This is a genomic window from Streptomyces sp. NPDC024632 (assembly GCF_055559175.1).
In genome coordinates, this window is sequence record NZ_JBVHLD010000010.1 from 254,622 (window position 1) to 312,292 (window position 57,671).

Annotated in this window: 46 protein-coding genes, 1 tRNA gene, 2 pseudogenes and 3 CRISPR repeat arrays (2 of these 52 cut by a window edge); of the genes and pseudogenes, 28 read left to right on the forward strand and 21 right to left on the reverse strand. The window is 71.7% G+C overall.

The genetic code is table 11. The annotated features are described in order from the left end of the window. Positions 1-417, reverse strand: partial view of an SDR family oxidoreductase gene (locus ACZ37P_RS22550; protein WP_467348299.1) — the 5' end (the start) only. The gene continues 1,503 nt to the left of window position 1, outside the view; 417 of the gene's 1,920 nt are visible here — the first part of the coding sequence; the start codon lies at positions 415-417; its stop codon lies off the left edge, out of view. Then, on the reverse strand, positions 414-1,349 hold the full coding sequence (locus ACZ37P_RS22555) for a M24 family metallopeptidase (RefSeq protein ID WP_467348301.1): 936 nt from the start codon (positions 1,347-1,349) through the stop codon (positions 414-416). The genes ACZ37P_RS22550 and ACZ37P_RS22555 overlap by 4 nt, the downstream gene beginning before the upstream one ends. Before the next feature lie 226 nt (positions 1,350-1,575). Between ACZ37P_RS22555 and ACZ37P_RS22560 the strand changes: the two genes are divergently transcribed. The 5 genes from ACZ37P_RS22560 (at position 1,576) to ACZ37P_RS22580 (ending at position 6,187) form a co-directional block, all read left to right on the forward strand. Further along, positions 1,576-2,664 (forward strand): ABC transporter ATP-binding protein, encoded by a 1,089-nt coding sequence (locus tag ACZ37P_RS22560; RefSeq protein WP_467348378.1) that lies wholly within the window; start codon positions 1,576-1,578, stop codon positions 2,662-2,664. A 4-nt stretch (positions 2,665-2,668) separates the two neighbouring features. Next, the gene (locus ACZ37P_RS22565; RefSeq protein WP_355336761.1) at positions 2,669-3,592 is read left to right on the forward strand and encodes an ABC-2 transporter permease; all 924 of its coding nucleotides are present in this window, start codon (positions 2,669-2,671) and stop codon (positions 3,590-3,592) included. Then, entirely contained in the window at positions 3,589-4,506 is a 918-nt protein-coding gene (locus tag ACZ37P_RS22570) for an ABC transporter ATP-binding protein (RefSeq protein ID WP_355336602.1), read from the forward strand. Before ACZ37P_RS22565 ends, ACZ37P_RS22570 begins: the two co-directional genes overlap by 4 nt. Before the next feature lie 82 nt (positions 4,507-4,588). Next, positions 4,589-5,308 carry an ABC transporter permease subunit gene (locus ACZ37P_RS22575; RefSeq protein ID WP_355336760.1) on the forward strand — a complete coding sequence of 240 codons (720 nt, stop codon included), beginning with the start codon at positions 4,589-4,591 and terminating at the stop codon, positions 5,306-5,308. Positions 5,309-5,506: 198 nt separating this feature from the next. Further along, positions 5,507-6,187 (forward strand): rhomboid-like protein, encoded by a 681-nt coding sequence (locus tag ACZ37P_RS22580; protein WP_355336601.1) that lies wholly within the window; start codon positions 5,507-5,509, stop codon positions 6,185-6,187. Between the two features lie 86 nt (positions 6,188-6,273). Here ACZ37P_RS22580 and ACZ37P_RS22585 read toward each other — a convergent pair whose 3' ends face one another. The 9 genes from ACZ37P_RS22585 to ACZ37P_RS22625 all read right to left on the reverse strand — a co-directional run bounded on the left by ACZ37P_RS22585 (position 6,274) and on the right by ACZ37P_RS22625 (position 17,141). After that, on the reverse strand, positions 6,274-7,125 hold the full coding sequence (locus tag ACZ37P_RS22585; protein WP_467348379.1) for an HAD family hydrolase: 852 nt from the start codon (positions 7,123-7,125) through the stop codon (positions 6,274-6,276). Between the two features lie 128 nt (positions 7,126-7,253). Further along, positions 7,254-8,540, reverse strand: coding sequence for a serine--tRNA ligase (gene serS, locus ACZ37P_RS22590; RefSeq protein WP_467348303.1), 1,287 nt, complete (start codon positions 8,538-8,540; stop codon positions 7,254-7,256). 643 nt (positions 8,541-9,183) lie between these two features. Further along, positions 9,184-10,113 (reverse strand): prephenate dehydratase, encoded by a 930-nt coding sequence (gene pheA / locus ACZ37P_RS22595; protein ID WP_355336599.1) that lies wholly within the window; start codon positions 10,111-10,113, stop codon positions 9,184-9,186. A 79-nt stretch (positions 10,114-10,192) separates the two neighbouring features. Then, positions 10,193-11,512: an iron uptake transporter deferrochelatase/peroxidase subunit gene (gene efeB, locus ACZ37P_RS22600; protein WP_467348381.1), complete on the reverse strand. Its 1,320-nt coding sequence runs from the start codon at positions 11,510-11,512 to the stop codon at positions 10,193-10,195. A gap of 41 nt (positions 11,513-11,553) precedes the next feature. Further along, positions 11,554-13,596, reverse strand: a complete 2,043-nt coding sequence (locus ACZ37P_RS22605) for a copper resistance CopC/CopD family protein (RefSeq protein ID WP_467348305.1) — start codon at positions 13,594-13,596, stop codon at positions 11,554-11,556. A 68-nt stretch (positions 13,597-13,664) separates the two neighbouring features. Then, positions 13,665-14,213 carry a copper chaperone PCu(A)C gene (locus tag ACZ37P_RS22610; protein ID WP_467348306.1) on the reverse strand — a complete coding sequence of 183 codons (549 nt, stop codon included), beginning with the start codon at positions 14,211-14,213 and terminating at the stop codon, positions 13,665-13,667. Beyond that, entirely contained in the window at positions 14,210-14,968 is a 759-nt protein-coding gene (locus ACZ37P_RS22615; protein ID WP_467348308.1) for an SCO family protein, read from the reverse strand. The genes ACZ37P_RS22610 and ACZ37P_RS22615 overlap by 4 nt, the downstream gene beginning before the upstream one ends. 263 nt (positions 14,969-15,231) lie before the next feature. Next, positions 15,232-15,978, reverse strand: a complete 747-nt coding sequence (locus ACZ37P_RS22620; protein WP_467348310.1) for a YcnI family copper-binding membrane protein — start codon at positions 15,976-15,978, stop codon at positions 15,232-15,234. A gap of 209 nt (positions 15,979-16,187) precedes the next feature. Next, positions 16,188-17,141, reverse strand: coding sequence for a hypothetical protein (locus ACZ37P_RS22625; RefSeq protein WP_467348312.1), 954 nt, complete (start codon positions 17,139-17,141; stop codon positions 16,188-16,190). 205 nt (positions 17,142-17,346) lie between these two features. On the opposite strand from ACZ37P_RS22625, the gene ACZ37P_RS22630 reads away from it, so the two are divergent. After that, the gene (locus ACZ37P_RS22630) at positions 17,347-17,790 is read left to right on the forward strand and encodes an ATP-binding protein (RefSeq protein WP_391042124.1); all 444 of its coding nucleotides are present in this window, start codon (positions 17,347-17,349) and stop codon (positions 17,788-17,790) included. A gap of 126 nt (positions 17,791-17,916) precedes the next feature. Here the strand turns inward: ACZ37P_RS22630 and ACZ37P_RS22635 are convergent, their stop codons facing one another. Further along, positions 17,917-19,329, reverse strand: a complete 1,413-nt coding sequence (locus ACZ37P_RS22635) for an aminopeptidase P family protein (protein ID WP_391159565.1) — start codon at positions 19,327-19,329, stop codon at positions 17,917-17,919. Between the two features lie 452 nt (positions 19,330-19,781). Continuing rightward, complete coding sequence (locus ACZ37P_RS22640) at positions 19,782-21,461, reverse strand: PP2C family protein-serine/threonine phosphatase (protein WP_467348314.1); 1,680 nt, start codon at positions 21,459-21,461, stop codon at positions 19,782-19,784. Positions 21,462-22,064: 603 nt separating this feature from the next. Here ACZ37P_RS22640 and ACZ37P_RS22645 point away from each other — a divergent pair. Continuing rightward, positions 22,065-22,778 (forward strand): bifunctional DNA primase/polymerase, encoded by a 714-nt coding sequence (locus tag ACZ37P_RS22645; RefSeq protein ID WP_355336591.1) that lies wholly within the window; start codon positions 22,065-22,067, stop codon positions 22,776-22,778. Between the two features lie 209 nt (positions 22,779-22,987). Continuing rightward, a complete protein-coding gene (locus ACZ37P_RS22650; protein ID WP_391042128.1) occupies positions 22,988-23,257 on the forward strand; it encodes a hypothetical protein in 270 nt (89 codons plus the stop codon). 576 nt (positions 23,258-23,833) lie between these two features. Here ACZ37P_RS22650 and ACZ37P_RS22655 read toward each other — a convergent pair. From ACZ37P_RS22655 to ACZ37P_RS22665, 3 genes are all read right to left on the reverse strand, one after another. Beyond that, positions 23,834-24,796: a DUF5926 family protein gene (locus ACZ37P_RS22655; protein ID WP_467348315.1), complete on the reverse strand. Its 963-nt coding sequence runs from the start codon at positions 24,794-24,796 to the stop codon at positions 23,834-23,836. Between the two features lie 190 nt (positions 24,797-24,986). After that, a complete protein-coding gene (locus tag ACZ37P_RS22660) occupies positions 24,987-25,817 on the reverse strand; it encodes an ATP-binding protein (RefSeq protein WP_467348317.1) in 831 nt (276 codons plus the stop codon). Positions 25,818-26,045: 228 nt separating this feature from the next. Then, positions 26,046-26,963, reverse strand: a complete 918-nt coding sequence (locus ACZ37P_RS22665; protein WP_467348319.1) for a glycerophosphodiester phosphodiesterase family protein — start codon at positions 26,961-26,963, stop codon at positions 26,046-26,048. Between the two features lie 189 nt (positions 26,964-27,152). On the opposite strand from ACZ37P_RS22665, the gene ACZ37P_RS22670 reads away from it, so the two are divergent. Together ACZ37P_RS22670 and ACZ37P_RS22675 are read left to right on the forward strand one after the other, a co-directional pair. Continuing rightward, positions 27,153-28,949 carry a S1C family serine protease gene (locus ACZ37P_RS22670; protein WP_467348321.1) on the forward strand — a complete coding sequence of 599 codons (1,797 nt, stop codon included), beginning with the start codon at positions 27,153-27,155 and terminating at the stop codon, positions 28,947-28,949. Positions 28,950-28,985: 36 nt separating this feature from the next. Further along, positions 28,986-29,072: transfer RNA gene (locus tag ACZ37P_RS22675), tRNA-Ser, on the forward strand. 163 nt (positions 29,073-29,235) lie between these two features. Here the strand turns inward: ACZ37P_RS22675 and ACZ37P_RS22680 are convergent. Then, complete coding sequence (locus ACZ37P_RS22680) at positions 29,236-29,586, reverse strand: hypothetical protein (RefSeq protein ID WP_467348322.1); 351 nt, start codon at positions 29,584-29,586, stop codon at positions 29,236-29,238. A 223-nt stretch (positions 29,587-29,809) separates the two neighbouring features. On the opposite strand from ACZ37P_RS22680, the gene ACZ37P_RS22685 reads away from it, so the two are divergent. The 8 genes from ACZ37P_RS22685 to cas2e all read left to right on the forward strand — a co-directional run bounded on the left by ACZ37P_RS22685 (position 29,810) and on the right by cas2e (position 42,520). Continuing rightward, positions 29,810-30,160 carry a hypothetical protein gene (locus ACZ37P_RS22685; RefSeq protein WP_467348324.1) on the forward strand — a complete coding sequence of 117 codons (351 nt, stop codon included), beginning with the start codon at positions 29,810-29,812 and terminating at the stop codon, positions 30,158-30,160. A 250-nt stretch (positions 30,161-30,410) separates the two neighbouring features. Beyond that, a CRISPR array of direct repeats spans positions 30,411-32,414; the repeat unit is 29 nt; unit sequence CTGCTCCCCGCCCGCGCGGGGCTGTTCCC. Between the two features lie 661 nt (positions 32,415-33,075). Then, positions 33,076-37,764, forward strand: a complete 4,689-nt coding sequence (casA, locus tag ACZ37P_RS22690) for a type I-E CRISPR-associated protein Cse1/CasA (RefSeq protein WP_467348325.1) — start codon at positions 33,076-33,078, stop codon at positions 37,762-37,764. Further along, on the forward strand, positions 37,764-38,465 hold the full coding sequence (gene casB, locus ACZ37P_RS22695; protein WP_355336566.1) for a type I-E CRISPR-associated protein Cse2/CasB: 702 nt from the start codon (positions 37,764-37,766) through the stop codon (positions 38,463-38,465). The genes casA and casB overlap by 1 nt, the downstream gene beginning before the upstream one ends. 93 nt (positions 38,466-38,558) lie before the next feature. After that, complete coding sequence (gene cas7e / locus ACZ37P_RS22700; protein ID WP_391042170.1) at positions 38,559-39,791, forward strand: type I-E CRISPR-associated protein Cas7/Cse4/CasC; 1,233 nt, start codon at positions 38,559-38,561, stop codon at positions 39,789-39,791. Beyond that, complete coding sequence (cas5e, locus tag ACZ37P_RS22705; protein ID WP_467348328.1) at positions 39,788-40,483, forward strand: type I-E CRISPR-associated protein Cas5/CasD; 696 nt, start codon at positions 39,788-39,790, stop codon at positions 40,481-40,483. Before cas7e ends, cas5e begins: the two co-directional genes overlap by 4 nt. Continuing rightward, on the forward strand, positions 40,483-41,184 hold the full coding sequence (gene cas6e, locus ACZ37P_RS22710) for a type I-E CRISPR-associated protein Cas6/Cse3/CasE (protein WP_401718132.1): 702 nt from the start codon (positions 40,483-40,485) through the stop codon (positions 41,182-41,184). The genes cas5e and cas6e overlap by 1 nt, the downstream gene beginning before the upstream one ends. Positions 41,185-41,187: 3 nt before the next feature. Further along, a complete protein-coding gene (gene cas1e, locus ACZ37P_RS22715) occupies positions 41,188-42,141 on the forward strand; it encodes a type I-E CRISPR-associated endonuclease Cas1e (RefSeq protein ID WP_391158965.1) in 954 nt (317 codons plus the stop codon). 10 nt (positions 42,142-42,151) lie between these two features. Then, positions 42,152-42,520, forward strand: coding sequence for a type I-E CRISPR-associated endoribonuclease Cas2e (gene cas2e, locus ACZ37P_RS22720; RefSeq protein WP_355336561.1), 369 nt, complete (start codon positions 42,152-42,154; stop codon positions 42,518-42,520). Positions 42,521-42,662: 142 nt separating this feature from the next. Further along, a CRISPR array of direct repeats spans positions 42,663-44,358; the repeat unit is 29 nt; unit sequence GTGCTCCCCGCGCCCGCGGGGCTGTTCCC. A gap of 175 nt (positions 44,359-44,533) precedes the next feature. Here the strand turns inward: cas2e and ACZ37P_RS22725 are convergent. Genes ACZ37P_RS22725 through ACZ37P_RS22735 form a run of 3 tightly spaced genes read right to left on the reverse strand, consistent with a single transcriptional unit; the run spans position 44,534 to position 45,541 of the window. Next, the gene (locus ACZ37P_RS22725; protein WP_467348330.1) at positions 44,534-44,677 is read right to left on the reverse strand and encodes a hypothetical protein; all 144 of its coding nucleotides are present in this window, start codon (positions 44,675-44,677) and stop codon (positions 44,534-44,536) included. Next, entirely contained in the window at positions 44,674-45,087 is a 414-nt protein-coding gene (locus ACZ37P_RS22730) for an ATP-binding protein (protein ID WP_467348332.1), read from the reverse strand. Before ACZ37P_RS22730 ends, ACZ37P_RS22725 begins: the two co-directional genes overlap by 4 nt. A 46-nt stretch (positions 45,088-45,133) precedes the next feature. Continuing rightward, entirely contained in the window at positions 45,134-45,541 is a 408-nt protein-coding gene (locus tag ACZ37P_RS22735) for an NUDIX hydrolase (RefSeq protein WP_467348383.1), read from the reverse strand. A gap of 106 nt (positions 45,542-45,647) precedes the next feature. On the opposite strand from ACZ37P_RS22735, the pseudogene ACZ37P_RS22740 reads away from it, so the two are divergent. The 7 genes and pseudogenes from ACZ37P_RS22740 to ACZ37P_RS22770 all read left to right on the forward strand — a co-directional run bounded on the left by ACZ37P_RS22740 (position 45,648) and on the right by ACZ37P_RS22770 (position 53,189). Continuing rightward, positions 45,648-46,440 (forward strand): annotated as a pseudogene (locus ACZ37P_RS22740) (GntR family transcriptional regulator). Between the two features lie 167 nt (positions 46,441-46,607). Next, positions 46,608-46,904 (forward strand): annotated as a pseudogene (locus ACZ37P_RS22745) (SCO3933 family regulatory protein); the annotation flags it as partial. A 364-nt stretch (positions 46,905-47,268) separates the two neighbouring features. Continuing rightward, a CRISPR array of direct repeats spans positions 47,269-48,274; the repeat unit is 29 nt; unit sequence CTGCTCCCCGCGCCCGCGGGGCTGTTCCC. 545 nt (positions 48,275-48,819) lie between these two features. After that, the gene (locus ACZ37P_RS22750) at positions 48,820-49,125 is read left to right on the forward strand and encodes a hypothetical protein (protein ID WP_188281503.1); all 306 of its coding nucleotides are present in this window, start codon (positions 48,820-48,822) and stop codon (positions 49,123-49,125) included. Between the two features lie 148 nt (positions 49,126-49,273). Beyond that, complete coding sequence (locus ACZ37P_RS22755; protein WP_467348333.1) at positions 49,274-50,479, forward strand: ribokinase; 1,206 nt, start codon at positions 49,274-49,276, stop codon at positions 50,477-50,479. A 90-nt stretch (positions 50,480-50,569) separates the two neighbouring features. Beyond that, positions 50,570-51,601: a bifunctional MaoC family dehydratase N-terminal/OB-fold nucleic acid binding domain-containing protein gene (locus tag ACZ37P_RS22760; RefSeq protein ID WP_467348334.1), complete on the forward strand. Its 1,032-nt coding sequence runs from the start codon at positions 50,570-50,572 to the stop codon at positions 51,599-51,601. Next, positions 51,598-51,999 carry a MaoC/PaaZ C-terminal domain-containing protein gene (locus ACZ37P_RS22765; protein WP_391042189.1) on the forward strand — a complete coding sequence of 134 codons (402 nt, stop codon included), beginning with the start codon at positions 51,598-51,600 and terminating at the stop codon, positions 51,997-51,999. The genes ACZ37P_RS22760 and ACZ37P_RS22765 overlap by 4 nt, the downstream gene beginning before the upstream one ends. After that, entirely contained in the window at positions 51,996-53,189 is a 1,194-nt protein-coding gene (locus ACZ37P_RS22770; RefSeq protein WP_467348335.1) for a lipid-transfer protein, read from the forward strand. Before ACZ37P_RS22765 ends, ACZ37P_RS22770 begins: the two co-directional genes overlap by 4 nt. A 229-nt stretch (positions 53,190-53,418) precedes the next feature. Here ACZ37P_RS22770 and ACZ37P_RS22775 read toward each other — a convergent pair whose 3' ends face one another. Then, positions 53,419-53,718: a hypothetical protein gene (locus ACZ37P_RS22775; RefSeq protein ID WP_355336556.1), complete on the reverse strand. Its 300-nt coding sequence runs from the start codon at positions 53,716-53,718 to the stop codon at positions 53,419-53,421. A 375-nt stretch (positions 53,719-54,093) separates the two neighbouring features. Between ACZ37P_RS22775 and ACZ37P_RS22780 the strand changes: the two genes are divergently transcribed. From ACZ37P_RS22780 to ACZ37P_RS22790, 3 genes are all read left to right on the forward strand, one after another. Beyond that, on the forward strand, positions 54,094-55,257 hold the full coding sequence (locus ACZ37P_RS22780) for a DUF1906 domain-containing protein (protein WP_467348337.1): 1,164 nt from the start codon (positions 54,094-54,096) through the stop codon (positions 55,255-55,257). Between the two features lie 542 nt (positions 55,258-55,799). Further along, a complete protein-coding gene (locus ACZ37P_RS22785) occupies positions 55,800-56,324 on the forward strand; it encodes a SigE family RNA polymerase sigma factor (RefSeq protein WP_467348338.1) in 525 nt (174 codons plus the stop codon). A 203-nt stretch (positions 56,325-56,527) separates the two neighbouring features. Beyond that, a protein-coding gene (locus ACZ37P_RS22790; RefSeq protein ID WP_355336553.1) for a long-chain fatty acid--CoA ligase crosses the window boundary here: on the forward strand, positions 56,528-57,671 show its 5' portion. Its footprint extends 506 nt past the window's final position; the window shows 1,144 of its 1,650 coding nt (coding positions 1-1,144); it begins with the start codon at positions 56,528-56,530; its stop codon lies beyond the right edge, outside the window.

Genomic DNA, 57,671 nt, shown 5'->3' on the forward strand with positions numbered 1-57,671 from the left:
CACCGGGCGGTCCGGGCTGACCGCGTCCGCCACCGCCAGGAAGTCCTCGGTGAGCTTCTCCAGCGTGAAGCCGCCCTTGAGCCGCGCCGGGGCGCTCGACCTGCCGTGCCCGCGCACGTCGTAGAGCACCACGTGGAAGCGGTCGGCGAGCAGCCCGGCCACCTCCGACCACACCTCTTTGCTGTCCGGGTAGCCGTGCACCAGCACCACCGTCGGCAGCGCCGCGTCCCCGTACTCGGCGACGCACAGCCGTACGCCGCCGCCCCCGGTCACGAACCGCTCCCGCGCCGCCGCGTCGGCCGCCCCGTCCCGCACCTCCCCGTCCCGTACCGCTTCGCCCGGGCTCTCGCCGCCCTCGCCCGGACCCGCGCCCTCGTCCCGGTCGTCCCGCTCTTCTTCCCACTGGTCCCGCGTCATGCCGCCACCCCCGTCCCAGTCCCCGTCCCCGAACCCGATTCCGTGCCCGTCCCCATCCGTGACCTCGACATCGATCCCGTCCTCGTGTCCGCGTCCGTCTCCCGCCAGCGCCTGACGTGCGGCAGGTCGTCGTCCAGCCAGTAGGCGTCGGTCTCCGTGACCACGAGGATCTCCTCGAACTTCGCGCCGGTGCCGCGGAATCCCACATGTGGCTCCACCGCCCACAGACCGGGGTATGGGGGGTGGTCGGACATGCGGTGCGGACTCCACAGCGGTGACCAGCCCTCGCGGTGTCCGTGCAGGGCGTCGGAGGCCAGCCCCTTCAGGCTCCGCGTGCCGAATCCGGCGATCCGCGGCGACCAGCGGCGCTCGCGCACCCGGTCGACCTTGTGGGCGATCACGCCGAAGGGATACGCGCGATGCCGGTTGGCGTACCCCTGCCTGACCATCAGCCGGTCGACGTCCTGGTAGACGGTGCGCAGCGGGCGCCGCTCGCGCACCCCGCGCAGGATCAGCTCGCGGTGCTCGCGCAGATCCGCCATCAGCCGTTCCTGCACCGGATTGGGGCCGAGCGAACCGGAGTAGCCGACGTCGGCGGTGTAGCCCGCGTATACAGGGGCCAGGTCGAGGATGAACGGCATGCCGGGTTCGAGCCGCCGCCCGGTCGGGAAGAACTGGAGCGGCACCTTGAAGCCGGTGAAGGCCGTACGGTCGCCGAACCAGGCGAAGGGCAGATGGAACCAGTCGCGGACCCCGCGCTCCCGCGCCCACACCCGCATCGCGTGCGCCGCGTCCCGCTCGGTCATCCCCGGCCGCAGCTCCGCCGCGACCGCCTCCGCGCACGCGTACGCCAGCCGCTGCACCTCACGGAACCCGTCGAGCCCGTCGACCTCACGGAACCCGTCGCGCCCGCCGTCCCACCCCTCGCCCATGGCCGCTCACCCCAGACCCCGCGCCGACCTTCGAAAGCTGACAGCAATCAATGTGACATCGGCTCGTGGCAAGGTCAAGAGCCCCGCGACCCCCTGTGGATAACTCCCCGAAACCCCCCGACCCCTACGGGTGGTCAGCCCGCAGGAGTACCCCGATCGCGGCGGATCCGATCCTCGGGACGGACGCGGGACTGTCTCGCCCGCCACTACGGTCGGACACGTGACTGTGATCGCTACCGAAAGCCTGAGCAAGCGGTACCCGAGGGTGACCGCTCTTGACCGGCTGACCGTCGACATCACCCCCGGTGTGACCGGGCTGGTGGGTGCCAACGGCGCCGGGAAATCGACCCTGATCAAGATCCTGCTGGGACTGTCCCCGGCGACCGAGGGTCGTGCCGCCGTGCTCGGACTCGACGTGGCCACCAACGGCGCCGAGATCCGCGGCCTCGTCGGCTACATGCCCGAGCACGACTGCCTGCCGCCCGACGTCTCGGCGACCGAATTCGTCGTCCACATGGCCCGGATGTCGGGGCTGCCGCCGACCGCCGCGCGCGAGCGGACCGCCGACACGCTGCGCCACGTCGGCCTCTACGAGGAGCGGTACCGCCCGATGGGCGGCTACTCGACGGGTATGAAGCAGCGCGTCAAGCTCGCGCAGGCGCTGGTCCACGACCCGCAGCTCGTCCTGCTCGACGAGCCGACCAACGGCCTCGACCCGGCGGGGCGCGACGAGATGCTGGGTCTGATCCGCCGCGTGCACACCGACTTCGGCATCTCGGTGCTGGTCACCTCGCACCTGCTCGGCGAGCTGGAGCGCACCAGCGACCACATCGTCGTCATCGACGGCGGCACACTGCTGCGCGCCTCCTCCACCAGCGACTTCACGCAGGCCACGGCGTCGCTCGCGGTCGAGGTCACCGACCGTGAGAAGGAGCTGCTGGCCGCGCTGACCGGCGCCGGGCTCACCGCCCAGACCAAGGGTCACCTGCTGCACGTCGACATAGCGGACGACGCGACGTACGACACCGTCCGCGACGCCGTCGCCGCACTCGGGGTCGGCCTGGTGCGCATGGAGCAGCGCCGCCACCGCATCGCCGAGCTGTTCACGGACGACGAGGACCTGACGTACGACGACCCGGACGACCCCGACCGCCCGGACCCCGACCCCCCGCACGACCCCGACCGCCCGGACCCCGACCCCCCGCACGACCCCGGCACCCCGCCCGGCAAGAGCACTTCGCACGACACGAGCACCCCGAACACCCCGGACACCGCGACCCTGACCAAGGAAGGAGAAGGCCGTGACGCAGCCTGACACGGTGACGCCCGGCACGCCGAACCCCGGCCCCCCGGGCACCGGCACCGCCCCCGACGTCATCCACAACATCGGTTACCGCAAGTACACCGGCCCGCGCCTCGGCCGCGCCTACGCCCGGCGCTCCCTCTTCAGCCAGAGCCTGCGCGGCGCGTACGGCCTCGGCCGCAGCGCGAAGTCCAAGGTGCTGCCGATGATCCTGCTCGCCGCGATGTGCGCGCCCGCGCTGATCATGGTGGCGGTCGCGATCTTCACCAACATGACGAAGCTGCCGGTCGACTACACCCGTTACGCGGTGATCCTCCAGGCGGTCATCACCCTCTTCGTCGCCTCGCAGGCCCCGCAGTCGGTCTCCCGCGACCTGCGGTTCAAGACCACGCCGCTGTACTTCTCGCGGCCCATCGAGCGCGTCGACTACGTGGCCGCCAAATACGCGGCGCTCGCCACGGCGCTGTTCCTGCTGACCGCGCTGCCCCTGCTCATCCTCTACATCGGCGCGCTGCTGGCGAAGCTCAGCTTCGGCACCCAGACCGCCGGGTTCGCGAAGGGTCTGGTGTCCGTACTCCTGCTGTCGCTGCTCTTCGCGGGCATCGCGCTCGTCATCGCCGCGATCACCCCGCGCCGCGGCTTCGGCGTCGCCGCGATCATCGCGGTGTTCGTCATCACCTACGGCGCGGTCTCCAGCGTCCAGGGCGTCGCCTCCGTGCAGGAGAACTACGAGGTGATCGGCTGGCTCGGCCTCTTCTCGCCGATCACGCTGATCGACGGCTTCCAGACCTGGTTCCTCGGCGCGAGCTCGGCCTTCCCGCACGCCTCGGGACCGCCGGACGCGCTGGCCGGCATCGTCTACCTCCTGGCCGTCCTCACCATCATCACCGGCAGCTTCGGCCTCCTGATGCGCCGCTACCAGAAGGTCGGTCTCTCGTGACGACGATCAGCATCGACAACGTCTCGCGCTGGTTCGGCAACGTGGTGGCGGTCAACGACATCACCATGACGATCGGCCCCGGCGTCACCGGCCTGCTCGGCCCCAACGGCGCCGGAAAATCCACCCTCATCAACATGATGGCGGGCTTCCTGGCCCCCTCCACCGGCGCCGTCACCCTCGACGGGACGCCCATCTGGCGCAATGAGCAGTCGTACCGCGAGATCGGCATCGTGCCCGAGCGCGAGGCGATGTACGACTTCCTCACCGCCCGCGAGTTCGTGGTCGCCAACGCGGAGCTGCACGGCCTGCCCGACCCGGACGCCGCCGCCCGCCGGGCGCTGGCCACGGTCGAGATGGAGTACGCCCAGGACCGGCAGATCGACACGTACAGCAAGGGCATGCGGCAGCGCGCCAAGATGGCGTCCGCGCTGGTCCACGACCCGTCGGTGCTGCTGCTCGACGAGCCGTTCAACGGCATGGACCCCCGGCAGCGGCTGCACCTGATGGAGCTGCTGCGGCGGATGGGCGCCGAAGGCAGGACCGTCCTGTTCTCCTCGCACATCCTGGAGGAGGTCGAGCAGCTCGCCCACCACATCGAGGTCGTGGTGGCGGGGCGCCACGCGGCCTCCGGCGACTTCCGCAAGATCCGCCGCCTGATGACCGACCGCCCGCACCGCTATCTCGTACGGTCGAGCGACGACCGGCTGCTCGCGTCCGTGCTGATCGCGCACGCGTCCACCGCCGCGATCGAGCTGGACTGGTCGGAGAAGGCGCTGCGCGTCCAGGCCATCGACTTCGCCGGATTCACCGAATTCCTGCCCCGGATCGCCCGCGACCACGGCATCCGGCTCTTCACCGTCTCGCCGTCCGACGAGTCCCTGGAGAGCGTCTTCTCCTACCTGGTCACGGCATAAGGAGCCGACACAGATGTCCGCCACACAGACCCCCGCGCCGCCGAGCGGCAGGGCCGCGGCCCCCGCCCGCTCAGGGCCCGCCGTGTTCCACCCCACCGTGGCCCGGCTCACCTACCGCGCGCTGCTCGGCCGCCGCCGCGCCCTGCTGCTCTTCGCGCTGCCGATGCTGCTGCTGATCATCTCCGTCGCGGTCCGCGCGCTGACCGGCGCGGACGACTCCACCGCCAACGACATCCTCCAGGGCTTCGCGCTCAGCGCGATGGTCCCGCTGGTCGGCGTCATCGCCGGCACCGGCGCCATCGGCCCGGAGATCGACGACGGCGCGATCGTCTACCTGCTGGCCAAGCCGATCAGACGGTCCACGATCGTGTCCACCAAGCTCATCGTGGCGATAGGCGTCGTCGCCGCCTTCTCCGCCATCCCCACCCTGCTCGCCGGATTCATCCTCAACGGCAACGGGCAGAACGTCGCGGTCGCCTTCGGGGTCGCCGCCGCCGTCGCGTCCGTCGCCTACGCGGCGATCTTCCTGATGCTGGGCGTCCTCACCCGGCATGCGGTGATCGTCGGCCTGGTCTACGCCCTGGTCTGGGAGTCCGTCATCGGCAATGTGGTGCCGGGCGCCAGGACCCTCAGCGTCCAGCAGTGGTCGCTCGCGGTCGCGCAGAAGCTGGGCCACGGCGGCATCGTCAGTTCCGACGTCGGTCTGCCGACGGCGATCGTGCTGCTCGCGGTGGTCACCGTCGGCACCACCTGGTTCGCCGGACACAAGCTGCGCACCCTCAAGCTCGCGGGTGAGGAGTAGGGACCGGGGTACGTCACCGGCAGGGAAGGGACCGGGGCCGAGGCACCGGCAGGGAAGGGACCGGGGCCGAGGCACCGGCAGGGAAAAGACCACCCGTGGGAACGGGAACACGGTGTGACGGCGGCGCAAGCTGTGAATGCGGTGTCAATGGAAGGGAGCGAGTCGCAGCCCGGCTGTGATCGGTGAAGACTGGTCGCGATGGCCCCGGCTCACGAGTCCTCCACCGCCGCCCGCGAGCGCCGCCGCGTCACCCCGCGTGACGCGCGGCGCTTCGCCGCGCAATGGATACGTGCCTCGCCCGGCACCCACATCTGGCTGCTGATCCTGATCATCACCAGCGGCATCGTCGCCGTCGTGTCGCCGCACGTCCGCTCGTATCTGCTGCACCACGTCAGCACCAACCTGGTCCAGCTGCGGCAGCATCCGCTGCGGGTGCTGTTCGCCAGCGCCCTGTGGATAGAGACGCCCTCGGGCCTCGTCCTCTACTTCTTCCTCTTCGAGCTGATCCACGCCCCGGCCGAACGCTGGCTCGGCACCTGGCGCTGGCTGGTCGTCGTCGCGACCGCGCACATCGGCGCGACGCTCGTCAGCGAGAAGGCCGTCATGTTCGGCATCAGGGACCAGCGGTTGCCGCGCTCCCTCGCGCACACCGTGGACATCGGGGTCAGCTACGGCCTCGCGGGCATCGTCGGCGTCCTCACGTATCTGGTGCCGCGCCCCTGGCGCTGGGGATATCTCCTCGGCGTGCTGGGCTTCTTCGGCTATCCGCTGCTCGGCGACGCGACCTACACCGACCTCGGTCACTTCACGGCCGCGCTGATCGGCCTGAGCTGTTACGCGATCACGCCGCCGGGGCGCGCCCGCGAGAAGACCGCCTGAGCGCCGCGCCCCCGCCGCGACCCAGCCCCGACACGTTCAGCCCCGCCCCGGCCTCCTGCGCACCCCGGCACACCCGGGCGGGCCGTTCAGAACGGCCCGAAGAGCCGTTCCAGCACCACCGCGATGCCGTCCTCGTCGTTCGACAGCGTCACCTCGTCGGCGACCCGCCGCAGCTCCGGATGGGCGTTGGCCATCGCCACGCCGTACCCCGCCCAGGCGAACATCGGCAGGTCGTTGGGCATGTCACCGAAGGCGATCGTCTCGGCGGCCGTCACGCCGAGCCGCCGCGCGGCCAGCGAGAGCCCGGTCGCCTTGGTGAGGCCGAGCGGCAGCAGCTCCACGATGCCCTCGCCCGCCATCGTCACGCCCACCAGGTCACCGGCCACCTCGCGGGCGGCCCGCGCCAGACCGTCGTCCCCCAGCTCCGGGTGCTGTATGTACAGCTTGTTGATGGGCGCGGACCACAGCTCGGCCGGGTCCGACATGAGGATGACCGGCAGCTCGGGGTTGTACCGGTACCCCTCGCCGATCAGGACGTCGCCGGCCAGGCCGTCGCGGCTGGCCGCGAGGAACAGCGGGCCCACCTCGGCCTCGATCTTGGCCAGCGCGAGCCCGGCGAGCTGCCGGTCGAGGGTGACCGAGGTCAGCAGCCGGTGCGCGCCCGCGTCGTAGAGCTGCGCGCCCTGGCCGCAGACCGCCAGGCCCTCGTAACCGAGATCGTCCAGTACGTGCCGGGTCCACGGCACCGAGCGGCCGGTGACGATGATGTGCACCGCGCCCGCCGCCACCGTCGCGGCGAGCGCGTCCCTCGTCACCCGCGAGACGGTGTTGTCGCCGCGCAGCAGCGTCCCGTCCAGGTCGGTGGCGACCATTCGGTACGGAAGCCGCGCCGCGTCGGTCGCGTCGGCGGCCGGGGCGCTGTGCGCGGCCCTGTCCATGGCTCTGTCCGCGGCTCCGGTGACGGTACCGGCTCCGGTGACGGTACCGGCGCCGGTGACGGCTTCGGCTCTGTCCGCGGCCCCCGCACCCGGTCCCGTACCGGCGAGGGCCCCGGCCTCCGACTCGCTCACTTGGCGCTGGACGTGACGGGCTCCAACAGCTCCCGGCCGCCCAGGTACGGCCGCAGCACTTCCGGCACCCGTACGGAACCGTCCGCGAGCTGGTGGTTCTCCAGGATCGCCACGATCGTCCGCGGCACCGCGCACAGCGTGCCGTTCAGCGTGGCCAGCGGCCGGGTGCCCTTCTCGTCACGCAGCCGGATCGACAGGCGGCGGGACTGGTACTCGGTCGTGTTCGACGTCGAGGTCAGCTCGCGGTACTTGCCCTGCGTCGGGATCCACGCCTCGCAGTCGAACTTCCGCGACGCCGAGGAGCCCAGGTCGCCCGAGGCCAGCTCGATCACCTGGAACGGCAGCTCGAGCGCGGACAGCCACTGCTTCTCCCAGGCCAGCAGCCGCTGGTGCTCGGCCTCCGCGTCCTCCGGCGTGGTGTAGACGAACATCTCCACCTTGTCGAACTGGTGGACGCGGATGATGCCGCGGGTGTCCTTGCCGTACGAGCCCGCCTCGCGCCGGTAGCAGGGCGAGAAACCGGCGTAGCGCAGCGGCAGCTTGCCCGCGTCGATGATCTCGTCCATGTGGTACGCGGCGAGCGGGACCTCGGAGGTGCCGACCAGGTACAGGTCGTCCTTCTCCAGGTAGTAGACGTCGTCCTCGACCTGGCCGAGGTAGCCGGTGCCCGCCATCGCGGACGGCTTGACCAGGGTCGGGGTCAGGACGGGCGTGAAGCCGGCGGCGGTGGCCTGCGCGACGGCCGCGTTGACCAGGGCCAGTTCGAGCAGGGCGCCGACACCGGTCAGGTAGTAGAAGCGCGAGCCGGACACCTTGGCGCCGCGGTCGACGTCGATGGCGCCGAGCAGTTCGCCCAGCTCCAGGTGGTCCTTGGGGGTGAAGCCCTCGGCGGCGAAGTCGCGCGGCGCGCCGTGCTGTTCGAGGACGACGAAGTCCTCCTCGCCGCCGATCGGCGCGTCCGGGTGGACGAGGTTGCCGAGCTGGAGCAGGAGCCGCTGGGCCTCTTCCACCGCCTCGTGCTGCTCGGCGTCGGCGGCCTTGACGGCGGCCGACAGCTCGCCGGTCCGCTTGAGCAGCTCGGCCTTCTCCTCGCCCTGCGCCTTCGGGATCAGCTTGCCGAGCTGCTTCTGCTCGGCGCGCAGCTCGTCGAAGCGGGTACTGGACGACCTGCGCCGCTCGTCGGCGGAGAGGAGGGAGTCGACGAGCGCGACGTCCTCTCCACGGGCGCGCTGCGAGGCGCGCACACGGTCGGGGTCCTCACGAAGCAGACGAAGGTCAATCACGCGACCAGGTTACCGGGGAGCGGGCATCGGCCGCGACAACTTACGGACTTTATGGTGTGCTTTGTCCGCTTCGGGGGTAAAGCGAGGAAATTCCGTAAAGGGGAGAAAGGGGGGACGGTCAACCAAATTCGCCGCGTCCCTCCCCCGGGTCATCGCGCCTGTGGAGAACCGGAGTTGATCATCGCCGCCGGGACTCCGGCGGGGCCTTCCAGGGCCTCCCGGGGGTCGTCCGGCCGAAAGTTATCCACAGGCTGCTGGGGATTTCCATTCTTTGTCCACAGGGTGTGGGGAAGATCTGTGGAGAAGGAGGGAGATCTTTCGACCGGGCTCGATGCTCGGCTATGGATTCCCCCTTCAAACCCGTTCCACACTCACTTTCGAGTGAGAAGTGTTCCCTCGGGAGAGTTGGTCGGGGGAATTGGGGTGACGAGGGGTGACCTGCCCCGCTGTGGACAGCGATGGTGTCTGTGTACAGATTTGTCGACTAGGTCGGGTTGCTGTGTCGACATGTCCCCAGTTACCCACAGGCTGCGCTCGAAGCCTGTGGATAACTTTTCCCCACGGTGGAAGAACACGCCCTGCCCGGTTCAGTGCCGCCCGGTTCAGGGCCGCCCGCCTCAGGGCCGCCCGTCCAGCGCCCGCCTCAGGCCCGCCCGTCCAGCGCCCGGTTCAGCCAGTCCGCCGCGTCCGTGAACTCCGAGTCCGTCGTTCCCCGCGCCACCCGCACCTCGACCTCGTCGGCCCGGGGGTACGAACCGAGGAAGCGGACGTTCAGGCAGCGGCGGCGCAGCCCCATCAGCGTCTCGCCGACCCGGCGGTCCGTGAGGTGACCCTCGGCGTCCACCGAGAAGCAGTACTGACCGAGGCCGCGACCGGTCGGCCGGGACTCGATCCGCATCAGGTTCACCCCGCGGATCGCGAACTCCTGGAGGAGTTCGAGCAGCGCGCCGGGGTGGTCGTCGCGCAGCCAGAACACCGCCGACGTCTTGTCCGCGCCGGTCGGTGCCGCCAGCCGCGCCGGACGCCCGACGAGCACGAAGCGCGTCGTCGCGTTCTGCGCGTCGCGGATGTCGGTGGCCAGCGGTTCGAGACCGTACGTCGGCGCCGCGAACTCGCCCGCGAAGGCGCCGTCGAAGCGGCCCTCCTGTACCAGCCGCGCGCCGTCCGCGTTCGACGCGGCCGACTCCCACACCGCGTCGGGCAGATTGCCCGACAGCCAGTTGCGCACCTGAGACTGCGCGGCCGGGTGCCCGGTCACCGTCTTCACGTCGGACAGCGCGGTGCCCGGCCTGACCAGCAGCGCGAAGGCGATCGGCAGCAGCACCTCGCGGTAGATCATCAGCGGGTCGCCGAACGCCAGCTCGTCGAGCGTGGCGGTGATGCCGCCCTCGACGGAGTTCTCGATCGGGACCAGCGCACCGCCCGCCTCGCCGTTGCGCACCGCGTCGAGCGCCGCGGGCACCGACACCATCGGTACCAGCTCGCGCGTGGCGGCCTCGGGCAGCAGCCGCAGCGCGGCCTCGGTGAACGTGCCTTCGGGACCCAGATAGGTATAACGGCTCGCTGGCGACATGCGTTCAGCCTAATGGCCCGCACCGACCCGGAATGCCGGTCTGTTCATCAGCCCGGAACACCGCCACCAGATCGTGCGATCACTCTTCGAGCAGCCGCTGACCCACGTATTCTCCGGGCCCGCAGCCGCCCGGCACCGCGAAGAGTCCGCTCGCCTCGTGCCGCAGGAAGCGCGACAGGCCGTCGCCGCCGTCCAGCTTGCGCTGCACCGGCACGAAACCCTTGAGCGGATCGGCCTGCCAGGCCACGAAGAGCAGCCCGGCGTCCGGAGTCCCGTCCGTCCCGATGCCGTCGTGGTACGAGAACGCCCGCCGCAGCATGGCGGCGCCGCCGTTGGAGGCCGGGGCCGCGACCCGGACGTGCGCGTCGCCCGCGATGGCCAGGGCGCCGTCCGCGCCGACCTTCGCCAGGTCGACCGGCGTGGTCTCGGTGCCGCCCGACAGCGGCGCCCCGTCCGACTTGCGGCGGCCGATCACCTTCTCCTGCCGGGCCACCGACAGATGGTCCCAGGAGTCCAGCAGCATCCGGATGCGGCGGACGACGGCGTACGAACCGCCCGCCATCCAGGCCGGGGAGCCGGAGTCGGCGGAGCCGCCCGCCGGTACGAAGATGCGCTGATCGAAATCGGCGTCGGTCGGCTTCGGATTGTTGGTCCCGTCGATCTGGCCCATCAGATTGCGCCCGGTCATCGGGTGCGCGGTCGCGCCCGGCGTCCGGTTGAACCCGTTCATCTGCCAGCGCACCCCGGCGGTGTCCCGCGCCGCCTTCTGGAGCACGCGCAGCGCGTGGAAGGCCACCAGCGCGTCGTCCGCGCCGATCTGCACCCACAGATCGCCGTTGCTCCGCTTCGGGTCGAGGGCGTCGCCCGCGAAGTCCGGCAGCGGTGCCAGCGCTCCGGGCAACCGCCCGGTCAGCCCCGTACGGCCGAAGAAGCTCCGGCCGAAACCGAAGGTGACCGTCAGCGAGGACGGCCCGGCGTCGTACGCGACCTGATCGTCGTACGACGAGGGCAGCGCGTCCCGGCCCCCAGGCGAGGTGCCGCTCCGCGTCCCCGGCCGCGTCCCCGGCTGTGTTCCCGGTCGCGTCATCGTCCGTACTGCGTCCGACCAGCGGCGCAGCAGCGCGGCGGCGGCCTTGCGGTCCGCGCCCGGTACCAGGTCGAAGGCGACGAGGTGGCCGACGGCCTGCGCGGGCCCGACTATTCCGGCCTGCCGCGCGCCCTCGAAGGGGACGTACGCGGAACCGACCGTGCTCAGCGCGACCGGCTCGTCCCGCGCGGCCCGCGCGACGCCCGCACCGGCACCGCCGCCGACGACCAGTCCGGCCGCGCCCGCGGCCCCGGCCGTACCGAGCAGCCGCCGCCTGCTGAGCCCGGCGGGGGCCGCGTCCTCGGTCCGCACGGACTCCGCGGGCTTCACGTCTTCCGCCGAATCGGATGACTTCACGGGTTGACCTGCATGTTCCTCGTCTCCGTCACTTCGTCGATGTCCGAGGTGCGGACGGTGACGGCCACCTGCCAGGCGCCCGGCAGCGGCAGTTGGACGCCCGCCGCGGTCCAGTGGCCCACCGTCAGGTGCTGCAAGGGGACGTCGATGGGGCCGATCTTCTTGGCCGGCAGCGTGAACTGGAGGCGCACCTCCGGCACGTCCACCGAGCTTCCGGCGGGCGTGCTGAGGAAGAGGTGGACCTCGTTGGCGCCCGACCGGGCGGGGGAGACCGTCAGGCCCGCCGTGCCCTTGCCGTGGGGACCGCCGGTGTCGTACGGGATGGACAGGACGACCTCGGTCGGGGCCGTCGCGTTCCCGCCGCCGGTCGCCGCGGGCGGCGCCTTGAGGTCCTTCTGCTCCTCCGCGGCCCGGCCCGGCTGCGAGCCGGTCAGCATCGTGGTGACGGTCAGCAGGACGACGGCGATGCCAACCTCTATCAGGACCGAACGCCGGAGCCGGTTGCGCGCGGGATCCGCGTCGCGCACCTTCTTCGCCTTCGCCGAGTCCCGCGCGTCCTGCTGCCGCCGCAACTGCGCGGCCCGCGCCGGGTCGTCGGAGCCGGACCCCGTACCCGCCACGGCGGAATCCGAACCCGAACCCGAGCCCGTACCGGAGCCCTTGCCCCTGGCGGAACCCGTACCGGACCCGGTACCGGACCCCGTACCCGACGCCGTACCGGCGGACGCGGCGGCCGGAGCCCCCACCGCGGACGCCACCGCCTCCGTCCGCGCCACCGGCGTCACCCCCAGCTCCCGCGTCCAGCGCCGCGAGAACCAGGCCACGCCGACCAGCGCGCACACCAGCCAGATCTTGATGAAGAGCAGCTGCCCGTAGTGGGTGTCGAAGAAGGCCGCCCAACTGCCCATCTGCCGCCACGCCTGGTACGTGCCGGTGCCGATCAGGGTCGTCACGGCGGTGAGCGCGATGAGGGAGAAGCGGCGCACGGCGTACGGCTCGACCGTACCGGCGGTGGAGCGGGCGAACAGCGCGGTCAGCAGGGTGATGAGCCCGCCCAGCCAGACCGCCATGGACAGCAGGTGGACGATGTCGACCGGCATCGCGACCTGCCGCTGGATGCCGACGGAGGCGTGCTCGGCCATCGCCCAGGTGGCGGCGATGCCGATCGCGACGACCGTGCCGCCGATGCCCAGACCCCAGGCCAGGTCGGCGCGTTCTTCCGGGTCCTCGCGCTTGGCGTAGCTGCCGAAGAGCACGGCGAGGAAGACGGCCGCCGCCGCGAGCAGCAGCAGCCGGGAGACGAGCGCCGCGCCCGGCCGGGTCTCCAGCACCGCGCGCATCACATCGGGGTCGACCGCGTCGCCGAGCCCGGTGCCGTTGGCGTACGGGCCGCGCAGCATCAGCAGCGCGATGGTGGCCGCGACCAGCGTCGCCCAGCCGCCCGCCGCGATCCGCCGCATGGGACGCAGCAGGGCGCCGCGCGGCCAGCACACGGACAGGAACACCGCGCTGCCGACCAGCAGCGCGAAACCGGCGTAGGCGAAGTAGCGGGCGATCCCGTAGAGCGTGGACGCCGCGCCGCCGCCCGCCGCCGCCGCGCCCGACAGGTCGACGCTGGTCTTGGAGGCCGCGCCGACCGAGAAGGTGAACGCCCCGGCCACCGGGTGGCTGTCCTGCGACACCGCCTTCCACGCCACGGTGTACGTGCCGTTGCCGATGCCCGGCCGCAGCCCGACGGTGGCCGTGGACCCGGAGTCCTTGCCGCTGTCGTGCTGCGGCCTGCCGACCGCCACGTCCTTGCCCTGCGGGTCGAGCACGCGCAGCGAGTCCGCCGACAGCAGCACGCCCTCCGAGAAGGTGAGCACCACGCGCTGCGGCGCGCTCTGCACGACCGAGCCGTCGGCCGGGTCGGTACGGAGCAGCGCCGCGTGCGCGGACGCGGGCGCAGCGACGCCGAGCAGCAGCGCGAGCAGCCCGCCGAGGCAGGCCGCGAGCGCCGCCAGCCGCCGCCCGCCGGTCTGGCGACGCGGTGACCTCAAACGTGGCAACCGGGCGTTCTTCTTCGCTGCGGGCGCTGTGCGCGCTGGCGTCGCTGGGTTCACTGCGGTCAGCCCTTCGGGTCCGGGCGGTACGTCGTCGCCTCGACGGGCACGGTGACCGTGACCGTGGCGGGCGTGGCGTGGGCGAAGTGGAGTCGCAGGGTGACTGTTTCACCGACCCGCGGCTTGTGGGTGAGGTTCTCCAGCATCATGTGGTCGCCCCCGGTGCCGAGGGTGAGGGTGCCGCCCGCCGGTACGGTCAGGGCCGTCACCTGGCGCATGGTGGTGCCGGTCGTGCTGTGCAGGGTGACGTGCGCGGCCAGCGGTGTGCTGACCGAGGTGAGTTCGGCGTCCCCGCCCCCGGCGTTGGCGACGGTGACGTACGCGGCGGCCTCGTCGGTCAGCAGCGGCTGCGGTATGTACCCGCCGCTCACCGACACTTTGCCGGACCCGCTGCCGGACCCTTTGCCGGACGCCCTGCCGGACGCCTTGTCTGACCCCGCGCCGGACCCCGCGCCGGACCCGGACGATCCGTCGCTCAGCGCGACGCCCGCGCCGGTCGCCAGCGCCACCGCCGCGACACCGGCGACGGCGCCCAGCAGCGCGCGCCGCCTCACGGCGCCTCGCTCCTGACGATCTTCGGCAGGTCGGCCGCGAACTGCCCGGCCGTCGTCCCCGACATGTAGAGGACGTGCGCCTTGTCGTCCTTGGGCCAGAAGGCCAGCACCTCGGCGCCGTGCGTGACGGTGACGCTGCCGTCCTTCTCCTTGACCGGCGGGTCGATGCCGACGCCGACCGAGCGGGCCGCGGCCTGGATGGCGTCGAACTTACCGGTCAGTCCGATGAAGGACTTGTCCATCGCGCCGAGCCACGCCGTCAGCCGCGCAGGGGTGTCGCGCTCCGGGTCGGTGCTGACGAAGACGACCCGCAGCGCGTCCTGGTCGGCCTTCGGCAGCTTCGCCTTGGCCAGCGCCAGGTCGCTCATGGTCGTCGGGCAGACGTCGGGGCAGTGCGTGTAGCCGAAGAAGAGCAGCATCGGGTGGCCCGCGGTCTCCTTCACCAGGTCGTACGGCTTGCCCTGGTTGTCGGTCAGCACGAGCGCGGGCTTCGTGAACGGCGTGTCGAGCAGCGTGCCCGCCTTCTGCGGCGCTTCGGCGGACACCGCCGCCACATTGGCGTTCGCCGACGAGCCGCCGCAGCCGGACAGCAGCAGCGCCCCCGCGACGGCGAGCGCGGCGGCCCCGGTCACGGCGGTGGTACGGGCACGGGTGCGGGCACGGGTGCGGGTGCGCGTACGGGTCGTGCCGGACGTGCCGGACGTGCCGGTCGTGCGCGGGGAAGCGGTCGTGCGGGTGGAGCGGGTGGTGCGCATGAAGGTGATGCCCCTTCAGTGGACGGGTGGTGCCGGGCGGCCACGGCTCGCGTGGCCGCCCAGCGGGCTGTTCGGGTCGAACGGGACCGCGAGCGGTCCGGTGGATCCGGTGGAGCAGGTGCTTCAGGTGCTACAGGTGAATCCGGCGATCCGGCCGACACCGGTCGAGCGAGAACCGGCGTCGGCCGTCAGCCGGACCAGCCGGCGGTCGGACCAGCCGTCGGCCGGAGCCGTCGGCCGGACCGGCCGTCAGGCGTCCGGCGTCAGGCCGACGGGTTGCGGCGGCGACCGGCGAAGACGCCGTAGCCGATCCCGATCGCGCCGACCACGATTCCGGCGACGCCCAGCGCACGGGCGGTCCCGTCGCTCGTGTCGGACGAGGCCGCCTGCGTACCGGCGGACGAGCCGCCGGACTTGGCGTCGGCGGCCGGGGTCGCCGTCACGCTCGGCGTGGCCGAGGCGCCGTCGGAGGCCGCCGCCGTCAGCTTCAGGGTCGGCGCCGGGTGCTGCGGCTCGGCCTGGCCCTCCTTCGGCACGTCGATCCAGCGCACGATGTCACCGTTGTCGTACGTCTGGAGCGTCTTGAAGACCAGCGCGTCGGTGGTGGCGGGCAGCGGCCCGAACGACACCGGGAACTGCTGGAACTGGCCCGGCGCGATCTTCCCGCCGCTCCAGGTGATCTTCGTGACCGCCTCGTCGATGGTGCCGTCGTCCGACTTCAGCGGGGTCGCCAGCTTCGACTTCGTCACCTGCGCCGTCCAGCCGGGCACCGGCTGGATCGAGACCGAGGCGACCGGGTGGTCGGTGGGCAGATTGACCTCGACCTTCGTCGTGGACGCGCTGTCCTCCTCGTTCGGCACCTTGAAGGCGACCGTGCTGTAACTGCCCTGGGCCGCGCTGTTCGGCGTCACCGTGACATGCGCGAAGGCGGGCACGGCGGCCAGCAGGACGGTGGCACCGGCGAGGGCGGCGATGGTCGCGGCACGGCCGCGCATACGTGAGCTGCTCATTACGAGGGTGCTCCAGTTCTCCACAGGTCTGTGGGAAGTGGGCTGACGGTGGCATGGAACCGCGGACCACGGCGCGTCAGGCGCCCGCGGTCGGCGGAGGCGTGGGCGGACCCGCGCGCCACCGTCGCCGTGCTCCCCGGAAGGCGGCGTAAGTCCTATGGACCTATGCCGTATAAGTCCTATGGACCTACGTAGGACCGATGGACTCATCAGCCCAGTGAGGGCCTCTCAGGTCCGCAAGGACCTGCGAGTCCCCGGGGGCCTACGCCAAGGGGGAGTCGGCGGGGTGCGTCGCGACAGACCGCCGCGAGGCCGAACGGCGGCCCGCGCCTGGCCAGCGAGTGCCGCAGCAGCCACACCGTGCGGTGCCTGGCCGCCGTCGCGTCCGCCGTGCAGCGCCGCCGGGGCCGTACGCCCGCGGTCCCGGCCGCCTGCGCCGCGAGCGCGGACAGCAGCGCGTGGGCGCGGCGCAGTACGGCGGGCGAGAGCGCGGCCAACTCGGCGGCGCCGCGCACCGACAGCCGTATCAGCCGCCAGAGCGCCGCCTCGCCGCGCCGCAGCACCCAGCCCGCCACCACGGCGGCGAGCAGGTGGCCGAGGAACATCGGCAGGGAGCAGAAGGGCAGCGACATCACGGCGTGCGCGACGCTTCCCGTACCGCCCGCGGCCGTACCGCCGCTCATGTCCATGCCCGGGGTGTGCACGGGCGCGCCCATCGCGGACGGGTCGAGCCCCGCCTGCTGGACGACCCACTGCGCCTTCCGCGGGGTGAGCGGCGCCGCGGCCGTGCTCCCGCAGACCAGCCGGGCCGCGACGGCCAGCAGGCCGCCGGAGCCGGACCCCGAGCCGCCGCCGTGCCCGGCGGCCGTCGTACTCGCGCACATCTGCCCGGCGTTGAAGACGCTGTGCAGCGCGAGCTGTCCGACGGCGAGGGCGGCGGCGATGCCGGGCAGGGTGCGTTCGCGCCCCGCGAGCGGCGCCACGACCGCGAAGACCGAGAGCCAGCCGACGACCAGCGCCCACACCGGCACCGTACGGCCGGACGCCATCGCGTGCCCGACCGCGGCCAGCACGACGCAGACCGCGGTGAACACCGCGGCCCGCAGCAGTCGCATTCCGGCGCCGGCGCGCACGGAGGGGACGGAGCCCCGCGTGGCAGTCATGACGGCGGTCATCTTCTCACCGCGCGCTCCGGGCGGATACGGCGGGTGTCCGGCTCGCGGGGGTGTGCGCGTGAAGTCCCCTTACACCCGTACGCCGGGCATGGGCATCCGCCGAATGAGCGATATCACGTCAACATCGCGCTTACGGGACGCTCTTCGCGGCAATACGTAACCTTATGTCGAGCCGCAGCCAGGAGGCTGGAGCATGAGCATCTGGTGGTCACTCCATTTGCGGCGCGAGGCTGCGAGCGTTCCGCTGGCCAGAAGGCTGCTGATCGGGACCATGGAGACGGCCGGAGTCGATCCGGACATCTCCTTCGACCTGGCGGTGGCCCTCTCGGAAGCGTGTGCCAACGCCGTCGAACACGCCGGATCCGGCACGGAGTACAGCGTCACCGCGCGGATCGACGGCGACCAGTGCCGTATCGAGGTCGCCGACTCCGGTCCCGGATTCCCCCGCGACCGCTTCCGCCACCCGGCCCGGCCGCTGAGCCCCAGGGGCCAGCAGGCCGAGCACGGACGCGGACTCTTCCTCATCGAGGCGCTGGTGGACCACGTCCACTTCCAGAACCGGCCGGGTCACGGCACGGTCGTCTCCTTCGACAAGGTGCTCAAGTGGCGTGACGACGCCCTGCTGAAGGCGTCGTAGCGCCACTCGACTCCGGTTCCGGTGGGACCGGCCGGTGAGACCGGCCGGGACCGGCGGACCGGCTAGGGTCGGCGGACCGGCTGCGCCCGGCGGGACCTGGTGGGGACCATCGGCCGGGCCCGGTGTTCAGCCGCGCAGCCCCGCCATCCACGCCTCGACCTCGTCCGAGCGCCGCGGCAGCGCGTCCGACAGATTGCGGTTGCCGTCGTCCGTCACCAGGATGTCGTCCTCGATCCGGACGCCGATGCCCCGGTACTCCTCGGGCACCGACAGGTCGTCCGCCTGGAAGTACAGGCCGGGCTCGACCGTCAGCACCATGCCGGGCTCCAGGGTGGAGTCCACGTACGCCTCGGTCCGCGCGTGCGCGCAGTCGTGGACGTCCATGCCGAGCATGTGGCCGGTGCCGTGCAGCGTCCAGCGGCGCTGGAGGGCCAGTTCGAGCACCCGGTCGACCGGGCCTTCGAGCAGCCCCCACTCGACCAGCTTCTCGGCCAGCACGCGCTGCGACGCCTCGTGGAAGTCACGGAAGGCCGCGCCCGGCTTCACCGCGTCGATACCGGCCTGCTGGGACTCGTAGACCGCGTCGTAGACCTTGCGCTGGACCGGCGAGAAGCGGCCGCTGATCGGGAGGGTGCGGGTGACGTCCGCGGTGTACAGGTGGTGGGTCTCCACGCCCGCGTCGAGCAGCAGCAGGTCGCCGGAGCGGACCGGGCCGTCGTTGCGCACCCAGTGCAGGGTGGTGGCGTGCGGGCCCGCGGCGCAGATCGAACCGTAGCCCACGTCGTTGCCCTCGACTCGGGCGCGCAGGAAGAACGTTCCCTCGATGTACCGCTCCGAGGTGGCCTCCGCCTTGTCCAGGACCTTGACGACGTCCTCGAAGCCGCGCGCCGTCGAGTCGCACGCCCGCTGCAACTCGGCGATCTCGAACTCGTCCTTCACCGCACGCAGCGCGGACAGGAATTCGGTCAGCTCGGCGTCGCGCTCGGCCGTCACCTTGTCGGTGAGCGCCGCCTCGATGCCCGCGTCGTGCCCGCGCACCACGCGGACCGGACCGGCCGCCTCGCGCAGCGTCTCCGCGGCCTTGCGGACGTCCCGGCACGGCATCCCGAGCAACTGCTCGGCCTCGGTGAGGCTGTGCCGCCGCCCGACCCACAGCTCGCCCTGGCCGTCCAGCCAGAATTCGCCGTTCTCCCGGTTGGAGCGCGGCAGCAGATACGCGGTCGCCGCGTGCCCGCCGCCCTTGCGCGGCTCCAGCACGAGGACGGCGTCCTGCGTCTGGTCACCGGTCAGATAGGCGTACTCGGTGGCCGCCCGGAAGGGGTACTCGGTGTCGTTGGAGCGGGTACGGAGATTGCCCGCCGGTACGACGATCCGCTCGCCGGGGAAGCGCTCGGACAGCGCGGCACGGCGCGCGGCGGCGTACGCGGCCTGCGGCAGCGGGGCCAGGCCGTGCAGCTCCGTGTCGGCCCAGTCGGCCTTCATCACGGCCGCCAGCTCGTCGGAGACAGCCGGGTAGAGGCGGTTCTTGCGCTGCTTGATCGGCTTGTCGTCGCCGTCCGCCGCGTCGCCGTCCGCCGCGTCCGTGGCCGCCGCGTCGCCGTCCGCCGTGGCCGCCGCGTCGGTGGCCGCTTCGACTGCCGCGTCCGTGGCCGCCTCGGCCGCCTTCACGGCCGTCCCCGTCGTCTCAGGAGTCTCGGGCGTCTCCTGTCCGACCCGCTCGACCTGCTCGTCCGGCTGTGCCTGGGCCTCGGCCACGTCCTGTCCTCCTCGCTGTCGTCGCCATAGCTGCCTGGAGGTCCCGCCGGGACCCGCTATGGACCTCTACGCATCGTATGTGCGCGCGGAAGAGGGCGTGCGGGGGGCATAGGTCCTGAATCGCTCACGAATCAGGACCGGGCGGACCGAAGCGGACGCGGGTGACCGCGGCCCGTCTCTCTCAAGGGCCCGTCTCCCGCAGCCGCCCGTCTCTCAGTGCCCCGTCTCTGTCCGCCTCAGTCGAAACGGACGGCGAGCAGGACGACGTCCTCCACGCCCTCTGACCGGTCGAGGCCGTCGGGCAGGACGGCGTGCAGGATGTGGTCGACGAGACGGTCGGGGTCGTCGCGGGCCGGGCGCGGGGCGCTCTGCGCGGCGGCGTGCAGCCGGGCGAGCGCCCGGTCGGCGGACTCCCCCGTACGGTGCAGCAGCCCGTCCGTGAACAGCACCAGGGTCTCGCCGGGACGCGCGTACAGCTCGACGCTGGGCGCCTCCCAGCAGCTGAGCATGTTGAGCGGCGCGGACAGCGACGTCTCGACGTACTCGCAGCGGCGGTCGCCGATCACCAGCGGCGGGCAGTGTCCCGCGCCCGCCAGGATCAGCTTGCGGCCGCCGGGGCCGCCCGCCGGGCGCGGGCCGCCGTTCGCCGCCTCCGCCTCCACGTACGCGAACAGCGCCGTCGCGGACCTGGCGGGCTCGGTGAGCCGCATCAGCAGTTCCAGGTCGGACAGGACCGCGACCGGGTCCTCGCCCTCCATCACCGCGTACGCACGCAGGCTCGCGCGCAGCCGACCCATCGCGGCCACCGCGCCGGGGCCGCGCCCCGTCACCCCGCCGACGGCCAGGCCGAGCGCGCCCTCGGGCAGCGGCAGCGCGTCGTACCAGTCGCCGCCGCCGCGCGGATTCGTCCGGTGCCTGACCGCCAGCCGTACGCCGGGGACGCGCGGCAGCCGTTCCGGCAGCAGTTCCGCGGCCAGCGCCGCCGTGGTGTCCCGTGCGCGCCGCAGGTCGAGCACGCGTGCGGTGTGCTCGGCGGCGAAGCGCAGATACAGGCCCATCAGGCGGCGCTGCCGGTCGTCGGGTTCCGCGGGTTCGTCGTAGAACCACACGGCCGTGCCCAGCCTGCCGGCCGACTGCGCCGTCAGCCGCAGCGCGTAGCTCGCGCCGAGGCCGAGCTGGACGGCGACCTCGCGGTGCCGCCGGTCGAGGCCGGGTTCGTGCAGCAGGTCGGCGTGGACGCGTTCGCCGTCCGCGTCCCGCGCCGCCGATCCGTCCTCTGCCCCCGATCCGTCCCGCGCTCCTGACCCGTCCCGCGCCCCTGATCCGCTCGCGTCACTCGGCACGCCGGTGTCGGAGGCGGACGTACGGGGTACGGGCACGGTCTCGATCGTGCCGAGGTCGGCGTGGCCGAGGCCGAGGCCGACGGTGCGTTCGGGGCCGAGGCCGTCGGCTGGCTCCAGCGCGACCATGCCGCGGCGGGCGCCGACCAGGGTGGCCCCGGCGCGCAGCACCTCGTGCAGCGTGTCGTCCAGCGCGGTCGTCCGGGCCAGCCGCTCGGTCAGCTCGTGCACCAGGGACAGGTCGCACACCCAGGAGGCCAGCCGGTCCTGCACGGCGGGGGAGCCGTACCGGTCACCGGCCGCTTCCTCCGGCGCCCGGGGACGGCCCGCACCGGGTACGGTCACGGGCTTGGCCGCGGGTTCGGCGGCCTGGTCGGTCACGGAACCGATCGTGGAATCGGCCGCCGGTTCCGTCGCCGGTTCCGTCGCGGGTGCGGGCGGAGCGGCGGGGGAGACGGCGGGGACCGCGGAGGCGGCCGTGACCTGCGCGGGGCCTCCCGTGGGGGACGCATTCTGCGCCGCCGCGGAAGGTGGTGGCTCTGTTCCGGCCACTTTTTTCATGTGAGCGGCGCTCATGGCCGGGGGCTTCCGGCCAGTCGCCAATGGATGGGGCATTCCGCGCTTTTCGTCCGCAAAGCGCGGCGCATCTGCATCAATAGCATCGCAAACCCCCATGTCGTGGCGCGTCGCTACCAAGGAACCCACTTGTACACGCACAATCGCGGGCATGTCCAGGATTGTCCTGGTAGACGGAGTGGCGTCGGGACGTGACCGGCGTCACGTGTCGTGGTGCGCCGGTGGCCTGGAGTAGCGGTCGGAGCGCCGCAGGTTGGCCAGAAAGAGCTACCCCCGTCTCATGCGCGCTGTCGACTGATCCCGGCCAACAGCGCGTCATATTTGCGGGTGATGGGTAGGAACCCGGAGTCCGGCTCAAGCGTCGTAGTACGTAAGCAATTGACAGCCGACCCCACCCCGAGTGGCGAGCGGGAGCTGCGCCCAACGGGATCCACGACTAGTGGCTCGCGATCGGGGCAAGTGAGCAAGCGCCATGCGCACGCCACCCACCGCCACGTTCCACGCTCGGCTGGCGGCGTGATGCGCTGCCTCGTGAACGGCGTGCTCGACAGATACGTGTGCAAGGGCAGATCCCTGGGCGTTAACGGAAAGGAACGAGCGCTGATGCGCGAGATCCTCGGAAGGCGACGCAAGCTCTCACTGCCGCGAAAGGGGCGGACCGCGTTGCGTGACGCGGCGCTCACCTATGCCGAGCAGTGGCAATGGCGTGTGGTGCCCGGTGTCGGATACGACAAACGCGGCACATGGCGGGCGACCGGTGCGCAGCCGTGCGCCTGCGCCCGCCCCAACTGCCCGGTGCCCGGCGCCCATCCGCACGAGCCGGGACTCCTGGCCGCCACCCGTGACCCGCGCATGGTGCGCTGGTGGTGGACGCGCAGGCCGGACGCGCCGGTGGTCCTCGCGACCGGCGACCGGGTGTCCGCGGCGAGCCTGCCCGCGGTGGCCGGCACGCGGGCGCTCGACGCGATCGAACGCCTCGGCGTACGGCTCGGCCCGGTGGTCGCCACCCCCACCCGGTACGTGATCCTCGTCGCGCCCTACTCGCTCGCCGAGCTGGGCGAACTCCTCGACAGCCAGGACTGGGTGCCGACGTCGCTGCGCTACCACGGCGACGGCGGATACGTGGCGCTGCCGCCGTCGAGCAGCAGCGCGGGGCAGCTCCGCTGGGTGCGGCCCCCGGTGCCCGAGGCGACGGGGCCCGACGCGCCGGTCGGGCTCGGCGGCGCCGCGCCGTGGCTGCCGCGGATCGGCGACCTCGTGGACGCCCTCGTCCGCGCGGGCCGGACCGCGCCGGACGGCGACCGGCTCACCTATTGATCCGCGTATTGATGCGCCGCGTTGACACCGCGCCTGTTCTGAACGCTGTTCAGGGCGGGCGCGGTGTCGTTCGCCGCGCGCTCTGTCACTCGTTCGGGTAGCCGAGGGCCCCGGCCCTGCGCTGAACGGCGCCTGATCGTTCCGAAGTCCCCGGTCCGCCCGCTACGTTCGGCGGACCGCAACCGTCGAGCGCAGGTGGGGTCGTGCCCGTGGAGCCGAAGTCACAGCCGCAGCCGCAGCCGCATTCGCAGGCCGTTCAGCAGGTCGCGCAGGACCATGTGTCGGGGCTGCGCATGGTGGCCCTCGCGAGCGTCGCCGCCCTGGCCGTCGTCCTGCCGCTGGCCGCCGCCACGGACGGCCCCTCGGAACACCCGGGCCACGGCGGCCACTCCGGTCACGCGGGCCTCGGGGCCCCGCACGCCAGGACCACGTCCGTGGACGGTTACGGAATGCTTCCGCCGCCCGCCGAAGGCACCTGAACCGCTACCGACCGGTACGACGAAAAGCGTCGCCGTCGTCTCCCTCGCATGGCGAAAAGCGCCGTCCGGCGCCCCGCGGGCATGGAAACGCCCGGTCGCTGGCGACGGGGGATGCACCAGCGACCGGGCTGACCAAACGGTAACAAGACTTCGTCCGTTAGCAAATTCCCCGACGCCGACGGGGCGCCGATTAGCCGCGATTCAACGGGAGTTGTGACCGGAATCACGGCCTCCCCCTCCGTGCCGCCCCCACCCTCACCGGCCGGTGGTCCGCAGACCTCCCGATCTGCCCCGCCGGGGCGGGCGGTGACGTGCGGCAGCGCCGTGGCTGGTGGCGCAGTTCCCCGCGCCCCTTAGAAGATCGGTTCGCCGCCTGGGCGAAGGTGGGTGTGCCCTGTCAGGGGTGCGGGGAACTGCGCGGGTAACCCACCCACCGGCGGGTGGTCCGGGGGCGACCGGATTGCCCCGCCGGGGCGGGTGGTGAGGTGCGGCAGCGCTTCGGCCGGGGTGACGGCTGCCCCCCCGTACGGCTGGAGGCCGTGGAATGGCTCGCCGCGAGGCGTAAGGCGGTCGGCGTCAGCTCAGGGTGATCTGGCGGTTGGTGAAGCCGCTGCGGGCGCGCCGCTCGTCGGCGGTGAGGGGGCCGGACTTGGCAAGCGTCTCGGCCAGACGCTCGTTGAAGGCGGCGGCGGGCTTCTCCACCTCGTCGGCGCCCATGCCGACCGGCAGGTCCCACACCGGCACCACGAGCCCGTGCGCGCGGAAGGAGCCGACCAGCCGCGTACCGTCACCCAGCGACGACACCCCGGCGGCGTGCAGCCGGGCCAGCGCGTCGAGCAACTCCTCCTCGGGGTGCGGCATGACCCACCGCAGGTGGTTCTTCTCCGGCGTCTCGCACCAGTACGCGGCGTCCACGCCGGTCAGCCGTACGGTCGGGATCGCCGCCTGGTTGGCCCGCTCCAGCGAAGCGGCCACCTCGCCGGTCGCCGCGTCGGCGTCCTCCAGCCAGAACTCGAAGCCGCTGTGCACCTCGGGCGTGAAGGGCGCGTCGAGGTCCAGCACGTCCTGGAGGCGCGGCCCGTCCTGCGGCGGGCGGCGGCCGTCCACCGGATTGCCGGGCGCCGCGGTGAGCGCGCGCAGCAGCGTGTCGGCGAGGTCGCGGCTGACGTCACCGGACGCCGCCTCGTTCTGGAGGCCGAGCAGGACAGCCCCGGTGTCGCGGCGCAGTCCGGGCCACGCCATCGGCAGCACGGTGCCGAGCGTCACCGAAGGAACGCCGTCGGGCAGCGCGTCCTTGAGGATGAGCGGGGCGGTCGCCGCCGGGACCAGCTCGCGCAGCGCGACCCAGTCGCACTCGCCGGGCAGCCCCTCGAACGGGCGGCGCACCAGCTCGGTCACCGCGTGCGACGCCTCGCGGCCGTGACACGCCTTGTACCGGCGGCCCGAGCCGCAGGGGCAGGGCTCGCGCGCGCCGACCACCGGGACCTCTCCGCTCGTCGGGACCTTCGTCTTCGTCGCGGTCGCGCGCTTCTTGGCCATGGCTCGGTCTCTCCCGTAACGGCGGTGTTCCGGCCGTGAGCCTAGCGCCCGGCGCGGTCGCCGCCGGACCACGGCGAGGCGTGCGGAGGGGGCGGGGGAGGCCACCGGGGTGTCCTGCGTGCGGTGCCCCGCGCGGCCCGGTGCGGCTCTGTGCGGCCCGGCGCGCGGCCCTACGCCTGGACCCGCGACCTCAGCCGCGTTCGTCGACCGCGTCGAAAGCCGTGTTCAGCGACCCGAGCGCGTCGAACGCTTCGATCGATTCGGCCAGGTCCATCGACATGCCCATCGGCAGGCCGCCGCCCGCACCGACGATCGGACTGATGCCCGTACCGCCGATTCCGCCGAGTCCGGCCCGCTGGCCGCGCGTGCCGCCCGTACCGCCCGCGATCACCGGGTCGTCGCGGCGCGCGTGCCGGGCGCGTACCGGAAGGACCGCCCAGACCGTCACCTCGCCGGGCGCGTCGTCGCGCACGCCCCAGCGCAGCGACAGGCTCCCGACGATGCCGAGGCCCCGGCCGCCGTGCGCGCTCAGGGAGGGGGTGGAGGGGCGTGGCCTGGTGGGGCCGCCGCCGTCGGTCACCTCGACCGCGAGGAGTCCGTCCGTGCCTATCGCCCACGCGGCGCGTATCCCGCACTCGCCGCAGTCGGCGCGGTCGCTGTCGGTACGGCCGCCGTCGGTACGTCCGCTGCCCGTACGTCCGCTGTCCGTCCGTGGGCTGTCGTGACGGCCGCCGGTCGTCCAGTCGTCGTTCACCGTACGGGGAGTGTCCCGGGCGGACCGTGCGCCATTGGCGTCACCGCCGCCCCCGGCCTCGTGCGTCTCCAAAGGACGCGCGTGCCGGAAGGAGTTGCTCAGCAGCTCCGACAGGATGAGGACGGCGTCGTCGATCACCGGCTCCGGCACGTCCTGCGCGCACAATTCGTTCCGCAGTTTCCGGCGCGCCACCGCGACGCCGGTCGGACCATGGGGCAGGGCCATGGTCGAGGACGTAGGCACCTCCTGCGCCACCATCAACGACACCCCCGAGACCTCCTTCACGCCCTTGCGCCACGGGATGGATGCCCTCTGCGACTCGGCCGGAAACAAGCCAACCGCGATCTATTGACGTACTCCGTACACATTCACGACGCACAATTGCAGCCCGAACACGATACGAACGCGCCGGGGTACGCCCTGTGACGGCTGTCGCCTGGTGATGTCGGCTGCTCTGTGTTGACTCCTGCTGTGGCCTGCGGACATCTGTGAACTTCAGCGACCCAGTTGGGACAGAACCGCACTCGGGCGGTTGGTGATGATGGAATCCACCCCGAGCCGTACGCACAACTCGACATCGGCGGGTTCGTCCACCGTCCAGACGTGGACGCGGTGCCCCGCCTGGCGCAAACGCGCCACGTATCCCGGATCGGCGCGCACGATCCGCATGCTCGGCCCCGCGATCCCGACGCCCGCCGGCAGCCACCCGCTCCAGCGCCGGGGGAGCGCGTGGCGCACCAGGAAGACGGTGGGGACCGCCGGCGCGGCCAGCCGTACCCGGCGCAGCGCCCCCGGCGAGAAGCTCATCACCCGCACCTGGGCGGGCTCCCCGCGCGCCGGGCGGTCCATACCGAAGTGCCGCAACAGGTCGAGCAGCCGCCGCTCGACCTGGCCCGACCACCGCGTCGGGTGCTTCGTCTCGATCGCCACCTCCAGGCGGCGGTCGGTGTCCGCGACCAGTTCCAGCAGGCGGCGCAGCGTGAGGACGCCGCTGCGTTCGCGCACGGCGTTTTCGTCCTCTTCTTTTACGCGTCCCGCGCGGGCACCTCTTATATGCGCGTCTTTCGCACGGACGTCTCCTGGGTGACGGTCCCGGCTTCCGGCGCCGCCGGGTCCGCCGCGGCCGTCCTTCCACGAGCCGAAGTCCAGCGCGGCGAGGTCGGCCAGGGCGAGGGAGGAGACGGCGCCCCGGCCGTTCGACGTACGGTCCACCCGCCGGTCGTGGACACACACCAGCTCGCCGTCCGAGGTCAGCCGGACGTCGCAGTCCAGGGCGTCGGCCCCGTCCTCGATGGCTTTCCGGTACGCGGCGAGCGTATGTTCTGGTACGTCCGCGGAGGCGCCTCTATGGGCGACGACCTGGACAGGTCGCCCGTCCGGAAACGCCTCCGGGACCGCGCGCGCGTAAGTCACCGTGTCATGGTGCCACCGTCTCCCCGGCGGCCCGGTAACACGGCCGTACGACGGGTACGCGAAGATGCACAGCTACCGCTTACGGCGGTCCGACACGCCGTGGGAAATGCTGTGTTCGGCCCACCACCTTGTTCCGCACCCGGTTCGGAATCCTGTTCAGAACCTGTCCCGACCCTGAGGAGAATCGCTGTGAGCACCGAGAACGAAGCCGGCTCCGGCTCGGCTGCGGAGTCGGCAGCGCCCGCGCCCGACGGTGCCTCGGCGGCCCAGGCCCCCGTACCTCCTGCCGCTCCGCCGCTCGCCCCGCCGCCCGCTCCTCCGACGGCCCCTCCGGCCGCCCCGCCCGCGCCCGCCGCTCCCCCGGCGTCCGCGGACGGCGAGTCGCGTACGGAGATCCTGCCGGAGGTACGGGACGCGGCTCCGGTGCCGCCCGCGGATCCGTACCGGGCCCCGGCCGACCCGTACTCGTCGCCGTCCTCCTCCTCTTCTTCTTCCTCTTCGCCCGCGCCCGCGCCTTCGCCCGCGCCTTCGCCCTCGCCTTACGGTCCGCCGAGTGGGCCGCCTTCGCCGTACGGGACGCCGCCTGCTGCGGTGTTCGCGGCGGAGCAGCCGCCCGCGGGGCCGGGCGCGTTCGGTGCGTCGGGTGCGTCGGGTGCGTCGGGTACGGAGCAGGGCGCGGGGGCGGGCCACGGTGGGTCGGGTCATGGCGGGTCCGGCCACGGTGGCGGGCCGCACGACCCGTTCGCCGCGCCGTCGTCCCCCTACGGCGCGGCGAACGCGCCCGCTACCGGCCAGCCCGGCGGCCCCGGCGGTCTGCCGCCGGCCTGGGGCACGCACGTTCCCCCGCCGCCGAACGACGGCCGGAAGCGCCGCGGCGGCATCGGCGGCATGGTCGCCGCCGTCCTGGTGGCCGCGCTGGTCGCGGGCGGCGTCGGCGGAGGCGTCGGCTACGCGATCGCCGACCACAACGACAAGTCGAGCTCCACCTCCTCGACCACCGTCTCCGACTCCGGCAGCCAGAAGGCGTTCAACCGCGCCCCGACCTCGGTGGCGGGCATCGCCAACAAGGCGCTGCCGAGCGTCGTCACCATCAAGGCCAGCGGCAGCCAGGAGAGCGGCACCGGCACCGGTTTCGTCTACGACACCGAGGGCCACATCCTCACCAACAACCACGTGGTCGCCCCGGCGGCCAGCGGCGGCAAGCTCACCGTCACCTTCTCCAACGGCAAGACGTACGACGCGGCCGTCATCGGCCGCGCCCAGGGGTACGACGTGGCCGTCATCAAGCTGAAGAACGCCAGCGGCGTCAAGCTCACCCCGCTGCCGCTCGGCAACTCCGACCAGGCGCAGGTCGGTGACGCCACCATCGCCATCGGCGCCCCCTTCGGCCTCTCCGGCACGGTCACCACCGGCATCGTCAGCGCCGTCCACCGCCCCGTCGCCTCCAGCGACGGCCAGGGCAGCAGCGCCTCCTACATGAGCGCGATCCAGACCGACGCCTCGATCAACCCCGGCAACTCCGGCGGCCCCCTCCTCAACGCCAACGGCGCCGTCATCGGCATCAACTCCGCCATCCAGCCCGCGGGCAACAGCGACCCCGGCACCCAGGGCGGCAGCGTCGGCCTCGGCTTCGCCATCCCCATCAACCAGGCCAAGCGCGTCGCCGACCAGCTCATCAAGACCGGCCAGCCCGTCTACCCGGTGATCGGCGTCAGCCTCGACACCCAGTACCAGGGCGACGGCGCCAAGATCTCCACCGACTCCAACACCGCCATCACCTCCGGCGGCCCCGGCGCCAACGCCGGCCTCAAGCCCGGTGACGTCATCACCCGCTTCGACGACACCCTCATCGACAGCGGCCAGACCCTCATCGGCGAGATCTGGCAGCACTCCCCCGGCGACAAGGCCACCATCACCTACACCCGCAACGGCACCTCCCACACCACCACCGTCACCCTCGGCCAGCGCACCGGCGACAGCAACTAGCCCCCACCCACTAAGCTGTCCCCGCGCCCCGCGCCAGGAGGCTTGCCCGAGCGGCCTAAGGGAACGGTCTTGAAAACCGTCGTGGCAGCGATGTCACCGTGGGTTCAAATCCCACAGCCTCCGCGGTAGGTAGTGAACATGCAGGTGGGGTCGGGTCTCGATGCGATCGGGAGCCGGCCCCACCTTTTGTGCGTCCCGCTCGTGTGCCACCGAATCCCACCGATGACCAGTGCGTGTGGTCAATCTGTGGTCAGGTTTCGCGACCCCTTCTGCGGACTACGCTCCGCTATCCCGCCTGGTCAGCGAGTGCTTGGCTGATCAGCTCGCTGGCCCGGTCCTGCACGCCGCGAAGGATCTTCGCGGAGAAGCGAAAGAGCACGGCGACGCTGTGCCCGGCCCGCCGTGCGGCCTCCACGGGGTCGACGCCCGCCTTGATCCACAAGGAGATGCCGGCCTGCCGCAGGCAGTACGGCACCTCGGCGAGCGGCGTCTCCAACTCCTCGGCGGAGAGCACCTTTCCCCGCGCCGCCTGCCACATCTCGGTGTACTCGGTGGAACGTACGCGCCCGCCGCCGACAGCGCGGAAGAGCCGGCCGTCCGGAGCGGTGCCGTACGTCCTGATGTGCTCGCGGAACATGCGGACGAGGACCGGCGGACGGCACCGATCTGGTCGCCTTGCGTGCACGGCGCTTGAGTCCGCGCTTCTCGTACGGCTGCCCGTCGTCGGTCCAGCCCGATCCGACTTCGGGCCGTGACTCGGAGAGGACGAGTTCGCCCCAGGCATCCTCGTCCTCCTCGTCGGGGAGGAGGCACCCTGTTTCGCCGAGTGCTGCGGCTTCGGAGGGTCGTGTCGAGGCGTAGTGGAGGCAGCCGAAGAACGCTTCGAGATGCTCGCCGACGTGGCCGCCGCTTCCCGTTCCCGGGGCCGCGCCTTCGAACGCATCATGCTTCTGGGCGGTGACGACGTCGTTGAGGCCGCCCACGACCTCAACGCCGCTGCCCTCGCAGTCGACTGGCAGGCCACCGGCAAGACCCCGGACACCCTGGAAGCCTGGCGCGACCGCAACCGCGCCACCTTCCGCGCCATCAACGCGTTCCACGAGGCCGCCCGCGTGGACCTCGGAGTCTCGGGCAATGTCACCGGCGAAGCCCACCCCGCCCGTGATCTCCTCCTCCCCCCGGCCCGCCGCGACAACAACGCCGGCACCTGAGGGCGATGTTGGGCTCTCCTTCCTTGCGTCCTCTCGGCCGTCCATGGTCCCTGGGTGGCCAATGGATGCTAAGGATGTCGTGGGGCTCGCTCCCCGCCTGCACGTTGCTGTGTCGAAGAGCGGGCAAGTCTTGGCCTGGTGGCGAAGTGCCTGAGTGTTGGCGGATTATTGTAATAAGGAATATATGTCCGAATCTCGGCAGGTGAGTAAAATTGGCCGTCGAACCGAATAAAGCCCCAGGTCATTCACTCTGCTCCCCGCCCGCGCGGGGCTGTTCCCGAGCGGTACCCGCGCAGCAGCCCCCGGCACGCCTGCTCCCCGCCCGCGCGGGGCTGTTCCCCACGGCTGGGTGCCGGTGCTCATGTAGTCCGTCTGCTCCCCGCCCGCGCGGGGCTGTTCCCCGGGCGTATGGGGTGAGGTCGGCCGGGGAGCACTGCTCCCCGCCCGCGCGGGGCTGTTCCCTGGCGGGTGCCGGGGATCATGTGGACCTGCCACTGCTCCCCGCCCGCGCGGGGCTGTTCCCTGGCCGCCGAAGCCCTCGGTGCCCATGGTGGTCTGCTCCCCGCCCGCGCGGGGCTGTTCCCCACCACGGGCGGGGCCAGGCCGACACTCAACCCTGCTCCCCGCCCGCGCGGGGCTGTTCCCCTCAACGGCGTCGACGTACGCAAGCTGTACACCTGCTCCCCGCCCGCGCGGGGCTGTTCCCTCCGACTCAGCGGAAGTCGCCGACCCCGAATCCTGCTCCCCGCCCGCGCGGGGCTGTTCCCCGGCTCACGATGGTCTCGCGCCCCGACGGCTCCTGCTTCCCGCCCGCGCGGGGCTGTTCCCTGGCCCACATGGGTCAGCTCGTGCAGCACGGGCTGCTCCCCGCCCGCGCGGGGCTGTTCCCATGTACGGTGCACTCGGTCCGGACAGGCGGAACTGCTCCCCGCCCGCGCGGGGCTGTTCCCGCGGGATTCGACACGGGGGCTGGCGCCCTGGCCTGCTCCCCGCCCGCGCGGGGCTGTTCCCTCCCGTGCCACCACGGCGGCCTACGCCACGGCCTGCTCCCCGCCCGCGCGGGGCTGTTCCCGAGGACGACGCGAACCGGATGGAGGTCTACAACTGCTCCCCGCCCGCGCGGGGCTGTTCCCCGACCGCCCCGTGGCCGAGGGTTCGCTCGGGGCGGGATCGTGCGCGGCACCATGGCTGCTCCCCGCCCGCGCGGGGCTGTTCCCTGGTGGCCACCACAGCGCTCGGTTCGCGTTGGCTGCTCCCCGCCCGCGCGGGGCTGTTCCCGGCACCACGGTTGTGCAGTGGGACCTGCGGATCTGCTCCTCGCCCGCGCGGGGCTGTTCCCGCTCGGCTGGATCGAAATGAACGCGCCGACAACTGCTCCCCGCCCGCGCGGGGCTGTTCCCATCGGGTCGTCGCTGATGGGCGGCGTCTGGTCCTGCTCCCCGCCCGCGCGGGGCTGTTCCCCGGCTGGCGCTCTCACACCGGATCGTCCTGGTCTGCTCCCCGCCCGCGCGGGGCTGTTCCCTCCAGTTCCTGGACGACACCGGGCGACTCCTGCTGCTCCCCGCCCGCGCGGGGCTGTTCCCCCCCAGTCCCCGGCGGCGACGTCGCGGTCCGCCTGCTCCCCGCCCGCGCGGGGCTGTTCCCGCGACCAGCGCCTCACCGGGCTCCTGCTGGGTCTGCTCCCCGCCCGCGCGGGGCTGTTCCCCGCGGACCTTTCGAGTACGGCGTCAGCGTCGACTGCTCCCCGCCCGCGCGGGGCTGTTCCCAAGCATGAGCAAGACCTCGGGCCTCGGGGACGCTGCTCCCCGCCCGCGCGGGGCTGTTCCCTGGGAGTCGGCCTCCTTCACGGCGCCGTCGTGCTGCTCCCCGCCCGCGCGGGGCTGTTCCCCCGTGCGACACCACGGGAAGTTGACCAGGAGGCTGCTCCCCGCCCGCGCGGGGCTGTTCCCTCACCGGCGCGCTGGGCGGCTCTCACCGCTCCCTGCTCCCCGCCCGCGCGGGGCTGTTCCCCAAGCTGCTACCAGCTGTAGCAGTTGGAGCCCCTGCTCCCCGCCCGCGCGGGGCTGTTCCCGCGGTCAGTTCGCGCTCCAGCGCTCCCCGCATCTGCTCCCCGCCCGCGCGGGGCTGTTCCCTCCGAACACCTGCGCGGGGACCCGGCAAGGGGCTGCTCCCCGCCCGCGCGGGGCTGTTCCCCACGACGTCTGGGCGGGCGCGGGGGCGCCGAACTGCTCCCCGCCCGCGCGGGGCTGTTCCCGCTTACGTTGGACGTGTGCTCCCCGCGCGCGGGGCTGAACCCAGGTGCAGGCCGATCACGGCGAACCTCTTGTAGTGCTCCCCACCCACGTGGGTTATTCAGCCGGGTCGGTCTGCATCGAGAACTTCCGCTGTGTGGCGCAAACTTGGCTTGTCGGACTTGATGGCGGCAACTGGGCGGCGCCTCAGCCTGTCGACGCTCTACTCGGCGTCGGTCTTATGAGGGTTGCTCCGTAGGTCTGCATCTCGCGCACCGGCAGCGTGCGACAGGAGGTCGGGTCAAGACTCGCGTCCCTGTTGGTTAGACCCTCGGCGTTGGCCCCTACCTGGGTCCGTGCCGGGATCCGTGCCCTGGGAGGCGTGCAGGCGGCACGGGCGTGGCTTCGCGTCGCGGTGCTCGTGTTCGTGTTCGTGTTCGTGATCCAGGTCATCCTGGTAATGCCGCGAGCATACCGATCATCCTGGTCGCCGGTGCGGTTCTAAGGACACCTTGTGTGTGCGGTGAGTAGCTTCGACTCACCGCACACACGGCAAGTAACGGGTTCGATCAAACATCTACCATCGGACAGCCGTGGGTGAAGAATCGTTGGCACCGGTGATCACTATTGGTCAACTTGCGCAATGGTGTTGTCGGACGTGGATCGACGGTGTCGAATATGCCAATGGCTCAGCCTCGAATAGCACTCCTGAGGTCTGCCTTCTCCCTCTCTGTTGCGGCGCGGAGCGCGTGGGGGAAGCATGATCGGGACACCGATGGGTGGCTGCCGTTGTGGCGGCACATGGCGGACAGCGGGGCTGTGGCCTGCCGGTTGTGGGATGCGTGGCTGCCGGGGAATGTGAAGGCGCTGGTGGGGGAGGCGCTGCCCGGAGGGGTGGAGGACGGGCGGCGGTTGGTGGGGTGGCTGGCCGGGGTGCATGACATCGGGAAGGCCACGCCGGCCTTCGCGTGCCAGGTCGATCCGCTCGCGCAGGTCATGCGGGACCACGGTCTCGACATGCCGTCGTTCGAACGGCTCAGGGAGGACCGCAAGTTGGGCCCCCACGGGCTGGCCGGTCAGCTCTTGTTGAGTGAGTGGCTCAATGAGAGGCACGGGTGGTCCAACCGGGTCAGCGGACAGTTTGCCGTGGTGATCGGCGGCCACCATGGTGTGCCGCCAGGGCACCAGCGCATTCACGATCTCGCGCTGCATCCTGAGCTGATACGTACGCGGGGGAAGAACGAATCGCGCTGGAAGGCCGTGCAGTTCGAGCTGATGGCCGCCTGCGCGGAGGTGGCGGGCATCCGTGAGGACGACTTCAGCGCGTGGAAGTCGGTGAAGCTCTCCCAGCCGGTCCAGGTCACGCTGACCGCGATCGTGATTCTCGCGGACTGGATCGCCAGTTCGGCAGACCTGTTTCCGTACATCACGGCGGAGGGGACGCGGCGGTCGCAGTCGGAACGGTTGGAGGCGGCCTGGCTGGGCCTCGACCTTCCCGGCCCCTGGGAGCCGGACGAACCGGCGGGTACTGCAGCCGACTTGTTCGCCGCGCGCTTCGACCTACCGCAGGGCGCGTCCGTCCGCCCCGTGCAGGAACAGGCGGTCGGCATCGCGCGGGAAATGGAACCGCACGGCCTGTTGATCATCGAAGCACCCATGGGTGAGGGCAAGACGGAGGCGGCTCTCGCGGCGGCAGAAATTTTGGCCGCGCGCACCGGGGCGGGCGGTTGCATGATCGCATTGCCCACGCGGGCGACCGGCGACGCGATGTTCGCCCGGCTGATCGACTGGATCGGCCGACTGCCGTCCGACGGGCCGCAGTCCGTCTTTCTCGCCCATGCCAAGTCCGCGCTCAACGACACCTGGGCGGGCCTCGCCAGCCGCAGTGCCCGCACGGTCGCGGCGGTCGATCTCGACGGCGGGGACGAGTTCGACGGCCCCAACGCCCGGCAACGACGTCGTCCTTCCGGACTCCAGGCCCACCAGTGGCTACGTGGACGGAAGAAGGGGCTGCTCGCGTCCTTCGCGGTGGGGACGATCGACCAGGTGTTGTTCGGCTCGTTGAAGAGTCGCCACTTGGCCCTGCGCCACCTCGCATTGGCGGGCAAGGTCGTCGTGATCGACGAAGTCCACGCCTATGACGCCTACATGAGCACGTACCTGGAACGTGTGCTGGAATGGCTGGCCGCATACCGGGTTCCGGTCGTGCTGCTGTCGGCGACCCTGCCCGCCGGCCGCCGCCGGGCGCTCGCCGAAGCGTACGCAGGTCACCCTGTGTCCGAGGCCGACCGGTCCGGCGACACGTCCGCCGCAGCGTCCGCCGGGACGTATCCACTGCTGACCGCCGTCTCGCCCGGCGGCCCCACCGTGGTCCGGCAGCCTCCCGCCGCGTCCGGCCGCCGCACCGACGTCCATGTTCAGCCGCTCGACGACGACGTGACCATCCTGGTCGACCGCTTGGAGGACGAACTCAGCCAAGGCGGTTGCGCACTGGTGGTACGTAACACCGTCGACCGCGCGCAGGAAGCGGCGGGGCGGCTGCGGGAGCGCTTCGGTGAGGAGCGGGTCACGGTCGCCCACTCGCGCTTCGTCGCTGCCGACCGGGCCCGCAAAGATGTTGAGCTGCTCGACCGCTTCGGCCCCAGGAGCAGACGCCCCGAAGGCGCGCACATCGTCGTGGCGACCCAGGTTGTCGAGCAGTCCCTCGACCTCGACTTCGATCTCTTGGTCACCGACCTTGCCCCGGTCGACCTGATATTGCAGCGGATGGGTCGGCTCCACCGGCACGACCGACCGCGCCCCCCTCGCCTCCGGGACGCGCGCTGCCTGATCACCGGCATAGCCGACTGGGCACAGGATCCGCCGGAGATCGCCCGCGGCTCGGTCAAGGTCTACGACGGAGAACACCTGCTGCTGCGCTCGCTTGCCGTCCTCCGGCCGCACGTGGAAGGGCGCCGCTTACGTCTGCCCGAGGACATCAGCCCACTCGTACAGGCGGCGTATGGCGATAATCCGCTCGGCCCGGACAGTTGGGCCGCAAAGATGGCCCAGGCCAGAGTCGCCTACCGCGCGCTCCTGGCCGAGAAGTCCGACCGGGCCGAGGCATTCCGGCTCGGTCCCGTACGCCGCGCGGGTCGACCGATCATCGGCTGGATCGACGCCGGAGTCGGCGACGCCGACGACACCGCGGCAGGACGCGCCCAGGTGCGCGACACCGACGACACGCTCGAAGTCCTCGTGATCCAGAGGCGAAGCGACGGAACGCTGACCACATTGCCGTGGCTGGACAAGGCAAGGGGCGGACTCGACCTGCCCGAGCACGCCGTACCGCAGGGGAGAGCGGCCCGCGCCGCCGCCGCGAGTGCGCTGAACCTCCCCTGGCACTTCTCCAAATCCTGGGTGATCGACCGGACGATCCGCGAGTTGGAGAAATTCTGTCCTGCGGCCTGGCAGGTGAAGGAAAGCCCTTGGTTGGCAGGGGAGTTGTTCCTGGTCCTCGACGAGGACCGCCGAGCCCGGCTGGTCGGTGCCGAGGTCCGCTACAGCCCGTCCGACGGGCTTCTCGTGGTGCCGGAAGGTGCCCACGACGTAAGGGTGGTAGACGGAGTGCCCTCATTCGACCTGGTGTCCCGGCCCTGGATTCCCGTGCAGCGACTGGACGGGACGACGGACGAGATGTCCCTGCGCGACGTCTTCGCAGAGGCTGCCGGGCTGCGGCGGATCGTCGGCGACGTACCGACGCAGGAGTTCGCCCTGATTCGACTACTGCTCGCCGTCCTGCACGACGCCGTGGACGGCCCGCGAGAGATCGAGGACTGGGGTGAACTGTGGGAGTCCGCCGAGCCCTTCACGGCGGTACCGGAGTATCTCGACCGGTATCGCGACCGATTCGATCTGCTCCATCCTCAGCAGCCGTTCCTCCAAGTCGCCGGTCTGCACACGGAGAAGAACGACATCGGTCCACTGAGCAGAATCGTCGCCGACGTTCCCAACGGCGATCCCTTCTTCAGCATGCGTCAACCCGGTCCCGATCGGCTCGGATTCGCCGAGGCGGCGCGCTGGCTCGTGCACACTCACGCTTTCGACACGTCTGGGATCAAGTCGGGAGCCGTTGACGATCCGAGGGCGAAAGGCGGCAAGGGCTACCCGTCAGGTGCTCTGGGCGTCGGTTGGGCCGGGAACCTCGGCGGCGTCTTCGCCGAAGGCGACACCCTCAAGGAAACCCTGCTGCTCAATCTGATCTCTGCGGACAACGACTTCCTCCAGGTCCACACGGACGACAGGCCCGTATGGCGCCGACCTCCCCTCGGCCCGCAGCCGATCGCGGCGGACCCCGACGACCCCCGCCCGTCCGGCCCTCGTGACCTCTACACCTGGCAGAGCCGACGCATCCGTCTGCACCACGGCGACGGCGAGGTGACGGGTGTCGTCCTCTGCTACGGCGACCCCTTCGCCGTGCGCAACCGGCATCGGCGCGAACCCATGACCGCCTGGCGCGACAGTCCGACTCAGGCGAAGAAGTGGGGCGAGCCTCAAGTCTTCATGCCGAGCCAGCACGACCCGAGCCGCGCGGCGTGGCGCGGTCTCGCCGCTCTTCTCGGTGACAAGGGCCGGGGGAGGGAAGGCGCCGAGCAGCGGCAGAGAGCAGAGCGCACTCTGCCGCCCGGAGTCGTCCAGTGGCTTGCCCGGCTCACGTACGAGGAGTATCTGCCGCGACTCGGCCTGCTGCGCACCCGGATCGTCGGGGCCAAGTACGGCACACAGCAGTCGGTCATCGACGAGATCACGGACGACGAGATCCTGCTCCCGGTCGTCGCGCTTCACGCGGAGCGACCCCTCTACGGGAAAGTCGCAGTCGCTGCCGTCGCCGACGCCGATGACGCGGTGAGGGCGCTGGGCCACCTCGCGGGCAACCTCGCCCAGGCAGCCGGTTCCGACCTGGGACCGGCCACGGCCACAGCCCGTGACCTCGGCTTCGCCGCGCTGGACAGCCCGTACCGGGCGTGGCTCAGCGGCCTGCGGAACATCTCCGACCCTGAGGAGTACCGCGGTCAGTGGCAGCGGACGGTCGGTACGACGATCCGCGCCCTGGGGCGAGAACTCCTCAACGACGCGGGGCCGGCGGCGGCCGAGGGACGGTACGTGGACCTGCCGGACGGCAATGGCCGACGCTGGCTGAATGACGCACAGGCCGAACTGTGGTTCCTGGTGAACCTGAGGAAAGTCCTGCCGTTGGCGCCGAGTCCGTCTGTCGCGCCCACCGGCGCCGCGATCGGCTCGGGCGGTGCGGAGTCCGGTGAGGAAACAGTGCTCGTCGCTCACTACGCGGCCGGCACACAAGACGCAGCAGACGCAGCAACGGAGCCCGCGTGATGACCACAACCGTCCCCAACCCGTCCGGCGCCCGCGGATACGACCTCATTGGCACAGCGACCGACCGCTGCATCCGCAGGCTCCAAGGCGGCTACCGAAACGACCGGCCGGCCGCGGTCGCGACCGTGGCCAGGCTGCGGCGCGGCGTCGGCCGTCCCGCCTACGACGTACAGGACCTATGGGGACTGACCGGCACGGAGGAACTCGCTCTCGTCATCGCCGAATCCGCGACCGGCACCGTACAACGGCCGGACGAGGAGCGAGCGGACGAGGCGCTGAACATGGCGGTCACCTTGTGGGCCCTGCACCAGCAGTCCCACCGCGACACCGACACACACGTCCCCGGTTACGGGCTCGGCCGGTCCGTGCGCCTGCTGATGGTGCCCGCGGCCGTCAGGACAGTGGGCGGTCCGGCCCCGGCATCACCGGTCCCTGTGCCTTCCGAACCGGAGATCGACGAGGTGATCCGCCGACGGTTCGTGCGGGTCGGCACCGCCACCACCCTCGATGTCCTCGCCCAGCGCCTGCGGGAGATCGTCCTGCTGCTTCGGAAGAACTCCATTCCGCTCGACTACGCGCTCCTGGCCGATCAGCTCTACCGCTGGCAGCGGCCCTCGGCCCAAGCCGACGTCCGCAGGACATGGGGCCGGGACTTCCACGCGGCGGGTGTGGTGCCCGGCCGCCGAACGCCAAAGGACTGAAAGCGCGCACGCCGGGCAACGCCAAACGCACTGCTGGCTTCTGACGTTCCCTCAGACACTCATCCGCACTTCCATGCGACAGGACTCAGGACCGTGACCCGAACCATCATCGACGTGCACATTCTTCAGACCGTTCCGCCGAGCAACATCAACCGCGACGACACCGGATCCCCCAAGACCGCGGTCTACGGAGGTGTCCGTCGGGCCCGGGTCTCCAGCCAGGCCTGGAAGCGGGCCACGCGAAAGGCGTTCGACGACCTCGTTGACCCTGCAGAATTGGGCGTGCGAACCAAGAAGGTCGCTGAAGCGGTCGCGGAGCGGATCCTCGCGCACGAGCCGGCCCTCGACCGTACGGCCGCGCTCGCGCTGGCCGCCGAGACGCTGCGTACCGCCACCGGTTCGAAGATCGATCCGCCCAAGCGCAAGGCCAAGGAGGGCGAGCCCGAACCAGCGCCGGAAGCGTCGTACTTGATGTTCCTCAGCGCCCGCCAGCTCGACGCGCTCGCGGAACTCGCCCTCAAGGGCAGCGAAGGCAAGGGCGATGTCGCCGTCCTCAAGGGCTTCTTCAAGAACAAGGACAACAAGGCTCTCGCCAAGCACCTGGTGGACACCCGCCACTCGGTCGACATCGCACTCTTCGGCCGAATGGTCGCCGACGATGCCGGACTCAACGTCGAGGCGGCCACCCAGGTCGCCCACGCCCTGAGCGTGCATGCCGTCGACAACGAATCGGACTACTACACGGCCGTGGACGACCGGAACACCGGCGCGGAACCCGGCGCGGGCATGATCGGCGTCATCGACTTCAACTCCGCGACGCTCTACCGTTATGCGGCTCTGGATGTCGACCGCCTGCATGCCAACCTCGGCGCGGGACTGCGCGAGGAAGAGCACGCGGCGGCTCCGACCCGTCGCGCCGTCGAGGCGTTTCTGGAGGGCTTCATCACGTCTCTGCCCAGCGGCAAGGTCAACACCTTCGGCAATCACACGCTGCCGAGCGTCGTCCTCGTCAAACTCCGTTCGAAGCGGCCCGTCAGCTTTGTGGCGGCCTTCGAGCGAGCCGTCGCCCCGAAGCGCCGCGAGGACGGCTTCGTCGAGGAGGCGTGCCGCCGACTGGCCGCTCACGTACCGGAGTTGGAAGCGGCGTACGGTATCGCGGGCGACGAAGGAACCTGGCTTGTGCGGGTGGGCGAGGGAACCGGGCCGCTCGCCGCCCTTGGCGAGAGCATCAGCATTCCCGAACTGGTCTCGTCGATCGGCGAGTCGGTGGCTGAGCGGTTGATCCATGGCACGGCGGATTCCGCAGGGCGGGAGTCCGGCGCGTGAGCGTGCTCCTGCTGCGCCTGGCCGGTCCATTGCAGGCATGGGGCTCAGCCGCGCGATTCGCCCGCCGCACCACCGAGAACGCCCCCACCAAGAGCGGCGTACTCGGCTTGCTGGCCGCTGCCGAGGGCAGGGAACGCGATGCCGACCTCAGCGATCTGACGGAGCTGCGCTACGGCGTCCGCATCGATCAACCCGGCACGCGTATCAGGGACTTCCAGACCGCCCACCACTTTGACACGGACAAGGCGATGCCGTTGTCGGAGCGCTTCTACCTGGCCGACGCCGTATTCGTGGCGGCGGTCGAGGGGGAACCCGCGCTGATCGGGCGCTTGAACGCGGCCGTACGGGCACCGGTGTGGCTGCCGTATCTGGGACGCCGGTCGTGCCCACCGTCCCAGCCGCTCGACCTGGGTGTGTGCGACGACGCGGACATTGTGACGGCGCTGGGAGAGGTGCCCTGGCAGGCATCGGGCTGGTACCGGCATCGTCACGGCACGCCGCGCGAGCTTGCGCTGCTGCTCGACTGCCCGCCCGGCACGTCTCCCGACCAGAGCTTCCGTGACGCGCCGGTCAGCTTCGACCCGCGGCACCGGCGTTACGGGCTGCGCGGTGTGGTGGCGGACCGTGTTCCGAACCCGTCTGTCGAGCGCGCCTCTGTTCACGATCCGACGTCGGCCCTGGGAGCCGTGTGATGTTCATGACCCGGTTTCGCCTCAACACTGCCCGCCGTGACGGCCGCGCATTGCTCGGTTCGCCGCACCGGATGCACGCCGCCGTCGCGATGGCGTTCCCCGAACTGCCCGTGCGAGACGGCTCAGGGCCGCGTGTGCTCTGGCGCGTCGACCGCAACTCGGCCGCCGAAGTGGTGCTGTTCGTCGTCAGCCCCACCCGTCCTGACCTGACACATCTGGTGGAACAGGCCGGCTGGCCCGCCGCCTCGGACACACCGGGCTGGCAGACGTACGACTACGGGGCCTTCCTCGCCCGGCTGTCCGTCGGGAGTACGTGGACCTTCCGGCTCACCGCCAACCCCGTGCACTCCATCCGTCGCACGGACGACGAGCAACGCAAGCGCACCGCGCACCTCACCGCCCGCCATCAGAAGGCGTGGCTGCTGGAGCGGCAGGCCTCATCGGGCTTCGCCGTCGTCGAAAAGCCGCCCGAGACAAGGCTGTTGGAGTACGGCGACGAACTCCAGCTCGTCCTCCGGGACAAGCGGGACCTGCGGTTCGCAAAAGCAGCCGAGCGCCGCACCGTCTCCCTCACCTCGATCACGTACGACGGCCGGCTCACGGTGACCGACCCGGACGCGCTGCGCCGCACCCTCACCCAGGGTCTGGGCAAGGCGAAGGCGTACGGGTGCGGGTTGATGACCCTTGCTCCGGTGGGCTGACCGATGAGCACGGTCGGCAGGCGCGGCGCCGCCACGCCGCGCGAACTCACCCGTATCGGGGACCGGTTGTCCTTCATCTACCTGGAACGGTGCGTCGTCCACCGTGACGACAACGCCATCACGGCCGAGAGCGCCGACGGCGTGACACACATACCGTCCGCCACGATCGGCACGCTGCTGCTCGGTCCCGGCACGCGTATCACCCACCAGGCGATGAGCGTCCTCGGCGACTGCGGGGCGGGCGTCGTCTGGGTCGGGGAGCACGGCGTCCGCTTTTACGCGGGCGGGCGCGCTCTGACCCGCTCCTCCGGACTGGTCGAGGCCCAGGCTCTCGCGTGGGCGAATCCGCGGCGACGGCTGGACGTCGCCCGCGCGATGTACCGTCTGCGGTTCCCCGACGAAGACCCGGCGGGCAAGACGCGCCAGGAACTCCTCGGCATGGAGGGGCGCCGCCTGCGCCAGTGCTACCGCGCCGAATCCGAACGCACCGGCGTTCCGTGGCGCCGCCGTGAGTACAACCGGGACGACTTCGCGGCTGGTGACCCGCCCAACCAGGGTGTCACCGCTGCCGCTCAGTGCATGTACGGCATCGCGCACGCCGTCGTCGCCGCCCTCGGCTGCTCGCCGGGCCTCGGGTTCGTGCACTCGGGTCACGAACGCTCCTTCGTCCTCGATATCGCCGACCTCTACAAGACCTCGGTGGGCATTCCCGCGGCCTTCGACGCGGCGGCGGAAGGACCGGAAGACGTGGCGTCCCGAACGCGGCGGGCCGTCCGGGACCGGGTCAACAGAACGCGGCTGCTGGAGCGTTGCGTACAGGACATCAAAGACCTGCTGGGCTACGACGCCGTGCGGGAGGATTCGGACACCGCGGCAGGCGACCGCGTAAGTCTCCAGTCCGACCACGGCGTCGAAGTCGAGAGCGGCCGCAACTACGAATCCGAGATCGTTTGGTGAGGGCATCCCCGTGACCGTCATCATCCTCACCAACTGCCCGGCCGGTCTCCGTGGCTTCCTGACCCGCTGGCTCCTGGAGATCTCCCCGGGCGTCTTCCTCGGCACCCCGTCCGCCCGTCTTCGCGACGTCCTCTGGGCCGAGGTCCGCCAATACGCCAACCAGGGCCGTGCCCTCCTCGCCTACCAAACCGACACCGAGCAGGGCTACACCTTCAAGACCCACGACCACGCCTGGCACCCGATCGACCACGAGGGCCTCACTCTCATCCACCGCCCCCACCCCGGCCGCCGCTCCGACTCCTCCCGCTCCTCCGCCTCCCCACCCACCACCGGTTGGAGCAAGGCAGCGAAGCGCCGCCGCTTCGGCGGCGGAAGCTGAGGGGTGCGCGATGCGGTGGCGCGGAACCCGCGCCGCGCCGTGCGCGGCGCGGGAGCGATGGGGACATCGAGGCGATATGTCCGAATCTCTCAACTTAAGTAAAATCCGGTGCTGGCCGTTCCAAAACACCAGGCCAAACACTGTGCTCCCCGCGCCCGCGGGGCTGTTCCCGGCGGGAGCATCGGGGCGAGATCGAGATGGAGGTGCTCCCCGCGCCCGCGGGGCTGTTCCCAGCGTCGACGCGGACGGATACCCCGTGGAATTGTGCTCCCCGCGCCCGCGGGGCTGTTCCCTCCCGATCGAGGCATCGGGCGTCATTCAGTACGTGCTCCCCGCGCCCGCGGGGCTGTTCCCACAACACCCTGAAGGCGGCCCTGCGGCGCCTCGCGGCGGACTGTGCTCCCCGCGCCCGCGGGGCTGTTCCCGGCAGCCACACCTCGTCCCACTGCACCGCAGGGTGCTCCCCGCGCCCGCGGGGCTGTTCCCGGGTCGGCGCGCTCGGCCGGGCTGCTGGCCTCGTGCTCCCCGCGCCCGCGGGGCTGTTCCCATCCGCGAATCCACGCTCGAAGGACTCGACACGTGCTCCCCGCGCCCGCGGGGCTGTTCCCGCCGAGCCAGTCGAGTCCGGCGGCGCGCAGCCGTGCTCCCCGCGCCCGCGGGGCTGTTCCCTGGTCGCGCTCCGCTCGCAGCCGCTCGACCTCCTCCGCCTCCGTGCTCCCCGCGCCCGCGGGGCTGTTCCCGACTTCAATCTGGAGTTCGGCCCGACCAACGTGTGCTCCCCGCGCCCGCGGGGCTGTTCCCCACATCAAGAAGGGCGCCGGACTGGCGACGGCGTGCTCCCCGCGCCCGCGGGGCTGTTCCCTCATGCGGATCACGGCCCGGCGTATAGCCGGGGTGCTCCCCGCGCCCGCGGGGCTGTTCCCGGGGTGTCGTCCGGGGTGAGCTGGTGGAGGATGTGCTCCCCGCGCCCGCGGGGCTGTTCCCACCGAGCGCGAGGTCATGCTCGCGCTCATGGCGTGCTCCCCGCGCCCACGGGGCTGTTCCCTGAACTGGTCGACTGGCAGTACGACCTCGCCGGTGCTCCCCGCGCCCGCGGGGCTGTTCCCACGTCAACGGCGAGTACGTGAAGGGATCCGGGGTGCTCCCCGCGCCCGCGGGGCTGTTCCCAGCGACGGGATGCGCCGCGGCACGACCGGCTGGTGCTCCCCGCGCCCGCGGGGCTGTTCCCTGGTCGAACGCCTCGCCGCCCTGGTGAGCAAGGTGCTCCCCGCGCCCGCGGGGCTGTTCCCGGGACCTGAGCGGTGCCCATGACCGTCTTGTTGTGCTCCCCGCGCCCGCGGGGCTGTTCCCAGCGTCGGAGGCTCGGGACACGTCGCTGCCGCGTGCTCCCCGCGCCCGCGGGGCTGTTCCCTGGTGATGGTTCGTGTGGTCGACGCAGTCGTCGTGCTCCCCGCGCCCGCGGGGCTGTTCCCGGCACGCCTACACACCTCGATGTGGGTATTCGGTGCTCCCCGCGCCCGCGGGGCTGTTCCTAGGGTGTTCAGGGCCGAACAGATCAACTTTGAGTGCTCCCCGCGCCCGCGGGGCTGTTCCCCTCCGCCCCTGGTGGGCGGGCAGCAGGGACGCGTGCTCCCCGCGCCCGCGGGGCTGTTCCCCTGTCGGCCGTGATCGTCGTGGTGCCGTACGCGTGCTCCCCGCGCCCGCGGGGCTGTTCCCACGGATGTCCGCGCGGACAACGGCGCCGTCGCGTGCTCCCCGCGCCCGCGGGGCTGTTCCCGCGGCGGGCGTGTACACCGCGACGTTCGCCCTGTGCTCCCCGCGCCCGCGGGGCTGTTCCCGATGCGACCGCGCGGGGGCCGGTGACTGGTCCGTGCTCCCCGCGCCGGTCTCTGTGCCGGGTGCTGGGTCACCGTCCTTCCGCGGCCGGTCGGCCGGATGCGGCTAAGGCCGGCGCTTCGGGCGAGTGCTGCTCGATCGCCGCGGCGACCTTCTGCCAGGCCGTGAAGACGTTCATCACTTCGTGCTCGGGGGGGCGTGGGTGAGGTCCAGGAGGAAGCGGCGGATCAGGACTTCGTTGCTCAAGGTGTTCTGGATGCGGGCGATCGTCCACAGGCTGTGGGCAGCGGGGGCCGCTGTCGACGGTCGGCCGGGGGTCATGAGGCGTCCTTGGTGTGGGTGAGGTGGGCGGTCACGGTGTGGCCGTGCTGGTCGCCGCGGGTTTCGACGTGGTGGGCGAGGGCGGTGACCATGGCCAGGCCGCGGCCGTGGGTGTCCTCGGCGTCGGGGTGTTCGACGGTCGGTGCGCTTTTCGTGCCCCCGGAGTCGGTCACCGAGATGGAGACGACGGCGGGGGAGACGGCGAGGCTGACGTGGAACGCTCCCGTGCTCCCGCTGGCGGTGTGGAGCACGGCGTTCGCACTCAGCTCCGTGACGATGAGCGCCGCGTCGTCCGCGTAAGGAGAATCGCGCAGCACATCGCGGGTCCAGCGGCGTACGCGGCCAACTTCTTCGGGTGAACCTGGGCACGTCAGTCCCCAGACTCGCGGCCTACTCATATACTCGTGCATACAAGTTACTTTCTGCTGGTGGGCGGCCATGTGCGAACGGTTTGAGTTAGACGAGTTTGACGCCGTCATGCGCGCGCACGGCCGGCGGAGACATCGCGTCCAGGGCGTCGAGCACGCGGATCGCGTACGCCTCGTCCGCGAGTTCGGAGACTTCAGACCGGGTGACCCAGCGCAGAGCGCTGGTCTCACTTCCGGTGGAGGGCTCGCCGTCGATCGCCTCGCAGCGGAAGACGAGCGAGACGATGAGTCCGGTCATGTTCTTGTAGACACCCGTCAGGGTGGCGGGCACAGCGATTTTGACGCCGGTCTCCTCCAGGACTTCGCGCTGGAGCGCGTCGGGGATGGTCTCCCCCGCCTCCAGGACTCCGCCGGGCGGTTCCCAGTGACCGTTGTCGCGCCGCCTGATCAGCAAGGCGCGACCGGCGTCATCGACGATGACCCCGGCGACGCTCACCGAGTGCGGGCGCTCGATCGCCACGTGCCTCATCCTCTCGGGTGGCTAGGCTGCCCACCGTAGCAACAAAGGTCGGCCACTCGTCTAGATATCCAAAGGAGTACGCATGCCCGTTCTTCCCTCCGGCGTCCTGGGGGCGCTGGACCCGACGAGCGACCGCGCGGTGTTCCGCCAGATCGCCGACCAGTTGCGCGAAGCGATCGACAGGGGCAAGTTCGGCGAGGGCGACAAGCTGCCCTCCGAGACGGAGTTGGTCGAGCACTACGGCGTCTCGCGGATGACCGTACGGAACTCGCTGTCCGTCCTTCAGGGCGAGGGCCTGGTGGTGTCCGAGCACGGCAAGGGCGTCTTCGTACGGCCCCGCCCGCCCGCCCGTCCGGCGGCTCGCCTCGGACCGCTTCGCCCGCCGGCACCGCGAGCAGGGCAAGTCGGCGTTCATCGTGGAGGCTGACGGTGCGGGCAGTCACCCCACCGTGGACAGCCTGGAGATCAAGGAGGAACGGCCGAGTCAGGACATCGCCACCCGGCTCGGTGGCCCCCGTCGCGTACTGGCCCGGCGCCGCCGCTATCTCCTCGACGGCCGCCCGGTCGAGTTCGCGACGTCATACCTCCCGTTGGACCTGGCCCGCGGCACCCCCATCGCCGAGCCGAACCCCGGTCCCGGTGGCATCTACGCCCGACTCGAAGAACTGGGCCACCGCCTCGACCACTTCGAGGAGGAGATCCGCGCCCGCATGCCCGCCCCGAGCGAGGTCAAGACGCTCCAGCTCGCGTCCGGCGTGCCGGTGATCCATCTGGTCCGCACGGCGTTCGACACCGAGGGGCGTGCCGTGGAGGTCTGCGACACGGTGATGGCGGCGGATGCGTACGTGCTGGCGTACCAGCTTCCGGCCACGTGACCTGGGCGGACGGTGTCGCGACACGGGCCGGGCCGGCCCAACTCCCGTGACTCGTACGCCTTCTCGGCAAACTCATATAGACGAGTAGCCAGGTTGTGCGGCACAGTAGTTCTCGTGCCCGGTTCTTCGGGTGCACTAGGCGACGCTTGTCTAGACGACTAGCTGTCATGAGTGAAGGGAAAGCGTCGCGTTCCATCCGTGTGGAGACATCGGCGGCAACGATCCTGCTGACCGAAGCTCCGGAGACGAAGATCAAGGACCGGCAGACCGGGGAGATCGCCACCAACGCGAACAGCGGTGAGCCGCTGATGACGGTCGGCGTGGTCCACATCGGGGACAGGGAGTCCTCGCTGCTCAAGGTGACCGTCCCGCAGAGCGGTGTGGGCGAGGGGCTGGCCCTCGGTGCGCCGGTCGCGCTGCCGGGACTGGTGGCCCGGCCGTGGGAGAGCACGTTCAACCCCCAGGTGGGGGTCTGAGTCCGATGTCGGACCTGATAACGCTGGTGGAGGTGGGTGGTGCCGTCACAGCTGTTGGCGGGGACACCGCCTCCCTGCGGGTTGAGCAACCGGCCGCGTACTGGTCCACCTCCTGCTTCCGCCAGCCCGCCGTGACAACAACGTCAGCACCTGAGCGTGGTGCGCGGCCTTCCGTCCTTGCATCCCCTTGGCCGTTCGTGGCCCCAGGGGCGGCGATGGATGCTCAGGATGTTGTGGAGCCGTACCTCTAGCCTGCACGTTGGCAGACTATTGCGATAAGGAAGGTATGTCCGAATCTCATCAAGTGAGTAAAATCGGCCGCCGAACCCAGTAAAGCCTCAGGTCATTTACTCTGCTCCCCGCGCCCGCGGGGCTGTTCCCGCCACCGCCCCTGCCGTCACCGATGACCACAGCTGCTCCCCGCGCCCGCGGGGCTGTTCCCTGGTCCTTGCGGATGGGAGCCAGGCCCCTGGTCTGCTCCCCGCGCCCGCGGGGCTGTTCCCACGAACCCCAGGCCTGCGGTGGACGGGGTGGCCTGCTCCCCGCGCCCGCGGGGCTGTTCCCGTCAAGACCCGTTGCGGCCGGTGGTACCAGGGCTGCTCCCCGCGCCCGCGGGGCTGTTCCCCAGTGCGACGCCTGGTGGCTGCGCGCCGCCGGCTGCTCCCCGCGCCCGCGGGGCTGTTCCCCGGGCGGCGGCCTCGCGGTAGGACGGCGGCGGCTGCTCCCCGCGCCCGCGGGGCTGTTCCCCGGGCGGCGGCCTCGCGGTAGGACGGCGGCGGCTGCTCCCCGCGCCCGCGGGGCTGTTCCCGGGGCGCAGGTTCGCTGCACCGGCGACGATGTCTGCTCCCCGCGCCCGCGGGGCTGTTCCCGCCCCGTGCACCCTGACAGTGCGCACCAGCAGCTGCTCCCCGCGCCCGCGGGGCTGTTCCCGCCCCGTGCACCCTGACAGTGCGCACCAGCAGCTGCTCCCCGCGCCCGCGGGGCTGTTCCCCTCGCCGTCGACATGGATGCGGCCGGGAACGTGTGCTCCCCGCGCCCGCGGGGCTGTTCCCCGGATCGTCGCCGACCTGCGGAAGCTCGGCCCGCTGCTCCCCGCGCCCGCGGGGCTGTTCCCTGGCTGTAGCTGACGTTCTTGTCGTACCCGGCCTGCTCCCCGCGCCCGCGGGGCTGTTCCCCACTCGCCCGCAGACCGGATTTCGGTGTGCTGCTGCTCCCCGCGCCCGCGGGGCTGTTCCCGGTGTCGGCTGGGCCGACGACCTGGACTTGCACTGCTCCCCGCGCCCGCGGGGCTGTTCCCCCCACCCGACCGAACCCCGGAGACCCACATGGCTGCTCCCCGCGCCCGCGGGGCTGTTCCCGCCCTCCAGCGGATCAACCCAGGCACCGCGTAGGAAGGAAGCGGGACGAGTCTGTATGGCCCGAGCGGTTTTGAAGGCCGTCGTGGCAGCGATGTCACCGTGGGTTCAAATCCCACAGCCTCCGCGGTAGGTAGTGAACATGCAGGTGGGGTCGGGTCTCGGTGCGATCGGGAGCCGGCCCCACCTTTTGTGTGTCCCGTCGCGCCCCTGTGTCGTCGGTTCCGGTGGTGACCGGAAAATGGCTGAAAAGGGGCAGGAACGTTTTGGCGCTTGGGGGGACTGGGAGGTGGAGGGGATGGGGGGTGCGGGTGGGGGAAAGGTGGGGGATGGGGGGTTTGTCGACAGATCGTCACGCTTGCGGGGGAAAAGAGGGGGAGGGGCGGGTTCGGGAGGGGTGGGGTGGGCAACTCTGGTCTCGGCGACGCCGCTCGAAGAAGCAAGACGGCACCGCGGTCGGCCAACCGCGGTGCTCCGGATCGGACCGGGCTTCCACAAGTCCGGACAGTTCAACTAGTCCCGCAACATGTCCCCTTGGAGGGAACACCATGGCAAGCATCCGTACCGTCCGTGCCCTGGCCGCCGTTGCCGCACTGCCGCTGGCGGCCGTGCTGTTCGCCGGCACGGCCTCGGCAGACGACGGCGCGTTCGCGGGTGGCCACTCGAACGCGACGGTGGTGAGCAACTCCGGCGGCAACGTGGGGGGTGGCAACTTCGGCAATGTGACGACGACGCAGCAGGCGGCCACCGGGGCCGGGGCGTCGAACCAGAACAACACGGCGAGCGTGGCCGGTTCCGGCTTCACCGCCATCCACCAGGACAACGTCAGCATCCACTTCTCGCAGCTCTGGTGACCCGCGCCGCGGGTTCGGCGGCGGCGTGAGGGGGCGCCCCGCCACTCCTGACCGGTGACGCGTACGCGCGGCGGCACGCCATGTGCCGCCGCGCGCACGCGTTCCACGGCAGGATGATCGAAGCGGGGAACGGCGAGGACGGTGAACGGTGGGCAGGAGTACGGCGGACGGCGTGACGCTGCTGGTGGTGGGGTCGGCCAACGCGGACCTGGTGGTCAGGGTCGACCGCCACCCGGCACCCGGCGAGACGGTGCTCGGTACGTCGGGCGTGGCCGTGCACGCGGGCGGCAAGGGGGCCAACCAGGCTGTCGCCGCGGGCCGGTTGGGCGCGCGGGTGGGTTTCTGCGGGCGGGTCGGGGCGGACGCGTACGGGGAACGGCTCACCGCCGAACTGCGGTCCGCCGCCGTGGACACGACCGCGCTCGGCACCGAGAAGACGGTGCCCACCGGCATCGCGCTCATCACGGTCGCGGCCGATGGCGAGAACGCGATCGTGGTCGTACCGGGCGCCAACACCGCGCTCACGGCGGCCGAAGTGACCGCCGCGGTCGGGTCGGCCGTGCGCGTGGTGTCCGCGCAGTGCGAGGTCCCGATGGACGTGGTACGGGCCGCCGCCCACGCGGCCGAGCGGCACGGCGCCCGCTTGGTGCTCAACCCCTCACCGCCCGAAGCCGTCAGGGACGATGCCGAGTCGGGTCAACTCCTGTCCTGCGCAGACCCGTTGGTGGTCAACGAGCACGAGATGCGCGTCCTGCTCGGCGCGGCTTCCGCCGCGGAGGCCGACCCGCGTGACCTGCTCCGGCTCGGTGTCCGGTCCGCCGTCGTGACCTTGGGCGGCGCGGGCGTGACCGTCGTCGAGCGCCAGGACGTAAGCGCGGGCGGGCGCGAGGACGTAAGCGGGGGCGTACGCGAAGACGTGAGCAGGGACGTACGTGCGGGCGTACGCGAAAACGTACGCGCGGACGCGGAGCCGCCTCGGGGGCGTACGACGCGGCTGCCCGCCGTCCCGGTCGAGGTGGTCGACACGACCGGTGCGGGTGACGCCTTCACCGGGGCGCTGGCCTGGCGGCTGGCGGAGGGGGACGGGCTGGTCGAGGCGGCGGGCTGGGCGGTACGCGTCGGGGCGGCGGCGGTCGGCGAATCCGGCGCCCAACTTTCGTCCACAGCCTGTGGAAAACTTCTGGCCGAGAGTGAGGGAGGTCGCGGGCCGGGCGGAAAACCCGCACAAGAGTCCGCCCCCGCCGCTGTCCCCGGGCCCGCGCCCGCCTCCGGACCCGCGCCCGCCTCCGGGCCCGCCCCCGCCCCCGCCCCCGCTCCCGCCCCCGATCCCGGCACGGAAGAGCCCCCGCCCTGAATCCGCCACCCCCGCACGCCCATTGACAACAGCCGCCCTCCCATTCGAATCTGACGGACAGTCAGATTGTCGAGGGAGGGCGGCACCGCCATGGACGGATCGGACGGAACGGCAGAAAACGACCCGCTCCACGCCGAGTTGCGCCGCTACGAAGGCACCCCGGCCGCCACGGGCGGCATCGGCAAGGACCCCGTCAACGCCCCGATGATCCGCCACTGGTGCGAAGCCCTCGGCCACCCCGTACCCCCCGACGGCACCGCGCCCGCCACCATGCTCCAGGTGTGGACGATGGGCGGCCTGTCCGGCCACGAGGGACGCACTCCCGGCTACGACGACCTGCTCGGACGGCTGGACGAGGCCGGTTACGCGGCCGTCGTGGCGACCGACTGCGAGCAGGAGTACGTGGCGCCGCTGCGGCCGGGTCAGCGGGTCACCTTCGACGCGGTCGTCGAATCCGTCTCCCTGCGCAAGTCCACCAAGCTCGGGGCCGGTTACTTCGTCACCACCCGCACCGAGGTCCGCGCCGACGGCGTCCTCGCGGGCACCCACCGCTTCCGCATCCTCAAGTACGCACCCGTGCAGGCAACTTCGGCGCGGGACCCGGCTCCCGCCCCCGCACGTACGAAGTCCGCGACCCGCCCCCGCCCGATCGTCAACCGCGACAACGCCGCTTACTGGCAGGCCATCCGCGAGGACCGCCGACTCCTCATCCAGCGCTGCACCGCCTGCGGCACCCTGCGCCTGCCGTGGCTCCCCGGCTGCAACGCCTGCGGTTCCCCCGACTGGGGCACCGTCCCCGCCTCCGGCACCGGCACCGTCTTCTCGTACGTGGTGATGCACCACCCGCCGTTCCCGGCCTTCGATCCGCCGTACGCGGTCGCGCTCGTCGAACTGGCCGAGGGCGTAAGGCTGTTGGGGAACGTCATCGGCGTCCCGTACGACAAGGTCCGGATCGGCGCGCCCGTCCTGCTCGACTTCCTGGACGCGGACGACGACCTCACCGTGCCGGCCTTCCGCGCCGTCGACACGGAACCCGCCGATAGGGGACCCGCCGACACGGGACCCGCCGACACGGAACCCGACAGTACGGTCACCACCCCTGAAGCGGAGGCCCCCGCATGACCGCCGTCGGCGACACCCTCCCGCCCCGCCGTATCGACGTCACCCACACCCTCGTCGTCGCCGGGGCGCTGGCCACGCGCGACTTCCAGGACGTGCACCACGACCCCGAACTCGCCCGCGCCAAAGGCTCTCCCGACATCTTCATGAACATCCTCACCACCAACGGCCTGGTCGGCGGTTACGTGGCCGCGCACTTCGGCCCGGACGCGGTGACGACGGCGGTACGCATCCGGCTCGGCGCGCCCAACTACCCCGGAGACACGATGGAGTTGACGGGTACGGTCACGGCAGTCGCGGACCGGACGGCGACCGTCGAGGTGGTGGGCGTGAACGCGCTCGGCCGGCACGTCACCGGCACGGTCACCGTGCAGATCCCGCAACTCCCGGAGGCGTCATGAGTGTTCGGCGGCGGGACGCGCTCGGCGGGCGGGCGGCCGTCGTCGGGATCGGGGCGACGGAGTTCTCGAAGGACTCCGGGCGCAGTGAGTTGACGCTGGCCGTCGAGGCGGTGCGGGCGGCGCTGGACGACGCGGGGCTGACGCCCGGGGACGTCGACGGCATGGTGACGTTCACCATGGACACCAGCCCCGAGATCACGGTGGCGCAGGCGGCCGGAATCGGCGAGCTGTCCTTCTTCTCGCGCGTGCACTACGGCGGCGGCGCGGCGTGCGCGACGGTGCAGCAGGCCGCGATGGCGGTGGCGACCGGGATCGCGGAGGTGGTGGTCTGCTACCGGGCCTTCAACGAACGCTCCGGCCGCCGGTTCGGCTCCGGCGTCCTCGGGCGCGAGCCGTCGGCGGAAGGGGCGGCGCTCGGCGTCAACCTGCCCCCCGGTCTGCTCACCCCCGCCTCATGGGTGGCAATGTCGGCAAACCGATATTTGTCCGTCTACGGACTGGAACCGTCGGTTTTCGGCCATGTCGCGGTCGCCGACCGCAGGCACGCGGCGAACAACCCGGCCGCGTACTTCCACGGCCGCCCGATCACCCTCGCCGACCACGCGGCCTCGCGCTGGATCGTCGAGCCGCTGCGGCTGCTCGACTGCTGCCAGGAGACCGACGGCGGCCAGGCGATCGTCGTCACCTCCGCGGAGCGCGCCCGCGACCTGCGGCGCGCACCCGCCGTCGTCACGGCCGCCGCGCAGGGCGCGGGGCGCGCGCAGGAGCAGATGACCAGCTACTACCGGGACGCCGACGACCTCGCCCGGCTGCCCGAAATGGGCGTGGTGGCACGGCAGTTGTGGCGCACGAGCGGCCTCGGTCCGGCCGCCGTCGACGTGGCGGTGCTCTACGACCACTTTACGCCGTTCGTGCTCATGCAGTTGGAGGAGTTCGGCTTCTGCGGGCCCGGCGAGGCGGCGGACTTCGCCGCGGACGGCGGCCTGGAGATCGACGGCCGCCTCCCGGTCAACACCCACGGCGGCCAGCTCGGGGAAGCGTATCTGCACGGCATGAACGGCATCGCGGAAGCCGTGCGCCAGGTGCGCGGCAGCAGCGTCAACCAGGTCGCCTCCGTCGGCCACGCCCTCGTCACGGCCGGCACCGGCGTCCCCACCTCGGGCCTGATCCTGTCGGCGGACGGGGCCTGAGGCGGGCGCGGGGCGTGGGGCACGGAGCCTGAGGCGGGCACAGGGCACAGGGCACAGGGTGCGGGGCCTGAGGCAGGCACAGGGCGCGGGGCACGGGGCACGGGGTTCCGACGGTCCGAAGGTCCGAAGGTCCGACGGTCCGGGGGCCCGGGGGGGTCGGGGTCCCGGACCCCCGGAGGGAAGGGCGGCGGCCGACCGGCCCAGGCCGTCGGCGGCCGCCGGAATCGTGTCAGGCCGTCGGAATCGCGCGCGTCGGGCAGTAGTCGGGATTCGGCGCGTTGAACCAGGCGTCGCCGCTGAACGCGTTGTACCGACAGGACAGCTCGGCGTGCGGGCTGTAGCTGCACACCAGCCAGCCCTGCCCGTACGTCCACACGTACAGACCGTGCGCGCCGTCGTTGAGGAAGTAGGGGCACATGTACGGGGTGGGCGGGGTCGACGCCTGAGCGGACGGGGCGGTGCCTGCGACAAGCCCTGCGGCGGCCAGCGCCACGGCGGCGCCCGCGGCGGCGATACGAGCACGGAGCACGAGAAGGTCCTCCCTACTGGGCCACGCGGTCGACGCCGAAGCGGCCCCGCTCGCGTGGGTGCAAATAGCGACGGGGTGACCGTAGCAATCCGACGCCATCATGCAAATAACCCACGTACTACGGTAATTTGCGTATCAGGCCCGCGTGTCGTCGGCGTATCCGAGTGCCGGGAAGCGCGCACGCGCAGCCGAGCGCGGTAGCGGGTCAGCAGGTCCGGGAGGGGGGAGGGACGGCCCCGACCTCGGGTCCGGCGCCGGGCCGGGCGGAGCCGACGCGGCGGCAGTGCCCGCCGCCCGAGCGGTTCGGGGCCCGTACGGCCCGACCCGGCGGCGTGTCTCCGCCCGTGCGGGCCGCCCGCCACGTTGACTCGGCGAATGACCGAAACAAGTAGGTTTATCCGTTACGCGCACCGCGTGCGCCGTACGCGCCGCACTCGTTACGTCCTTGCCGCCGCGCTGACGCTGACCGGTCTGCTGTTTCCCGCGGTGTCGGCCGTCGCCGACAGCGATGTCCCGGCGGCCAGCGCGGGCCCCGCGAGCGCGGGGGCAGCGGCGGCCGACGGGCACATCGACCCCGTCGACAACAGGACGGACCCCGCCGGCTGGATCGCGGACGCCGAAGCCCAAGCCGCGGCCGCCGAAGCCCAGGCGTCGGGCGACGGCCAAGCCTCGGATGACGGCCAAGCCTCGGACGACGGCCAGGTTCCGGACGGCGCCCAGGCTCCCGACGACGCCCAGGCCCCCGACGAGACCGGATTCCCCGGCACCGACGACGCGTCCGACGACGCCGCCACCTTCCCCGAGGACGCCGCCGTCGCCCCGCGCGTCTTCAAGGGCCGCGGCTTCGACACCTGCCAGGCCCCCGACCTCGCCACGATGCGCGCCTGGCGCGCCTCCTCCCCGTACCGCGCCGTCGGCATCTACTTCGGCGGCCGGGCCCGCGCCTGCAAGACGCAGCGCAATCTGACGAACAACTGGGTACAGCAGACCACCGCGGCGGGCTGGAGCCTGCTGCCGATCTACGTCGGTTCGCAGAGCCCCTGCGTGAGAGGGTCTAACAAGAACCCGTTCCGCATCGACCCCCAGCGGGCGACGGCCCAGGGCACGAGCGAGGGCGCGGACGCGGCGAAGGCCGCGGGCGCGCTCGGCATGAAGCGCGGCAGCGCGCTCTACCTCGACATGGAGGCGTACGACCTCAGGAAGGCGAGCTGCGCGAACGCGACGCTGTCCTTCGTACGCGCCTGGGACCGCCAGGTGCGGGCGCGCGGTTATGTGCCCGGCTTCTACAGCAGCGCCGACTCCGGCATCGCGCACATGGAGAAGGCCCGCAGGGCGGGTACGTCCGACCTCCCGGGCGCCATTTGGTACGCCCGCTGGGGCGTCGCCCCCACCCTCACCGCCGAACCGGTCCTGCGCCCCTCCGCCTGGGCCTCGCACAGCCGCATCCACCAGTACACGGGCGCCGTCACCGAGACGCACGGCGGTCACAAGCTGTCGATCGACCGCGACCTGATCGACGCGCCGGTCGCCAAGCTCTGAGCGCTCGCTCCTGAGCGCCCACCTCTTGAGCGCCCCAGTCGTGAGCGCCCCCTGCTGAGCGCCCACTCCTGAGCACCGGTCCGAGGCCGGTCCGAGCTTCCAGGACGCTCGGACCGCGCTGATGTACGACCACGGGCTGACGCCGAGGTCGTACGGGGCTGACCCGGGGATGACACCGGGACCGCCCCGGGGCGGACGTCAGGGCCGACCCCGGCGCGGCCCGTGGCGGCGACGGCCGCACGCGTACGGCGACGGCCCCCGCGTACGGCGACGGCCCGGCGTACGGCGGCAGCCCGCACACGTAAAGCGGCGGTCCGCCCGTACGGCCACCAGGGCAGCGCCCGTACGGCGGCCACGGGCCCGCTCAGGGACCGTGTCCGCCCCCGGACCCCGCTCTTCTCCGGAGGAACCCCTGCGGGACCCCGACCCCCGGCTCCCCCCTCGGGGGGTGGGGACAACCCCCGTCCTACGACCTGAGAGTGATCCCGCTTCGGCACCTGCGGCCGATCCGCCACGGGCATGTCGGCTCCTAACGTGAAGCCATGACCACGCCTGTGTGCACCAGCGCCAATACGACGCAGTTCACGGCCTACGTCCGGACCAAGGGCCCGACGCTGCTGCGCACCGCGCGCTCCCTGACCCCCAACCCTTCCGACGCCGAGGACCTGCTCCAGACCGCCCTGACCAAGACCTATCTCGCCTGGGACCGGATCGACGACCACCGGGCCGTCGACGGATACGTCCGCCGTACGCTCGTCAACACGCGCACCTCGCAGTGGCGCAAGCGCAAGGTCGACGAGTTCAGCACCGACGAGGTGCCGGAGCCCGCCGCGACCGGCGCCCCCGACATCACCGAGCAGCAGGCCCAGCGGGACGCGCTGCTCCGCGCGGTCGGACGGCTGCCGCCGCGCCAGCGGGCGATGGTCGTCCTGCGGTACTACGAGGACATGAGCGAGGTGCAGACGGCGGAGGCGCTGGGCGTCTCGGTCGGCACGGTGAAGAGCGCGGTCTCGCGCGCCCTCGGCAAGCTGCGCGACGATCCGGAGCTGGAGCTGTGCGTCACCTAGGGCCTGCTCGGGCCCTGGGGCGGGCGTCGCACACATCCCCACGACACGTGCCGCGCCGTCCGGCGGGCCGCGCCCCGGTCCCCCCGACCGCCGCGCCGCCCGGAACGAACCGGCGGCAATACCGCGCGGGGTAGTGACGTACCGATCGGTATGCACGCAGAATCGCGAGGACATTACCCTCGCGTAGCCGCCGGAGGCCCCCTGTGCTGAGCACGATGCAGGACGTACCGCTGACCGTCACCCGCATCCTGGTCCATGGGACGCTGGTCCACGGAAAATCGCAGGTCACGACCTGGACCGGGGAGGGTGAGCCGCAGCGCCGCTCCTTCCGCGAGGTCGGTCTGCGCGCCGTCCGGCTCGCCAACGCGCTGCGTGACGGGCTCGGGGTCGCCGAGGGCGACCGGGTCGGGACCCTCATGTGGAACAACGCCGAGCACCTTGAGGCGTACTTCGCGATCCCCGCCATGGGCTCGATCCTGCACACCCTGAACCTCCGGCTGCCCGTCGAGCAGCTCACCTGGATCATCAACCACGCCGCCGACCGCGTGATCCTCGTCAACGGCTCGCTGCTCCCGCTGCTCGCGCCCCTGCTGCCGCGGCTCGACTCGGTCGAGCACGTCGTCGTGGTCGGCCCCGGCGACCGCTCGGTGCTGGACGGCGTACGTCCCTCCGTGCACGACTACGAGGAGCTGCTGGACGGGCGGCCGACCACGTACGCCTGGCCCGAGCTGGACGAACGCAGCGCCGCGGCCATGTGCTACACCTCCGGCACCACCGGCGACCCCAAGGGCGTCGTCTTCTCGCACCGGTCGATCTACCTGCACTCGATGCAGGTCAACTCCACCGAGTCGATGGGCCTCAGCTCGCACGACACCTCGCTGCCCGTGGTGCCGATGTTCCACGTCAACGCGTGGGGGCTGCCGCACGCCGCCTTCATGTCCGGCATCAACCTGCTGATGCCGGACCGTTTCCTCCAGCCCGGCCCGCTGGCCGAGATGATCGAGAGCGAGCGCCCCACGCACGCCGCCGCCGTCCCCACCATCTGGCAGGGGCTGCTGGCCGAGCTGACCGCCAAGCCGCGCGACATCACCTCGCTCAAGCAGGTCACCATCGGCGGCTCGGCCTGCCCGCCCGCCCTGATGAAGGCGTTCGACGAGCAGCTCGGCGTACGCCTGTGCCACGCGTGGGGCATGACGGAGACGTCGCCGCTCGGCACGGTCGCGCAGCCGCCCGCCGGGGTCACCCCCGAGGAGGAGTGGGCGTACCGGATCACCCAGGGCCGCTTCCCCGCCTCCGTCGAGGCCCGGCTGATCGGGCCGGACGGCTCCGTCCAGCCGTGGGACGGCG

What these genes read in the sequence shown, in the direction of transcription:
- ACZ37P_RS22555 (WP_467348301.1), bottom strand. Translation starts at nt 1,349, where the DNA reads ATGGGCGAGGGGTGGGACGGCGGGCGCGACGGGTTCCGTGAGGTCGAC.
- ACZ37P_RS22580 (WP_355336601.1), top strand. Translation starts at nt 5,507, where the DNA reads ATGGCCCCGGCTCACGAGTCCTCCACCGCCGCCCGCGAGCGCCGCCGC.
- ACZ37P_RS22585 (WP_467348379.1), bottom strand. Translation starts at nt 7,125, where the DNA reads ATGGACAGGGCCGCGCACAGCGCCCCGGCCGCCGACGCGACCGACGCG.
- pheA (WP_355336599.1), bottom strand. Translation starts at nt 10,113, where the DNA reads ATGTCGCCAGCGAGCCGTTATACCTATCTGGGTCCCGAAGGCACGTTC.
- ACZ37P_RS22615 (WP_467348308.1), bottom strand. Translation starts at nt 14,968, where the DNA reads ATGCGCACCACCCGCTCCACCCGCACGACCGCTTCCCCGCGCACGACC.
- ACZ37P_RS22620 (WP_467348310.1), bottom strand. Translation starts at nt 15,978, where the DNA reads ATGAGCAGCTCACGTATGCGCGGCCGTGCCGCGACCATCGCCGCCCTC.
- ACZ37P_RS22625 (WP_467348312.1), bottom strand. Translation starts at nt 17,141, where the DNA reads ATGACTGCCACGCGGGGCTCCGTCCCCTCCGTGCGCGCCGGCGCCGGA.
- ACZ37P_RS22630 (WP_391042124.1), top strand. Translation starts at nt 17,347, where the DNA reads ATGAGCATCTGGTGGTCACTCCATTTGCGGCGCGAGGCTGCGAGCGTT.
- ACZ37P_RS22640 (WP_467348314.1), bottom strand. Translation starts at nt 21,461, where the DNA reads ATGAGCGCCGCTCACATGAAAAAAGTGGCCGGAACAGAGCCACCACCT.
- ACZ37P_RS22645 (WP_355336591.1), top strand. Translation starts at nt 22,065, where the DNA reads ATGCGCGAGATCCTCGGAAGGCGACGCAAGCTCTCACTGCCGCGAAAG.
- ACZ37P_RS22655 (WP_467348315.1), bottom strand. Translation starts at nt 24,796, where the DNA reads ATGGCCAAGAAGCGCGCGACCGCGACGAAGACGAAGGTCCCGACGAGC.
- ACZ37P_RS22680 (WP_467348322.1), bottom strand. Translation starts at nt 29,586, where the DNA reads ATGTTCCGCGAGCACATCAGGACGTACGGCACCGCTCCGGACGGCCGG.
- casA (WP_467348325.1), top strand. Translation starts at nt 33,076, where the DNA reads ATGGCTCAGCCTCGAATAGCACTCCTGAGGTCTGCCTTCTCCCTCTCT.
- casB (WP_355336566.1), top strand. Translation starts at nt 37,764, where the DNA reads ATGACCACAACCGTCCCCAACCCGTCCGGCGCCCGCGGATACGACCTC.
- cas6e (WP_401718132.1), top strand. Translation starts at nt 40,483, where the DNA reads ATGTTCATGACCCGGTTTCGCCTCAACACTGCCCGCCGTGACGGCCGC.
- cas1e (WP_391158965.1), top strand. Translation starts at nt 41,188, where the DNA reads ATGAGCACGGTCGGCAGGCGCGGCGCCGCCACGCCGCGCGAACTCACC.
- ACZ37P_RS22725 (WP_467348330.1), bottom strand. Translation starts at nt 44,677, where the DNA reads ATGACCCCCGGCCGACCGTCGACAGCGGCCCCCGCTGCCCACAGCCTG.
- ACZ37P_RS22730 (WP_467348332.1), bottom strand. Translation starts at nt 45,087, where the DNA reads ATGCACGAGTATATGAGTAGGCCGCGAGTCTGGGGACTGACGTGCCCA.
- ACZ37P_RS22750 (WP_188281503.1), top strand. Translation starts at nt 48,820, where the DNA reads ATGGCAAGCATCCGTACCGTCCGTGCCCTGGCCGCCGTTGCCGCACTG.
- ACZ37P_RS22760 (WP_467348334.1), top strand. Translation starts at nt 50,570, where the DNA reads ATGGACGGATCGGACGGAACGGCAGAAAACGACCCGCTCCACGCCGAG.
- ACZ37P_RS22765 (WP_391042189.1), top strand. Translation starts at nt 51,598, where the DNA reads ATGACCGCCGTCGGCGACACCCTCCCGCCCCGCCGTATCGACGTCACC.
- ACZ37P_RS22770 (WP_467348335.1), top strand. Translation starts at nt 51,996, where the DNA reads ATGAGTGTTCGGCGGCGGGACGCGCTCGGCGGGCGGGCGGCCGTCGTC.
- ACZ37P_RS22780 (WP_467348337.1), top strand. Translation starts at nt 54,094, where the DNA reads ATGACCGAAACAAGTAGGTTTATCCGTTACGCGCACCGCGTGCGCCGT.
- ACZ37P_RS22785 (WP_467348338.1), top strand. Translation starts at nt 55,800, where the DNA reads ATGACCACGCCTGTGTGCACCAGCGCCAATACGACGCAGTTCACGGCC.